We start from the raw sequence: 55492 nt of genomic DNA, 5'->3' as shown, positions 1-55492 counted from the left end.
CGGCTTCGTCCGAGACGCCCTGCCAGTCGTGCCGAGGGGTGTAGGGAGCCTCCAGGGCGCGCACCTCGTCGTCGGTGAGTTCGACGTCGAGCGAGGCCACGGCCTCGTCGATCTGGCGCGTCGAGCCGGCGCCCACCAGGGGCGCGGTGACGACCGGCTGGTGGCGCAGCCAGGCGAGCGCGATCTGTGCGCGGCTGACGCCGTGCGCGTCCGCGACCTGCCCGACCGCGTCGACGATCGCTCGGTTGGAGGCCTCCTGCTCGGGCGAGTAGAGGAGGTCGGCGAAGGCGCCGTCCGTCTCCGAGCGTGCCGTCGTGCGGGCGTCGTCCCACCCACGGGCGAGGCGGCCGCGGGCGAGCGGCGACCAGATGACCGTGCCGACTCCCTCGTCCAGGCACAGCGGGATCATCTCGCGCTCCTCCTCCCGAGCGAGGAGGTTGTAGTGGTTCTGCATCGACACGAACCGTGCCCAGCCGTGCTGCTTCTGGAGGTTCAGAGCCTTCGCGAACTCCCAGGCGTGCATGGAGGACGCGCCCAGATAGCGGACCTTGCCCGCCTTCACGAGGTCACTGAGCGCTTCGAGCGTCTCCTCCCAGGGGGTGGAGTGGTCGTTGCGGTGAATCTGGTACAGGTCGATGTAGTCGGTGCCGAGCCGGCGCAGCGAGTGGTCGACCTCGGTCATGATCGCCTTGCGGGACAGTCCCCGGCCGTTCGGCCCCAGCCGCATCGGATGCCGCAGTTTCGTCGCGATCACCACGGCGTCCCGGTCGGCGAAGTCCTTGAGGGCCCGGCCGAGGATCTCCTCACTCGAACCGTTCGAGTACATGTTCGCGGTGTCGAAGAAGTTGATCCCCTTCTCCAGTGCGTGCCGGACGAGCGGCCGCGCCTCCTGCTCGCCCTGCGACCAGACGGGATGCCCGCGGTCGGGCTCGCCGTAGCTCATCGCTCCGATCGCGATCGGCGACACGTCCAGGCCGGTCGTGCCGAGCTTGATGTACTGCATGATGCCCCTCTACATTTAGTGGAGAACTCTCCGGATAACTTAGTGGAGAGTTCTCCACTTAGCAAGGGGAGATCCTGTGGTCCGCTCCGACGCCCGCGAGAACCGGGCTCGCATCCTCGCCGCCGCCCGGGAGGCCTTCTCCGAGGACGGCGCCGCCTCGATGAACCAGATCGCCCAGCGCGCCGGGGTCGGCGCGGGCACCCTGTACCGCAACTTCCCCACCCGCGAGGCACTGGTGCTGGCCGTCTACCAGGACGAAGTGGCGCGCATCATCGCCACCGTGCCCGTCCTGCTGGCCCGGCATCCGCCCCTCGAAGCGCTCCGCCACTGGACCACCGACCTCGTCGAGGCGATGCGCAAGAAACACGGCCTCGGCGACGCGCTCAGCCCCGGCGCGCACCAGGCGATCAGCGAGCAGACCTACGGCCCCGTCATCGCCGCGATCACGGAGCTCCTCGACGCCGGCAAGAAGGACGGAAGCATCCGCGCGGACGCCGATCCCGGCGACTTCCTCCAGCTCACCGGCGCACTCTGGCGCGCGCCCTCCGCTCCCGAGGACAGGGCCCCCCGCATGCTCGCGCTTGTCCTCGACGGATTGAGCACGCACCCGTAGACGGTCCGCGCCAACAGGCACGCACGCGTACGGGCACGCGGGACAACGGCGGCCGGAGCAGACGATGCGTCAGAGCGACGGGAGCGCGACCTGAACGGCACCGACGTCCGTCGTCCGCCGGAGCAGGGCACAGCGCTACGGCCCATAAAGGTTCGATCAAGCTCCGAGGCGGCCTGCAAGCTGGAGCAGATCCGCCAGGCGCAGCACCCGCCCGTCGAAGCCCGGAAGGGGGACATGGAGCGGCTCGGTCCAGCGGGCGGGAATTGCGTCCAGCCCGTAGTACGCCCCCGCGAGGCCTCCGGTCACCGCGGCGACGGTGTCCGTGTCACCGCCGAGGTCGATCGCCGCGCGGATCGCGTCCTCGAAGCCGGTGGTGGTGCGCAGGGCCCAGACCGCGGAGCCCAGGCAGGGCCAGACGGCACCGTTGAACTCGGTCGCCTGATCGGGGTGCCAGTCGGGCGCGAGGACCGTGGCGTAGCGATCCCGGTGGTCCGGATGGACAAGAGCCAGGATGTCCGGCAGCGCGGCGAGGGGGTCGGCGTCGTCCAACGTGACACGGATGAGTTCGTGGAAGATCGCGGTGCCTTCCCAGGCCGCACGGTCACCGTGGGTGAGCGCAGCAAGGCGGCGAGCCGCGTCCATGGTTGCTTCCTGCCCGGCGGCCGCGAAGTGGACCGCGGAGGTCGACGCCCGCATCAGGGAGCCGTTTCCCGCGGCTCTTAGGTTGACCTGGAAGTGAATCGCGGCGGCGAGGTCCCAGGGCATGCCGTTGGTCAGGACGTCCTCGGTCTGGAGGCCGATGTCCTTCGGGTCTGCCGCCGCCCACCGCTGGAAGCGGGCGAAGATGTCCGCCAGATCCAGTCCGCCCCGCTCCAGCAGCGACTGGGCGACCAGGACCGCCATCTGCGTGTCGTCCGTGGCCTCGCCGGGGTCCCAGCCACCGCCTCCGCACATCTCGCCACCGGCACCGGGCGCGGGAAACCGCGCGGAGAACGCCCCCTCGGGACCGAACTCGAACGGGGCACCCAGGGCGTCCCCCACCGCCGAGCCGACGACCGCACCGGCGGCCCGCCGCATCCGCTCCACCCGCTTCATCCGCCCCATCCGCGCAGGTTATCCGTGCCATGACCCGCCCGGTGGATCGAGGGCGTGCCGCACAGCGAAGCGTTGCGGCCAGATGGGTGATGTTTGCCTGTAGTACTCACACAGGACGCTTTCCACGGAACTTCGATGGCCTTTTGTCCCTCCTTCTGTGCATAGGAACCTTGCACGGCCAGGAAAGTCAGGGACTGACATGGGTTTGACCAGTCGAACGACCGTATACACGTTGGTGGCGTTGGCCGCCCTGTGTGTGGGGTTGCTGGTCTGGGTGTGGCCTCGCTTCGCGAAACCGGGGCTGTGGCACGTACTGGGGCGGCTGGGGGCCATCGGCGTGACCCAGGTCATGATCGTCGCGGCCTTCGCGTGCGGGGTGAACTCCTCGTACCAGTTCTTCGGCTCCTGGAAGGAGCTCTTCGGCGACGTCGACACCGAACCCGTCGGCGTGACACAGGCAGCCGGCCCGGGCGGGGACACGGTGACCGGCGTCAGCGACGTCCACGGCTCGCTCGTACAGCCCGCCGGCAACCAGCAGTTGAGCCAGGTCTCCGGGCTTCCCGACGGGCGTCCCGAGGTGACCGGGCGGGTCGAATCCGTGAAGATCATCGGTCGTCGTACCGGCGTGGTCGATCCGGCGTTCGTCTATCTGCCGCCGCAGTACTTCCAGCCGGCGTACCACCGTATGCGTTTCCCGGTGATCGTCGCGCTCAGCGGCTATCCGGGCAGCATCTTCAATCTCGCGCAGCATCTGCGCGTCTCGCAGACCGCGGCGGCACTGGAGCGCCAGGGCAAGATGCAGCCGACGATCGTGGTGATGATCCGGCCCACGATCGCTCCGCCGCGCGACACCGAGTGCGTGAACGTCCCCGGTGGGCCGCAGACCGAGACGTTCCTGGCGAAGGATCTGCCGCAGGCGATCAGGTCCGTCTACCGGGCGGGCCACTACGCCAGTGCCTGGGGAGTCATGGGGTACTCCTCGGGCGGCAGTTGCGCCCTCCAGCTCACCATGCGCAACCCCGGGATCTACACCACGGCCGCCGCCCTCTCCCCCGACTACAGGGTCAAGGACGATCCCACGACCGGCAACCTCTTCGGCTCGGGCCCGGGGCGTCAGGCCCGCATCGACGGACACGACCTGATGTGGCGTCTGAAGCACCTGCCCGCTCCCCAGGTCTCGGTCCTGGTCGCCAACAGCAAGCACGGCGAGAAGGGGTACCCGCAGACCCAGGCCTTCATCCACGCCGTCAAGGCGCCCATGCGGGTCGTGTCCATACTGCCGGAGAACGGCAGCCACAACTTCCCCACCTGGGTGCGCGAGATGCCCGCCGCACTGACCTGGATGAACGACCAGCTCACGTTCCCGCAGGACGTCGTCCCCCGATCCCACCCCAAGAGGACGACCGAGGCCGAGGGCTCACCCAGGCCGAGCCACAGGGCTTCGCACGATCCGCTGCGGGCGGAGGGGCGGGAACCACGGGAGCCCACCGCCTCGTCCCGCCCCGGCACGGGCCGCTAGCCGCCGACGATCGACCGGAGCGGACCCCCGGCCGACCGGAGGACGCTGTTCGAGAAGCCCGACGCAGCTGAACTCGACGGGCATGAGACAGACAGTCCGCCTCCTGACTGGCCAGGGTGGCGCGAGGGGGCCGCTGACCGGTGACCGTCGTCTGTGTGACGCTCACACCGGCGGCCGTCCAGGAAGCGGAAACCGCCGAATGCCCCGCGGACCGCTGACCGTGCCGCAGGGCCATCGCCGACAGGCCAAGGGTTCCCCGACGTCTTGACTGTGGGAGGGGGTGCTCCTACGGTCCCTGCACCGCCACACGATCGGTCAGGACATCGAATCATTCGATGAAGGGGAGCGCTCCCGTACGTCTCAAAGCCCTCAAGAAGAGTCGTCCTCATGGGTTTTGAGGGTCTGTTCGCACCACCCCGCCCGCGCGACGCACCTATGCCGTCTCCTCCCGGGCACGTGACTGGGGCGGTGTACCGAAACTTTTCGCCCGCGAGTGAAGACCTGGCAAGTGCAGACAGATACCCGCGGCGCCCGACCGGGACGGTCACGCAAGCGGAACGACGCCGAGTCAGCGAAAGGCCGACGAGCAAGCACACATCAGCGCCACGTCCTGAAGGAGGAGCAATGTCATCGCACCGGAGTGGTTCCGGCACCACAGGGCCGCAGTTACCGAGTCGTCGGGCCGTCCTGGCGACCATGAGCGCCCTACCGGTCCTCGCAGCCGCGCCCCCGGCGCTGGGTGCGCCCCTGACATCGTCCCCGGCGGCGGCCGCCGTGACGGTCGACCCGTCGGCGACCCGGCAGACGATCCGGGGATTCGGCGGCATGAACCACCCGCTGTGGATCGGTGACCTGACATCCGCCCAGCGGGACACGGCGTTCGGGAACGGTGAAGGGCAGCTCGGGTTCTCCGTACTGAGAATTTTCGTCTCGGAGGACCGCGCGAACTGGAGCCGCGAGGTCGCGACCGCGAAGCGGGCCGTCGAGCTCGGGGCCACGGTCTTCGCGTCCCCGTGGAATCCCCCCGCCCAGATGGTCGAGACCTTCGTCCACGGCCAGCAGACGGACGCGAAACGACTCCGGTACGACATGTACGGCGCCTACGCCCAGCACCTGAACGACTTCGTCGCCTTCATGCGGAGCAACGGCGTGAACCTGTACGCCGTCTCCGTGCAGAACGAGCCCGACTACGCCCACGACTGGACCTGGTGGACCCCGGCGGAGATGACCAGGTTCCTGCGGGAGAACGCCGGCTCGATCAGCACCAGGGTCATCGCCCCGGAGTCCTTCCAGTACGTCAAGAGCTTCTCGGACCCGATCCTCAACGACCCCGCGGCCCTCGCCAACCTGGACATTCTCGGGGCGCACCTCTACGGCACCTCGTTCCAGAACTTTCCCTACCCCCTCTTCAAACAGAAGGGCGCGGGCAAGGAGCTGTGGATGACCGAGGTCTACTACCCCAACAGCAGCGACTCGGCCGATCTCTGGCCTCAGGCGCTGGACGTGGGGGAACACGTACACCGCGCGATGGTGGACGCCGAGTTCCAGGCGTACGTGTGGTGGTACATCCGGCGCGGCTACGGGCCCCTGCGGGAGGACGGGCGGATCAGCAAGCGCGGTGCCGCCATGGCGCACTTCTCCAAGTTCGTCCGCCCAGGGCACGTCCGGATCGCGGTGACCGCGAACCCGCAGCCGAACGTCTACCTCTCGGCGTACAAGGGGAGCGGTTCCCGGCTGGTCATCGTCGCCGTCAACAAGGGGACCTCGCAGGTGAGCCAGCAGTTCACGCTGTCGCACAACGCGTCGTCCGGCGTGTCCTCCTGGCTGACGGACGCGAGCAGGAACCTCGCGTCCCAGAGCCGGATCACCGTGTCGAACGGCTCCTTCACCGGGCAGCTTCCCCCTCAGAGCGTGACCACCTTCGTGACCGGGTAAGGCCGGGCATCCACCGACTCCACTCCGGCCGAGCAGTCGACGGGCGGCGAGGGCACCGATCTCGACGTCACCCTCGACCTCGACCTGCGGATGCGGGCGGCCGGCCCCGTGACGCCATGCCCCCTCCGGGGTACCGGTAGCGGCATGAATGAAGCGGTACAGGCAGGACTGTGGGGACTTCTGGCGGGCTCGGCGCTGCTCCTGGGCGCGGTGCTCGGGTACGGCCTGCGCGTGCCGCAGAAGGTCATCGCCACGGTGATGGCGTTCGGCGCCGGGGTGCTGCTGTCGGCGGTCTCCTTCGAACTGGTCGGTGAGGCGTACGACGAGGCCGGCATCACCCCGGCGGTCATCGGCACGCTCGGGGGCGCCGTCGCCTACACGGCGGGCAACGCCTGGCTGGCCGGCCGCGGTGCCCGGCACCGCAAACGCTCCGGCTCCCAGTCGGCCCAGTCCCAGCCGTCGGAGGCCCAGCAGGACGGCTCCGGAATGGCGCTGGCACTGGGAGCACTGCTGGACGGCGTCCCGGAATCGGCCGCCATCGGGGTCAGCCTGCTCGACGGCGGCACGGTCAGCCTGGTGACCGTGGCAGCGGTGTTCCTCAGTAATGTCCCCGAAGGCCTGTCGAGTTCGGCGGGCATGAAACGGGCGGGGCGCAGCAAGGCCTACGTCTTCGGCGTGTGGACGGCGATCGCCGCGGCGAGCACCGTCTCCGCGGTCCTCGGGTACACCGTCGTCGGCGCGTTCTCCCCGGCCGTGATCGCAGCCGTCACCGCGGTGGCCGCGGGGGCGATCCTCGCCATGATCGCGGACACGATGATTCCCGAGGCGTTCCAGGACACCCAGCTGGCGATCGGCCTCATCACGGTGTGCGGCTTCCTGCTGTCCTTCGCCCTCTCCCACGCCTGACCGCCAGGCCTCGAACCGGCGTAGGGGTCAGCCGGTCGGCGCCACAGCATCCCGAGCGCGGTCTCGTCCCGAGCCTTGTCGGACACGGTCACCGACTCTAGACTCCCTAAAATGAACCCAGTTCAGTTCAGATCGTCCGTCGCTGACCCGGGAGCGGCCTCGTGATGGGATCCCTGGGCGGGAAGACCTCCCTCGTCACCGGCGCCGGGCAGGGCATCGGGCGGGCGATCGCCGTCGAGATGGCCCGGCAGGGCGCCTCGGCGGTGTCTGTCGCCGACCGGAACGGCGAGACCGCAGCCGAGACGGCTGAACTGGTGCGCGCCGCCGGGGCCCGGGCCGAGGTGATCGTCTGCGATCTGCGGGACCGGGACAGCATCGCCGCCATGGTCGCACGCACCGCGGAGCGCTTCGAGGGGCTCGATGTGCTGGTCAATAACGCCGGAGTGATCGAGACCGCGTTCACGGACGGACGGGACCGCGCTGTCGACTCGCTCCCCGAGGAGATCTGGGACGCGGTCTACGAGGTCAACCTCAAGGCGGTGTGGCTGACCACCAAGTTCGCCGCCCCGCACCTGCGCCGCTCGCCGCGCGGACCCGCCATCGTCAACACGTCGTCCGTCTCCGGTCTCACCGGCTTCCCCAACGCCCCGGCGTACGGGGTCACCAAGGCCGGCGTCATCCATCTGACGAAGGTCACCGCGGTCGACCTGGCCCCGGTGCGCTGCAACTGCTTCTGTCCCGGTGTCATCGACACACCGCTCGCCCAGGACTTCTTCGCCGCCGCCGGGGACCGTGCCGCGGTCGAACACGAGCTGACCGCGCCCCAGTTGGTGGAGCGGCTCGGACGCCCGGAGGAAGTGGCCAGGCTGGCGTGCTTCCTGGCCTCCGACGACGCCGCGTTCATCACGGGCTCGTCGTACGTGATCGACGGCGGCGCCCTCGCCTGGCTCGGCGTACGGGACTGACCACCGCCGCACCACCGAGATGTGAGGAGACCCGATGCGAGCGAGGCTGGCCGGGAAGACCGCTCTGGTGACCGGTGCCACGGGAGGCATCGGCGATGCCGTCGTACGACGTCTCGCGGCGGAGGGCGCGAGCGTGGTGATCACCGACCTCGACGCCGGCCCCTGCGAGAAGCTCGCCGAGGAGGTCGGGGGCGGTGCTCTCGGGCTGGCTCTGGACGTGTCGGACGAGTCCGCCTGGCGCGAGACCGTCGCCACCGCGACCGCCGCACTGGGCGAGCTGTCCGTGCTGGTCAACAACGCCGGTATCGCCACCATGCACACGGTCGAGACCGAGACCATGGACTCCTGGGAACAGGTCCTCGCCGTGACCCAGACGGGCGTCTGGCTGGGCATGAAGTACGGCGGTCCCTCCATCGAGCGCTCCGGCGGCGGCTCGATCGTCAACGTCGCCTCGATCTTCGGGACGGTCGGCGGCTTCGGGGCCCAGTTCTCGTACCACGCGGCCAAGGGCGCCGTACGTCTGATGACCAAGAACGCCGCGCTGCACTGGGCCGAGCGCGGCGTCCGGGTGAACTCCCTGCACCCCGGCTTCATCGAGACGCCCCGCTCACGCGAACTGTGGCGCGGCACGCCGCGGTTGGACGCGATGATCGAGGGGACACCGCTCGGCCGGCTCGGCATGCCCGAGGAGGTGGCGGCGGCGGTGGCCTTCCTCGCCTCCGACGACGCGAGCTTCGTGACCGGGTCCGAGCTCTACGTCGACGGCGGCTGGACGGCGCGCTGAGTCCGGCTGGTCCAGGCCCGCGACCCGCCCCGCGCGCCGGACCGGACAGCCCTGGACAGCCGTAGCCGCGTACCGGACATCCCTGGACAGCCGTAGCCGCGAACCGGACAGCTCCAAACACAGCCATGGCCGCCTATCAGACGGCCCTAGACAGCCACGGCCGCGTACCGGTCGACCCCGTCGCTCCGCGTGCTGTTCCTGGCCCGTCCGCGGGACACCAGCACGTCCAGGTGCGCCGCCGTCTCGTTCACGGCGAGCATCTGGTCGAAGGGGCCGAGGTCCGCGAAGGAGACCCGGCGCCTGGTCCACCCCAGCTCCCCCGCCACCTCGAACGCGGTGCGCGTACGGTCGGCCAGCGCGGCCAGGATCTCGGCCAGGCGGTCGTCGTGGTGGGCGAGGAGCTCTCCGACCCGGGCGTGCATGCTGTCGCCGACCGGGCCGTGCGCGGGCAGCAGTCGTGCGTCGCCGAGTGTGGTCATCAGGTGCAGCGAGTCGAGGTAGTCGCCCAACGGCAGGGGGGGTCCGCCGAGTTCGAAGCCGATGGACGGGGTGATGTGGGGCAGCACGTGGTCGCCGGAGAACAGCAGTCCACGCGTCCGGTCGAGGTAGACGACATGCCCCTGGGTGTGGCCGGGTGTCGGGACCACCGTCAACCGCACGTCCCCGAAGCGGAGTTCCTCCGATCCGAGCCAGCGGTCCGGCGCCTCCCAGACAGCGGCGTCGAAGTCGCCGTCGTACATGCCGGCGACCCGCTCGGCGAGTTCGTGGGCACCGGCCCTGCGCAGGGTGGCCAGTGAGCCGACCGGCTCGTCCGTGCGCAGCTCCCCGAGGAGTTCCAGGCCACGCCGTTCACCGGCGCCGAGGTGGACCCGGGAGCCCAGCAGCCTGCGCAGTTCGACGGCCTGGGTGTAGTGGTCGCGGTGGATGTGCGTCACCAGCACGTCGGTGATCTCGCCCAGGTCATGGCCGAGTCCGGTGAGCGCGTCCTCAAGTGCCTTGCGGGACGCGGGGATCGACCAGCCGCCGTCGATCAGGACCAGTCCCTCCGTCAGGCCCTCCAGCGCGTACACGTTGACGGCCCGCAGTCCGTCGTCCGGCAGCGGAAGGGGTATGCGGTGGACTCCGGGCCGTACGGTCTCGGCGCCCGCCTGTGCCCAACTGCCGCGGTCGAAGCGGGGGGTGCGGGTCGTGGGGGTGGTCATGCATCTCCTTGGCGGTGCTGTTCGGGGTGTGCGGCTAGGCCCGCGTGCAGGTCGTGGGCGAGTCTGCGGGCTCCCGACCGGTCGAGCTTGCCGACCGTGGTCTGCGGCAACTCGCTCACGGTGAAGGCGAATTCGGGCCATTTGGCCTTGGACAGTCCGGTGCGGGCGAGATGGGCGGTGATCTCGTCGAGGCCGAGTTCCCCGGTGCCGTCCTCGGCCACGAGGAGCACGGCGGCCCGTTCGCCGAGGAGCGGGTCCGGCACGGGGGTCACACAGACGCGGGCGACGGCCGGATGGCCGGCGACGGCCCGCTCGATCTCGGTGATGTCGAGGTTGCGGCCGCCGCGGATGATGACGTCCTTCTCCCGGCCCATGACGGTGACCGTGCCGTCCTCACCGGTCACCAGCAGGTCGCCGGTGGGGAAGTAGCCGTCCGGGGTGAGCTCCGGCGGTTCGACCTTGCCGTCGCGCGCGTAGCCCAGGAAGAGCGAGGGGCCGCGGACCTGGGCACGGCCGGTCGTGCCGGGCCCCACGGCGGTGCCGTCGGCCGCAACCGCCCTGAGGTCCGTGCCGGGGAACGGGCGCCCGTCGCGGCCGAGGCGGATCTCCTCGGGATCGTCGGGCCGGGGCGAGGTGTGCCCCAGGCACTCCGACATGCCGAAGACGCGCAGGATGGTCGTGCCCAGGGAGCGCTCGGCACGGGCGAGGGCCCCGCGGTCCATCGGGCCGCCGCCGACGGTGATCGAGCGGACCCCGGAGAGCACCCGCGATCCGGCGGCCGCGGAGCCCATCTGAAGCGCCATGGTCGGCACGCACATGGTCCACCGGACCTCGTGGGCGGCCATCCGCGCGAGCGCCTCCTCGCGGTCCCAGCGGCCGGACAGCACGAGCGGTCCGCCCAGCATGAGCGAGAGGCAGACCCCGAAGCAGTAGGCGGCGGTCGAGGAGAGCGGGACGACGGCGGACACCGCGTCCCCGTCGCGCAGGCCGTTGACATCGATCGTGCACGAGCAGGCGTAGCGCAGGGCGCTCTCGGACTGGACGACACCCTTGGGGCGCCCGGTGGAGCCGGAGGTGAGGCCGATGAGCGTGCCGCCGGACCAGCGGGAGACATCCCGCGGTCCGCGTCCGGCGCGGACCGTCCAACCGTCGAGCGCCTTGGTCGTCGACGCGTCCGCAAGGGCCGTGGCACCTCCCCACTCCTCGATCGCGGCGGGTTCGGCGATCAGGACGTCGGGCCGGATGTCCTCCACGGCGGCGGCGAACTCGGCACTGGTGGTGTGCCGGTTGACCAGCGCCAGAACGCCGCCCGCGCGCCCCACGGCGAGGGTCGCGGCGACGGTGCGCCACGAGTTGTCCGCCTGGAGGAGGACGGTGCCCCCCTGCGTGCCCTCCGGCATGCCCGCCGGGGTCATCGCGTCGGCCAGTTCGCTCGCACGCCGCAGGAGTTCACGCGCGCCGTGGGTCCCGTGGTCGTCGACGACCGCCGTGAAGTCGGCCTGCTCGGAGCGGTCGTAGAACTCCCGCACTGTCTGTCGCATCCGCTGCCTCGCCTCTGTGCGAAGGGGTCGTGGGAGATCGGGCGCTCGGGGGACCTCAGCCGCCGTACATCTCCATCTCGCCGCCCATGACGGCGATACGGCGGCCGCGCATGTCGCCGACCTGGGCGACGGCCGCCGCCCACTGCGGGCTCTTCAGCGCCGTACGCAGGTCGTCGGCGGAGTCGAAGCCGAGGACGGAGACTCCGTCCCAGCCTTCGGAGCGCGGTTCGAGGGCCGCGTCGAGGTCGGTGTGGCGCCAGGACCTGAGGCCGGGCAACTGCCGGGTGAGTTCGGCGTGTTCGCCGCGCCACCAGTCGATGAAGCGTTCGTGGGTCCATTCCGGCGGCCGGGCGGCCAGCAGAACGAGGTTGTACATCGCGCCTCCTCGGTTCCTCGGATTCCTCAGGTGAACAGCACCGCCGGTGACCGTCCGATCAGGAGCCGGCGCACCTTGCCGTCGTCGTCCAGTCGCGCCGAGGCCACGAAGGTCGCCTCCGGTACGCCCGCCCTGCGCACCTCGCCGAGGTACAGCTCGTCCTGGCCGACCGCGGTCGCGCTGAGCGGGTGGTGGGTGCGCACGCCGACCTCGCGCTGGGCGAGGTAGCCCTCCATCTCGGCCCGGCCGCCGTGGAAGTCGGTGCCCGCGTCGCCGCCGGTGGAGAACAGGATCGAGAAGGAGAAGTCGTCGCTGATCAGGTCGAGGATCCGGTCGGCGTCGTCGCTGTCCAGGATGGCGAACCAGTTGGTCAGGAACGGCGCGGCGGACACGGACGGTGCCTGCGCCCGGGCGCTCACGGCCGGTCCACGAGGTCGAAGTCGGGGGTGAAGAACGACTGGTAGCCGGCCATCAGCCCAGCGGACGAGACCCGTACGGCCGACAGGAACGCCCCGGTCGTCACTCCCTGGTCCACGACGAAGCCGTACGCCGTCTCGACGTCCCCGTCCACGGCGTACCGCACGATCTCGTGCCGTCGGTCCACGGCGTTGCGCCCGGCGATGTAGGCGGCGAAGTCCGCGCGGGAGGCCCCGGTGTGCAGGCCACCGGGCAGGGAGATGAGGAACCGGAAGCCCGGTTCCAGGAGCTCCAGGGCCTTTTCCGGGTCCTGGCCGTCCATGCGGGCCATGTATTCGCGAAGCACCATTGCGTATCGCTCTCCCTCGGCGCCATGAGATCCGACATCATGAAACAACCTGAGTTCAGTTCAGTTTGACTCTACGGCAGCGGCCCCGCCGCCGACAAGGGGCGGGGCCCGGGGTTACTCGGCGACCATCCGCACCACGCACCCCTCGATCATCTCGCTGATCTCGGACAAGGGGATCGCGCCGGTCGGGCGGTACCAGCGCCAGACACTCACGATCATGCCGAGGACGGCGAGGCCGAGGGTGTGCGCGTCCCGGACCGGGAAGCCGCCCCTGGACATGCCGCGCATGAGCAGGTTCGTCCAGTCCCGCTCGACCATCTGGACCAGTTGGCGGGCCGCGACGCGCTCGGTCTCCTCGCGCTTGGACTTCCGCGGGGTGGCGAGCAGGGACATGTTGGCCTGGAGGATGCGCATCTGGCGGATCTCCTGCTCGGTGACGGCGAATGCGGCGCGGACGGCCGCGCGCAGTTCTTCCACCGGTTCCGTTTCGTCCGCGGTGGCCTCGACGAACTGGTCGTGGGAGCGCTGGAGTTCCAGGCGCATGATGGTGAGCAGGCAGTGGGCCTTGGACTCGAAGTAGTGGTACAGGGCGGTCTGGCCGATGCCGACGCGGTCGGCCACCTCCGACCACTTGGTGTTCTCGTAGCCGTCCTCCCCGAACCGCTCCACCGCGGCCACGAGGATCGCCCCGCGCTTCGACCTGGGCCCCTCCTCCGGATCCACGATCCGCGCCCTCGCCATTGCCTCTCCCTCTCCTCCACAGCCGGTACCGATCACCGTCCGGTCGTCCGAGAGTAGACCCAAGTTCAAGTCGGGTACGAATCGGAGATCGGGCGGGTCATGCGCGTGCCGAGGGGCGGGTCGGAGTGGGGGCCTGGAGTCGTCGGGCTTCACCGAGCCGGAGGCCGCCCGTCGCAGCCCTACTGCCGAGGCGGGGCCGGCTTGCTGTCCGCACGGCGGAGCCTCACCCTTTCCGGGTCGGTCTGTCGGGTCCTGCCACACCCCGCCGCGGTGGCGAGGGCGAGGAGTCCGGCGGCGTCGCCAGGTCCGGCCCCGCGCCATCGACGCTTCCACGCCGTGCGACCGCCCGGAAATCCGGTCGGCGCCCCGCGAGGAACGCCGCCACCCCCTCCCTGCCCTCGGCCGCCCCCGCGGCGGCGGTCAGTTGGCGGGCCTCCAGGTCGAGGTGGTCGTCGAGGTCGACGGAGAGCGCTCGGTCGAGCAGCCGCCGCGTCGCCCCATACACGGCCGTGGCGCCACGCGCCAGTGCCCCGGCGATCCCGACGGCCTCCTCCTTCAGCCGTTCCGGTGCCACGATCCGGCTGACGAGCCCCATCTCCAGCGCCTCGGCTGCTGTCACCCGCCGATTCGTCAGCAGCAGATCCCTGGCCCGCAGCGACCCGACCAACCGGGGCAGCGACCAGCTGACCCCGGCGTCCGGGGTGTACCCGATGCCGGTGTACGCGGCCGTGAACCGGGCGTCGGTCGCCGCCAGGCCGACGTCCGCCACCGCCACCAGTCCGAGACCGGCGCCGGCCACCGCACCCTGCACGGCGACCACCAGCGGGGCCTGAAGCCCGGTGAGAATCCGCAGCGCCCCGTGGAGGGCGTCCGTGACCTCCGTGAGGTGGTCCGCCAGACCCGCCCCGGACACCGCCCCGAACTCCTTCAGATCACCCCCGACACAGAAGGACCGCCCCTGCCCGCTGAGCAGCACGGCCCGGACCCGGGCCTTCTCGCACTCCCGGGCGGCGCCGAGCAGCGCCCGGGCCATCGCCAGGTCGATCGCGTTGCCGTCCCCTCGGCACATCTCCACCCGCGCCAGCCCGTCGGCGTCGATCTCGACCGTCACCCTCATCGCGCCGTCCATCCGCCGTCCACGGTGAGGACCTGACCGGTGCAGTACGCGGACGCGTCCGAGGCCAGGTAGAGCAACGCGCCGTCCAGCTCTCCCGGCTCACCGCCGCGCCCGAGCATCGTGCCGCGCTCGACCCACCGTCGGGAGCGTTCGTCGGAGAACAGTCCCTCGGTCATCTCCGAGCGGAACCAGCCGGGCGCGAGCGCGTTGACCCGCACCCCGGCCCTCCCCCACTGTCCGGCCAGTTCCCGGGTCAGCCCGACGAGCCCGGCCTTGGACGCCGCGTAGGCCGCACCGCCCAGCGGAGCGCCGGAGACCAGGCCGAGGACGGACGAGACGTTCACCACCGATCGCGTACGGCCCTCCCCGGGGACCGGCGCCTCGGCGAGCAGCCGGGCGAGGTGGAAGGGGGCGACCAGGTTCACGTCCAGCACTCCGGCGAAGTCCTCGGCGCTCTCGTCCTCGGCCCGCACCGCTCCGGCCGCCCCGGCGTTGTTGACGAGCACGTCGATCCGGCCGGTCTCGTCGAGCGCCGTCTCCATGAGCCGCACCCGGTCCCGTGCCCGCGAGACATCACAGACGACGGGATGGATGCGCGGGTCGTCGTCGGCGAGCTCCTTGAGCCGGTCCAGCCGTCGGGCGGCGGCCAGGACGGTCGCGCCGGCCGACGCGAGCACCACGGCGAACCGGGCCCCGAGCCCCGAGGAAGCCCCGGTGACCACGGCGGTCCGCCCGCGCAGCGAGAACAGTTCCTCGGCGGAGGTCACGCCTCCACCCCGATCGGCAGTACGGTCGCGCCGCCGTCCAGGACCAGCGTCTGGCCCGTCATCCACGACGAGGCCGCCGACGCCAGGAAGACGGCAGCGTGCGCCACGTCCTCGACGGTCCCGAGCCGGCGCAGCGGCAGCCTCGCGGTCAGGATCGGCTCCCTCGGCTCCCACACGGCTCTGGCCAGCTCGGTCTTGATCAGCCCTGGCGCGATGGCGTTCACGCGCGCCATCGGCCCCAGTTCGTAGGCGAGTTGGCGGGTCATGTGCAGCATCGCCGCCTTGGTGGCGTTGTACCAGCCGATGTGCGGGTCGACGACCAACCCGCCGACGGAGGCGATGTTGACCACCGCTCCCCCGTGTTCGCTCATCCACGCCCGCCAGGCGCACCGGGTCCAGGCGACCATGCCGTACTGGTTGACCCGTACCGTCTTCTCCGCGCGCGGCAGGTCGAGGTCGAGGAGGTCGCCCATGTACGGGTTGGTGGCCGCGTTGTTGACGAGGACGTCGAGGCTGCCGAAGCGGGCCACGGTCTCCTCGACGCAGCGCTCGGCGTCCGCGGGCTCGCCGACGTTGGCGACCACCTCGTGGATCTCGCCGTCCCCCTTGACCCGCAGCAACTCCTCGCGTGCCGCTGCCAGTCCATCGGCCTTGCGGGAGGCGATGACCACATGGGCGCCCGCCTCCCGGTACGCCCGGGCGATACCGAGCCCGATGCCCCGGGAGCCGCCGGTGACCAAAGCCACCCGGCCTTCCAGCTGCCGTCCGTTCACGCCGACTCCTCCGGGTACTTGGCCAGTTCGCGCCGCGCAACCGTGCGCAGATGCACCTCGTCCGGGCCGTCCGCGATCCGCAGCGCCCGGGTGATGGCGTAGAGCCGGGCCAGTACGGTGTCGTCGCTGACGCCCGCGGCCCCGTGGGCCTGCACGGCCCGGTCGACCACGCGGTGGGCGACCTCCAGGGCGGCGACCTTGATCGCGGCGACCTCGGTGCGGGCGGCCGCGTTGCCCGCGGTGTCCATCAGCCAGGCCGACTTGAGGACCAGCAGCCGCAGTTGCTCGATCTCCATGCGGCTGCGCGCGATCCACTCCCGGACGACCCCGCGCTCGGCGAGCCTGCCGCCGAACGCGGTGCGGGTCAGGGTCCGGCGGCACATCAACTCCAGTGCGCGTTCGGCGAATCCGACGGCGCGCATGGCGTAGTGCATGCGTCCCGGCCCCAACCTCCCCTGGGCCAGGGCGAATCCCTCTCCCTCGCCGCCGAGCAGCGCCGAGACCGGCACCCGTACGTCCTCGAAGAGCACGTCACCATGGCCGCAGCGGTCGGTGTAGCCGAACATCGGCAGGTCGCGCAGCACGGTGACGCCAGGGGTGTCGCGCGGGATCAGCAGCATGCTCTGCTGCCGGTACGCCGGTGCCTGGGGGTCGGTGACGCCCATCAGGATGATCAGCCGGCAGTCCGGGTCGAGGATGCCGGAGGTGTACCACTTGTGGCCGTTCACGACGTACTGGTCGCCGTCCCGGGTGATGCGGGTGCGAATGTTGCGGGCGTCGGAGCTGGCCACCTCGGGCTCGGTCATGGCGAAGCACGACCGGATCTCGGCCTCCAGCAGGGGCCGCAGCCAGCGGTCCCGCTGTTCGGGTGTGCCGTAGAGGGCGAGCAGTTCCATGTTGCCGGTGTCGGGGGCGGAGCAGTTGAACACCTCGGGGCCGATCACCGAGCGTCCGGCCAGTTCGGCGAGCGGCGCGTACTCGAGGTTGGTGAGGCCGGCGCCCAGGTCGCCGTGGGCGAGGAAGAGGTTCCACAGTCCTTCGGCACGTGCCTTCTCCTTCAACTCCCGCATGATCGGCGGCAGTTCGTGCGGGTCGTCCGCCTCCGCGAGCTGACGGTCGTAGACGGGCTCGGCGGGCAGGACGTACTCCCGCATGAACGCGTCCATACGGGTGCGGAGTTCGTCGGCCCTCGGGGAGAGTGCGAAATCCATGCTGGCGCTCCTTCAGGGCCGTCGGGCGACGATGTCGTGGGCCGTGCGGATCATGGCCGCGATGGTCGGCGGCAGCCGCTCCTGGTCCGGGTCGTGGTGGATGCCCTCGCGGTGCCTGCGCAGGTTGTGGCCCATGATCGCGGCCATCTTGGTGCGGGCCAGGGCCCGGAACCAGTCGAGGGCGGGGGGCTCGGGGTGTCCGTCGAGGTAGGCGGTGAGCAGCTCCCGCTCGCCGGGCAGGCCGGGGACGGCACGGCCCAGCCGCGGGAAGTTGCGGTGGTCGGTGAAGAGGAGGAACCACGCGAGGTCGATGCGCGGATCGCCGTGGCCCCAGATCTCCCAGTCGACGACGGCGGCCGGCCGCGCGCCCCGGCACAGGACGTTGCCGAGGCGGAAGTCGCCGTGGGTGAGGGTGGCGGGAATGCTCTCGGGGACGCGGGCGGCCAGGGCGTCCAGCAACTCCTCCGCGCCGGGGCGCAGTTCGGACGGCACAGCCCGCATGGTGCGACTCCACCGTTCCAACTCCGCTGCCGGGCCCAGTGGCTCGGTGGGCCGCGGTCCTGTCGTGCCGTGCAGGTTCCGCAGCACCTCGGCCAGGGCGAGCATGCGCTCGCGGCACAGCAGCGGGTCGAGCCGGTGTTCGTCCAGGACCGGCTCGGTCGCCTCACCGTCGATGAACTCCATGGCGAACCAGGCCGGTTCGCTCTCGTCGACGGCGACCACACCCGGCACGGGCACCTGTGATCCGGCGAGCGCACGCAGGATGCGGGCCTGGCGCAGCACGTCATTGCGGCCGACCGGGCGCCGCCCCGGCGGCACGGCCTTCACGACGTACGCAACCGGCCCCGCCTCGATGGCGTAGGTCAGCCCCGAATGGCCGCCGGGCAGCACGCGCAGGTCTCCGAACACCGCGCCCGAATGCCGCTCACGCAGCGCGGCACGGACCCTGCGCGCGAGCGCGGACACCTCCGTCGCGGTGCTCAACTCCCCACCCCCTTGGATCCCTCGCTCAGCCCCAGCGCGCCGGACACGACGTCCGAACGCCGTCCACCGCGCTCCGCACCCACCCCTCGCACGGTTCTCAACTCCCCGCCCCCTTCGGTTCCTTGGGCAGCCCCAACACTCGCTCGGCCAGAATGGTCCGCTGGATCTCGTCGCTGCCGCCGGCGATCCGGTATCCGGGGGCGCCGAGCAGGTGCTCGGTCCACGCGAAGGTGCCCCACTCCCCCGTGTCGGCGGCCAACCGTGGTCCGAGGAGCTGCTGGACCAGGTCGGTGGTGGCGCGCATGGTCGCGGTGGCGTGGAGTTTGCCGACCGAGGCCTCGGCGCCCGGCTCACGGCCCGCCACCAGCGCCGACGTCACCCGCAGCGCGATGAGCCGCTGGACGAGGGCGCGTACGAACAGGTCGGCCGCCTGCTGCCGTTCACCGTCGTGGAGGGGGCGAGGCAGGTGGCGGGCGAGGTCGAGGGCGCGGTCGGCGTTGTCGAGGCCCAGTCCGCCGGAGTCGAGGCGTTCGGCGGCGAGCACGGTGAGAGTGACCCGCCAGCCCGCGCCGACGGGGCCGAGCCGGTCGGTGTCGGGCACGTGGACGTCGTCCAGGTAGACCTCGTTGAAGCTGGCGCCGCCGGTCATCTGCCGGATGGGCCGTACGGTCACGCCCGGGGCGTCCATCCGGACCAGGAAGACGGTGATGCCCGCGTGCTTCGGCGCCTCGGGGTCGGTACGGCACACGGCGACCCCCCAGGTGGCGACCCGGGCGCCGGAGGTCCAGATCTTGTGGCCGCGCAGGCGCCAGCCGTCGCCCTCGCGCACAGCCCGGGTGCGGACGGCGGCGAGGTCGGAGCCCGCCTCCGTCTCCGAGAACAACTGGCAGGCGAGCTCGTCGGTTCGGAGCAGGGGACGCAGCCAGCGCCGCTTCTGCTCCTCGGTACCCCAGACACGGATGGCGGGGGCGACGAGCTGCTGGGTGACGGGGAAGATCTCGCTGCGCCTCGGTACGTCGAAGGCGGCTTCCTCGGCGCGGTACAACTGCTCGTAGGGGGCGGGAAGTTCCCGGCCGCCGTACTCCGGTGGCCAGGCGAGGGCGCCCCAGCCCTGGTCGTACCGGAGGCGTTCCCATGCGCGTGTCCGCTCGGTGTGGGCGTGTTCCTCGGCCTCGGTCCAGTTCTCGAAGACGGCCACCGAGTCGTCGCCGCGCCCCCACTCCTCGTGGGCGGGTCGCTCCTTCGCCACGCCGGTCAGCCAGTTGCGGGCCGCGGCACGGAACTCCTCCGGGCCGGGTATGCCGTCCATGGTCCTCCTCTCAGCGGGTCAGCACGGTGCAGGCGCTGACGCCGGGCGCCCCGTACACATGGGTGAAGCCGGCCGACGGGTCTCCGGGCACCTGGCGTTCGCCCGCCCGTCCGCGCAACTGCTGGACGACCTCGTGCACTTGGCGCAGTCCGGAGGCGCCGATGGGCTCGCCGTTGGCGATGCAGCCGCCGTCGGTGTTGACCGGGAGCAGGCCGTCGATCCTGGTCGCTCCGAACGGGATGAGGGACTCCTGTTCGCCGTGCTCGCAGAATCCGCACTCGGCCAGGTGCATCACCTCGGCGCCGCTCTCGGTGTCCTGCAACTGGCACACGTCGATGTCCCGCGGCCCGAGCCCGGCTTCCTCGAAGGCCGCTCGGGCGGCGTCGGCGCTCACGCTCGTCGGTGTCCCGGGCGGCGCCCAGGGGCTGAACACCTCGAAGGAGCCGAACCGCCGGGTCCGTACGACCGCCGCCCGCAGGGTGACGGGTGTGCCGCCGATCCGGCGGGCCACCGCGCGGTTGCACAGGACGAGGGCGACCGCGCCCTGGCCGGGTGAGCAGAACATGTACCGGGTCAAAGGGTCGTTGACCATGCCGGAGGCCAGGATCTCGTCCGCGTCGAGCGGCTTGCGCCGCCAGGCGTGCGGGGTGAGCGTCCCGTTGGCGTACGCCTTCTCGGCGACCAGGGCGAGGGTGCGGGCGGTGATGCCGTGGTCGTGCAGGTACCGCTGGATCTTCATCGCGAAGAACTGCGTGGTCACCATCAGCCCGTCGCGGCCGTAGGCCTCGTCGAGCCCCCAGTCGGCCGGCCGCGGGTCGAAGGCACCGCGCGGGTGCTTGTCGAAGCCGACGGCGAGGGCGACGTCCGCCGCGCCGGACCGGATCGCCTGGGCGGCGGCCACCAGCGCGCTGCCGCCGGTCGCGCAGCCGTTGCGGACATTGGTGAACGGCAGTCCGGTCAGGCCGAGTTCGGCGACCAGGGTGTCGGCGTTCCCGGCCGCGTCGCTGCCGCCGTAGGCGGCCCGCACCCGGGACCATGGCAGGCCCGCGTCCTTGAGCGCGGCCCCGACGGCCTCCACGGCCAGTCGGCGGCCGCTCTTGTCGGTGCGGGCGAAGGAGGTGATGCCGGCGCCGCAGACGAGCACGTCCTCCGCGTTCATACGGCGCCCTGCGCGGCCCTGGGTACGCCGTCCCCGGCCGTGAGCGTCACCGGCATGCCGATCTCGGCGTCCTCGGGCGGGATGTCGAGCGCGGCCAGCACACGGACCCCTTCCGGGAGTTCGACGTAACCGACGGCGAAGGGCGTGAATCCGGTGGCGGGCGGGACGTACGGCGGCGACTTGGGCGCGTACCGTTGCACGGTCCAGGTCCACAGCGTGCCCGTGCCGGAGAGCAGGACCGGCTCGGCGGGACGGCCGCAGCGCGGGCACGTGGGGTCGGCGGGGTAGACGGCCACCGCGCACTCGGCGCACCGGGAGCCGCGCAGCCGGCCCCCGGCGCCCGGCGCCGGGCTCAGCGGCCCTTCCACTGGGGCTCCCGCTTCTCCAGGAACGCCGACACACCCTCCGCCGCGTCCTCGGAGTTGAGCATCACGCCGACCGCGAGGTGCTCCATGACCATCAGCGACTGGATGTCGGCGTCGAGGCTGCGGTCGATGGTCATCTTGGTGATCCACATGGTGAAGGGGCTCTTGTCGATGAGCTGGTCCGCGAACTCCTCGACCGTCGCGTCGAGTTTGTCCGCGGGCGCCGAGGCGTTGATGAGGTCGAACTCGGCGGCCTCGACACCGGTGAGCAGCTTGCCGGTGAGCATCAGCTCCTTGGTCTTGCGGACGCCGATCATGCGCGGCACCCGGTAGATCGGTCCCGCACCGCCGAACAGCGCGCGCCGGATGTGGAAGTCCCCGATCAGGGCGTCGTCCGCGGCGATCGCGAAGTCGCAGGAGATCATCAGCTCGAAGCCGCCCGCGGTGACATGCCCTTCCAGGACGGCGATGGACGGCGTCTTCATCGAGTAGAGCCGGTCGCAGACCTTCGCCGACAGCACGGCGACGTCGATCGCGTTGGACCTGCCGACGAACTCCGCCTTGAGGCTGTCCAGGTCGAACCCGGAGCAGAAGGTGTTGCCGCGGCCGCGCAGCACCAGGACGCGCAGCTCGGGGTCCGCGTCGACCTCGGTGATGATCTCGTCCAGCCGGTTGAGGATCGGTACGGTCACGCAGTTCTTCTTGTGCGGCCTGTTGAGCCAGACCCGCGCCACATGCCCGTCCCGTTCGAACTGGATCTCGTCCTCGACTGCCATGAGTCCTCCAAACTGAACTGAATTGAGTTCGATTCTGCGGTCGGTTCGAAGCCCCTGTCAATGGACGGGAGGCGTCGGTCAGTCGGGGCCGGCGAGACCGACCAGTGGCGCGAGCCGCCGACGGTGGTCGTCGGCCGTGCCGAACAGCGCCTCGTCGGCGCGCGCCCGGCGCAGATAGAGATGGGCGGAGTGCTCCCAGGTGAAGCCGATCCCGCCGTGGAGCTGGACGTATTCCGCGGTGGCCAGCCGGTAGGCCTCGGTGCAGGCCACCGCCGCGGCACTCGCGGCCACCGGCAGCCCGTCGGTCCGCCGGGCCAGACAGGCGCTCGCGTACGCCGCTGCCGACCGGGCCCCTTCGACCGCGACGAGCAGGTCGGCCAGCCGGTGCTTGACCGCTTGGAACGAACCGATGGGCCGCCCGAACTGGGTTCGCCGCACCACATGGGCGAGTACGGCGTCCAGGGCGTGCGCACTGCCGCCGACGTGCTCGGCGGCCAGTGCCACCCGCCCCGCGTCCCGGACACGCTCCACGACGCCCGACGCCCCTGGGGGTTCGCCGACGGGTTCTGCCGGTGCGCCACGGAAGCGTACGAGCGCCTGCCTGCGGGTGGGGTCGAGGACGTGACGGGCCGTACGCTCACAGCTCGCGCCGTCGGGCTCGCAGGCGAACAGCCGCTCCCCGTCCGGCGCGCGGGCCAGGACCAGCAACAGCTCGGCCCCCTCCCCGTCCGGCACGAAGTCGGCCTCGCCGCGCAGCACCCAGCCGCGGGGCCCGCGCTCGGCGCTGATGTCCGCCCGGTGCAGGAACCCGGCGACCGTCGCGGTCACCGCACCCGAGGCGATCCCGGGAAGCCACCGTGCACAGGCCCGCCGGTCGTCACTGCCCACCAGGGCCTCACCGGCCAGCACGACCGTGCTGAACAGCGGTAGGGGACACAGCACGCGTCCGGTCTCCTCCAGCGCCACGGCGAGTTCGGCGAAGGTGTAGCCGGCTCCGCCGTACTCCTCGGGGACGGCGAGCCCGTGCACGCCGATCTCGGTGGCGAGCCGCTCCCACAGAGCCCGGTCGTAGCCGCGCGGGCCTGCGACCTGCTCGCGGATCCGGTCCGGCCCGCAGCTCTCGGAGAGCAAGTCCCGCAGAACGGTACGCAGTTGCCGTCGCTCTTCCGTCTCCACCAGCATCCCGGGATCCGCATCGAGCCGAAACATGAGAACCTCCCTTCCGCACGCCCCATCGGGGGCGCGGGGCCTGTTCACACCGTGAACCGCCCGCCGTTCGCCAGCAGCACGGCGCCCACCAGATTCACCGCCCCCTCCCCCGCCAGGAACAGGGCGACCTCGGCGATCTCCTCCGCCGTGGCGTACGGCCGCACCCGCGGATCGGCGAATCCCTGCCGAAGGGCAGCCGGCGTCCGTGCCGCCATCCCCGTCTCCGTCGGCCCCGGGGCCACCGTGTTGACGCGGACGCCGAACGCGATCGCCTCCTTCGCGACGGACTGGCTCAGCGCGTGCGCCCCCGCCTTGGAGGCCGCGTAGTGCGGATAGCCGGTCTGGGTGTCGAAGGCCGACGAGGACCCGACCGTGACGACGGTCCCGGACCGCCGGGGCGCCATGACCCGCAGGGCGGCGCGCAGGACATGGAACGTGCCGTCCAGGTTGACGCGCATGACCCGCCGCCAGGCCTCGTCGCCGAGCCGGGCCGTCACCTGCGGCGGCCGGTCGGCGACCAGGGCCTCGGCGATCCACTCCTTGGCCTCGGGATCGTCGACGCCTGCCGCGTGCACCAGCACGTCGAGGCGACCGTGCCGCCGTACGACCTCGTCGAAGGCCTGGTCGACCCGGGCCGCTTCGGCCACGTCGAGCACCATCGCGTGCCCCTTCGGCAGTTCCTTCGCCACGGCCTCGACCGCGGCTGCGTCGACGTCCGCGGCGAAGACCTCGGCGCCGCGCGCGGCCAGTCGACGGGCGACGGCGGCGCCGATGCCGGATCCCGCGCCGGTGACGAGCGCGATCCGCCCCTCGAAGTGACTCGGGTGTTCCTCGTCCATGCCGGGCCACCACCCTGTCGATGTCTACTGAACTGACTTCATTTTTGTTACTGTGGCTCGTATGTCAACAGGCAGGACGAGAGCGGTCCGGCTGACCCGTTGGGGCGGCCCACCGGTCCTCACCGAGGTGGCCCCGCCCGTCCCCACGGGCGAAGAGGTCCTGATCCAGGTGGAGGCGGCCGGCCTGTGCCGCTCCGACCTCCACGTCATCGACGCCGGCCCGGACGACCTCCCGTACCTCGTCCCCTTCACCCTCGGGCACGAGACCGCGGGACGAGTGGTGCGGCGCGGACCGCTGGCCGGGGGTCCGGGGATCGGTGAGCGTGTGGTGGTCTACGGCCCCTGGGGCTGCGGGAGTTGCGCACGTTGCCGGGCGGGCGCGGAGAACTACTGCGACCGGCGCCTGGCTCTGGACGTGGCCCGCACGGGTACCGGGCCGGGTCTCGGACGCGACGGCGGGATGGCCGACCTGCTGCTCGTGCCGTCGGGGCGGCTGCTGGTCCCGGTGGGCGACCTGGACGCCGTCCAGGCTGCGCCGCTGTCGGACGCCGGACTCACCGCGTACCACTCGGTGAACACGGTCCGGCACGCGCTGGGCGACGGCACCGCCGTGGTCGTGCTCGGCGTGGGCGGGCTGGGGCATCTGGCCGTCCAGATCCTGCGCGCCACGACGAACGCCGAGGTGCTGGCCGTGGACGTACGGGAGGAGGCGCTCGCCCTGGCCCACGAGTGCGGCGCGCACTTCGGGACGCTCCTGCGCCCCGACACCGCGGCGGTCCTGCGGGATCGGACGGGAGGTGTCGGAGCGGTGGCGGTGCTCGACTTCGTCGGCAGCCGCTCCAGTCTCGACCCGGCCGTGGCGGTGCTGCGGCCGGGCGGGGAGCTTGCGGTGGTGGGCAGCGGCGGCGGGGAACTGACGGTCCGCAAACCCGGCGCGCTGCCTCCCGGAACGCGGATCTCGCTGCCGTTCTGGGGCACCCTGCCCGAGCTGGAGGCCGTGGTCTCGCTGGCACGCGAGGGCGTCCTGAGGGTGGAGGTCGAGCGCTTCCCGCTCTCCGGCGCCCTGGAGGCCCTCGCGAGGCTGCGCTCCGGTGACGTACGGGGTCGCGCGGTCCTGGTGCCCGACCAGTCTGACCGAAACCCGTAGTTCCGTCCGCGCACAGCACACCTCTCGACTCCAGAAGTGAGTTCAATTAGCGTCTTGTTCCATGGACGACGAGACAGTGGATCTGTTGGTGGTGGGCGGCGGCATGGCCGGTCTCTCGGCCGCCGCCCGGGTGGCCGCCGAGGGCGGCTCGGTGGTTCTGGTGGAGAAGGCGGACCGCCCGGGCGGCTCAGCGCGCTTCGCCGGATTCGTCTGGACGGCCCCGACGGTCGAGGAGTTGCGCCGGGTGAACCCCGACGGCGATCCGGAGCTGGCCGCGGCGCTCCTGGACGGGTTCGCCGAGGGTGTGGAGTGGATCCGCTCGCTGGGGGTGGAGTGCCGGCCGCCGGTGCCCGTGCTCGGCTTCGGCCGCGGACACCAGGTGGACACCAACCACTACCTCGACACCTGCGAGCGGTTGATCCGCGAGCGCGGGCAGCAGGTGCTGACCGGCACCCGGACCACTTCGCTCGTCGTGGAGAACGGTATGGTCAAGGGCGCGGTCTGCCTGCTGCCGGACGGTTCCGAGCGCCGTATCGAGTCGAGATGGACCCTGCTGGCGACCGGCGGCTTCCAGGGGGACCGGGCCCTGCGCGCGGAGCATGTGCACCCCAGGGCCGCGGACATCGAACTACGCGCCAACCCGCACAGCAGGGGCGACGGACTCGCGCTCGGGCGCTCCGCGGGCGCGGACTTCGGCGCGAAGGACGCAGGATTCTACGGCCACTTGATGCCGGCGGGCGTCTCGCTGGCCGACCCGGCGCGCTTCGTCGACCTGGCGCTCTACTACAGCGAGCACGCCCTGTTGTTCGACACGACGGGCGAGCGGTTCGTCGACGAGACGGTCGGCGACCACCTGACCGCGATGGCCCTGCTGGAACGGCCGCAGGCGCGCGGGCTGCTGGTCGCCGACGCGCGGGTGCACCGGGAGTGGATCAGCGCGTCCTACGTGGCGGGCATCCCGGGCGTCGACAAGTTCCAGCTGTGCCACCGCGCCGGGGCCCGCAGCGCGGTGGCGGACAGCCTGGCGGACTTCGCGTCGATGCCCGAGGAGTGGGGCTATCCCGGGGCCACGGTCCGCGACCGCATCGCGGACTTCAACGCCACCGTGCGCAGCGGCGGCGCGACGACACCCGACCGGCTGCTCGACCGGCAGCCCCTCGACGAGCCGCCGTTCTACGCCGTCGAGGCGGCCCCGGCGATCACGTTCACCTTCGGCGGGCTGCTCATCGACGCGGGCGCGCATGCCCTGTCCGCGGACGGCGACGGGGCCGGCCGGCGCCGCGTGCCCGGCCAGCTCGTGGCCGGGGCGGACGCCGGCGGACTCTACCGGCGCGCGTACGCGGGCGGACTCGCGCCCGCCCTGGTCTTCGGCCTGGCCGCGGCGCGCACCGCGCTCACCGAGTCACCGGCCGACCTCGCGCACTGAGCCGAAGCCGGGGCCACCGGAGACAAATCCGGTGCACGAGGCTTGCCCGTCCGGCACCCGAGTGCCTAGCTTACTGAAGTGAGTTCACTTTAACTCTGCGGTTCGTGAAGTGATCATGCCTTGTGCATGGATGGCGCGAACACGCTCTTCCTCTAGGGAGGGACTGTGAGTCAGTTCCTGCTTGTCCTGGTCAGCGGTGTGGCCAGTGGAGCCGTGTACGGCCTCATGGGCCTCGGGCTGGTCATCATCTACCGGGCCACCGACGTCGTGAACTTCGCGATGGCCTCGCTCGCGACCCTCGGTCTGTACGTGGCGGTCTCGCTCCACGACCGCGGAGTCGCCCTGGTGCTCGGCGTCCTCGCCGCCGTCGCCCTCACCGTCGCGGCCGGTCTGCTCGTCCGCGAGACGGTGATCCGGCCCCTGGGCCAGGGCCAGTTGTTCTCCGCGCTCGTGGTCACGATGGGCGTGTCCCTGATCGCGGAGAGCACGGCCGGGTCGATCTGGGGCGACCAGCCCAAGGCCTTCCCCAGCCTCGTCGAGGGATCGGTGCGCTGGTCGGGGGCCGCGGTGCCGGTCCAGAGCCTGCTGACGATCGCGGTCGCCGCCGTGGCGATGGGCCTGGTCGGCTACCTCTTCGCCCGCACCACACTCGGCTCCGCCATGCGCGCCGTCGCCGAGTCCGCCGACACCGCCCGCGTGGTCGGGCTCGGCGCACAGCGCCTGGCGCGCATCTCCTGGGCGCTCGGCCTGAGCCTGGCCGCCCTCGCCGCGTGTCTGTACGCACCGCGGTCGGGGCTCGTACCCACCGCGCTGGTCGCACCCCTGTTCCGGGCCTTCGCCGGGATCTTCCTGGGCGGCCTGACCAGCATGTACGGCGCCGTCCTGGGCGGGCTGACCATCGGGGTCCTGGACAACCTGGCGGCGAACTACGTCTCCGCCAGCTTCCGGGACACCTTCGTGTTCTCGTTCACCGTGCTGGTCCTGCTGATCCGTCCGCAGGGCATGTTCGGCACCCGCACCTTCCAACGGGTCTGAGGGGTCGCATCCATGGTCTTCAACCGTTCCCTCCTGGCGCGGGCCGCCCTCGGCCCGGCCGCCGGCGCGGTGCTCATGGCGTTCATGGCAGCCGGCGCGATCCCCGCCTACCAGATGTACTCGGTGGGACTCGCGGCCGTGTACACGATCGTGGTGCTGTCGGTCGGCCTGCTCGCCGGCTGGTCCGGGATCTGGTCGGTGGGGCATCCCGCCTTCTTCGCCATCGGCGCCTACTTCGCGGCGTACGGCAGCGGACACGACTGGCCCCTGGAAGCCGTGATCCTCGGTGCGGTCGCCACCGGCGCCGCCCTCGGCGCCTTCCTGGGATACGCCGGCGCCAGGTTCTCGGTGCTCTACATCGCCCTGCTCACCCTCGCCTTCACCATGGTGACCCTGGAACTGGTCAACCGCTGGAGCAGCGTGACCGGCGGCGACCAGGGGGTCCCGGTCGTCCAGCTGCGCAGCGCCCTGGGCCTCGGCACCCTCCTGGGCGGCAGCACCGAGTCCCAGTACCTCGCGGTCGGGGCGGCCGCCGTGGTGCTCGCGCTGGCGGTTCCGGCCGCCGCCTCGGGTCTGCGGATGCGGCTGGTGGCCGCCAAGTCGCACCCGTTGGCCGCCCGGACGATCGGCATCGCGCCGGAGGCGCAGTCGTCGCTGTCGTTCACGGTGAGCGGGGCGTGCACCTGCTTCGCCGGTGTGCTGCTCGGCCTGCTCACCGGCTTCGTCAGCCCGGACCCCTTCTCGCTGGCCTTCGGGATCTCGCTCATCGGGGCCTGTGTGCTCGGCGGGGTCGGCACCGTCCTCGGGGCCGTGGCCGGCGGTGTCTATCTGACCTGGAACCCGCAGCTGTCGTCCGCCGTCGGACTGCCGCAACCCGTGGTGCAGGGCCTCGTCCTGATCGGGGTGCTGCTCTTCCTGCCGGGCGGGGTGGTGCCGTTCCTGGCCAAGCCGGCACGCAGTCTCCTGCGTCGGGTGCTGCCCCAACCGGAGGGCCAACTCCCCTCACCCGTGGCCGAGTCGGCGGACTCCGCGCCGCTGCGGCCCCCCGCCGACGGCCCCGTCCTGCTGCGTCTGGAGCACGTGTCGGTGTCGTACGGCGGACTCACGGCCCTGGAGGACGCCTCCCTGTCCCTGCGGAGCAGCGAGGTGCTGGCGGTCATCGGACCCAACGGCGCGGGAAAGACCACCCTGTTGAACGCCGTGTCCGGGCTGACCGGCAACGGCCGGGTGAGCGGCGGCGCCGACTTCGGCGGGCGGCCCCTGCTGAAGGCCAGGGCCACGGCCCGACGGCGGCTGGGCATCGGCCGTACGTTCCAGCACGCGGAGGTCTTCTCCGAACTCACCGTCGCCGAGAACGTGTTGTGCACCCGCCGCCGGATCACCGCCCGGGACCGGGCCGAGGTGGCGCGGCTGCTGCACTCGGTGGGTCTCGCCCAGGTCGCCGACCGCCGCCCCGGCGAGCTGCCGTTCGGACTCCAGAAGCGCCTCGACCTCGCCCGCGCGATGGCCGGGAAGCCTGAACTGCTGGTCCTGGACGAGCCGTTCGGAGGCCTGGACGCGGACGAACGGGCGCTGCTGGCGCGGCACATCAGGAGGCTGCACGCCGACGGCACCGCCGTCCTCGTCATCGACCACGTCCTCGACGACCTCTTCTCCGTCGCCGACCGGGTGCTCGCCTTCGACTTCGGCCGCACGATCGGCGAGGGCACACCGGACACCGTCCTGCGGGACCCGAAGGTGCGGTCGTCGTATCTGGGAACGGTCGACGGCCGGACCCGGCCCCCCGAGCACGTCGGCGACCGGAGCATGATCCGACTGCGCGGGATCGGCCACACGTACGGCGGTGTGGTCGCCCTGCGCGACATCGACCTGGAGGTCCGCCAGGGGGTCGTGCTGGGCATCGCCGGAGCCAACGGCGCGGGCAAGAGCACCCTGGCCGGAGTCCTGCACGGCTCGCTGCGCCCCACCCGCGGCGCCCGGGACACGGACGGAGCCCTCCGCGCCAGTCTGGCGCCCGAGGGCCGGGCCCTCTTCAAGACGCTGTCCCTGCGCGAGAACCTCGACGTCGCGGCGTACGCGGCGGGCATCACCGGCGCGCCGCTGCGCGCCCGACTTGAGGAGACCGTCGAGTGGCTGCCGGCCCGGCTGCGCGACCGGATGAACGCCACCGCCGGCGGACTGTCCGGCGGGGAACAGCAGATGCTCGCCATCGCGCGGGCCCTGATCGTCGCCCCGGACGTCCTGATCGTCGACGAGCCCGCGCTGGGCCTGGCCCCGGCACTCGTCGACGAGGTCTACGACCGGCTGGCCCGGCTGGCCCACGACGGACTGACCGTGGTCGTGCTCGAACAGCTGCTCAGCCGGGCGATGTCCGTCTGCCACGAGGTGGCCGTCCTGCACGAGGGCGTGATCGCGGCCCACGGACGGCCGGGCGACCCGGCGTTCGCCGGCCTAGCCGAAGAGGCGTACTTCGATGGCGGCCCACAAGCCGCCACCCACAGGGCGACCGCCCCGCGCACTTCCCCAGTCGAGATCCCGTAGTCGAACGAGGTGGACCGTGTTCCGGACTATCAAGAGATTCCGCCGCGCCGCGGGAACGACGGCCGTGCTGGCCGCGGTGGCGCTGACCGCCAACGCCTGCGCGGGCAACGACTCCACGGGAGCCGGCAGTGGCTCCTCGGAGATCCACATCGGGGCGTGGCTGCCGCTCACCGGCGCCACCGCCTCGTACGGAGTGCCTGAGAAGGCGGGTGCCGACGCCTACTTCAAGATGATCAACGCGCAGGGCGGCATCAACGGGCGCAAGGTCAAGTGGACCGTCGAGGACAACGCGGCCGACCCGCAGCAGACCGTGCAGATCGCCCGTGAACTCGTCGGCCAGGACAAGGTCGTGGCCATCGTGAACGCCAACGGCACCGCACAGGCGGAGGCGGCCTTCCCGTTCGTCCTCAACCAGTCCAAGGTGCCGGTCCTCAACGAGGTGGGCGGCGCCGAGAACTGGTACAAGCCGCCGCGGCCGGGCCTGTTCGGCACCCAGACCCTCTACGAGGACCAGGCCGCGGCGATCGCGGCGTGGGCGGTGCAGGACGGTGCGAAGAAGATCCTCGTCGTGCACAGCGACCCGGCGGCGTTCGTGAACGTGGCCGAGCAGGTGGCGCCCGTGGCGAAGAAGGTGGATCCGTCGGTGGAGGTGCAGCGGCTCGCGGTCAAGTACCAGACCACCGACTACACCCCGGTGATCAGCAAGGTGAAGGCCGCGAAACCCCAGGCCGTGATCGTGATCCTCACCTCCCCGGAGGCGGCGGCCTTCCTCAAGGAGGCCAAGCTCCAGGGGCTTTCGCTGCCCACCTATGCCTACGCGCCCGTGGCCGCCGAGTCGACGATCTCGCTGGCCAAGGACGCCGCCGAGGGGCTCAAGGCCGTACAGCTGGTGAAGGCGCCCTCGGACGACGACCCCGCGGTGAAGGAGTTCCGCACCGCGATGGCCAAGTACGAGCCCGGCCAGGACGCCGGCTTCCTCGCCCTGTGGGGCTGGAGCAACGCGAAGGTGTTCGCCGAGATAACGAAGACCATCAAGGGCGCCGTCACCTCCCAGTCCATCGCGGCCGCGTACCAGAAGGCGTCCTCCGTGGACCCGGGGGTGTCCCCGGTGATGAAGTTCAGCACGAGCGACCATCTGGGCACCCGCAGTGTGCAACGGGTGGTCGTGAAGAACGGCGTCTGGACATCGGTCGGCGGCTTCTACACGCCGCCGACGCGGGACTGACGCGCGGTTCCGCAGGCTGGGTGGCCCGGGAGGGAGGGTGGTCTCGCTGTGGGGCGAGGCCACCAAGAATCCATGTGCTCACGGAGACTCACACCTCTGTAACGGTTCAACTGCGCACAGTTTTGGTTAAGTCACGGTCGGAAGTGAAAGCGGAGTGCTAGACATCGGACGGACCATCTTTGGTCAACTCCCTGTGACCGCCCCGTCGAGGAGAGAGTCGGACGCGAGGCGGAACTGAGCGGATAGGACGACCGTGTCGCACACCCCCACCCCCTCGCGCCGAAGATTCGGTGCGCGCAACCTGCGTGTGGCCCAGAAACTCCAGGCCATCCTGTTGATCCCGGTGCTCGTCGCCCTCGCCCTCGGCGGCGTCCGGGTCAAACGCACCGTCGACACCTGGCAGACCGCCGAGGACGCGGTCCGCGTGGCCGAGCTGGTGCAGGCCGCCAACAAGTACGCCAGTGACGCCATCAACGAACGCGACGTCTCCGTCATCCCGTTGGTCAAGGGCGACCGGCACTCCGCCACGGTCGCCAAGGCCCGGCGGATCACCGACGAGGACGCCAAGAAGTTCGACGCGGCGGTCAAGCGCATGCCGAGGACCGCCGGCCTGGAGCGCCGGATCAAGCTCGTGCGCCAAGGCGAGAAGCAGCTCGCCGCGGTGCGCGCGAACGCCTTCACCCCCCGACTGACCGGTGTGCAGACCGAGGAGAGCTACCACGCGGTGCAGCACCCGCTGATGGAGATCTCCAACGAGCTGGGCTTCGGCATCACCAGCCAGTCGTCCTACGGCCGTACCCTGTACGCCGTCTCGCTCACCCAGGCCGCCGAGTCGCTGATCCGCGCCATCGGCACCCACCTCCTCGTCGAGGACCGCAGCAAGCTGGCCAAGGGCGAACTCCAGTCCCAGCTCGGCTCGTTCAGCTCCTACGTCTACCTCGAACAGATCGGCCTCCGGGAATACGCGGGGTTCGCCGGCACCGCCGAGACGACCCGGTTGCGCGAGGCGCTGGAGGCCGCGCGGAAGAAGGGACAGCAGCTGGCCTCTCAGGCACGGACGCAGGCCGAGGCGGCCGGCCAGACCTTCGCGGCCCCGCCGGACCTGGAGACGATGACCCGTGCCATCGCCTCCGGCGCGACGGCGGCGCAACTCGCCAAGAAGGGCATCACACCTGAGGCCTTCTTCGCGGCCTACACGCTCGGATTCGACGCCTACCGCAGCGTCGAGGTGTACCTGACCGACACCGCGCTGGCCAAGGCGCACACCATCGCCGACAACGCCCGCAACGACGCGATCCTCAATGCCGCGCTCGTGCTCGCCGCCGTCCTCGCCGCCTTCCTCCTCGCCAACTCGGTGGCCCGCACGATGAGCACCAGCATGCGCCGGCTCAGCGCCTCCGCCCACGAGATCGCCGCCCAGCGGCTGCCGGCCCGGCTGACCCAGCTCACCCGCGCCATCCCGGGCAGGGTGGAGAACGACGTGGAACCGATCCCGATCACCACCACGGACGAGATCGGAGAGGTCGCCCGCGCCTTCGACCACGTGCACCGCGAGGCCGTCCGGCTCGCCGCCGAACAGGCCCTGCTGCGCGCCAACATCAACACGATCTTCAGCAACCTGGCCCGCCGCAGCCAGTCCCTGATCGAGCGTCAGCTCTCCATGATCACGGATCTGGAGGGCAAGGAGGCCGATCCCGACCAGCTGGAGAACCTGTTCCAGCTCGACCATCTCGCCACCCGGGTACGGCGCAACGGCGAGAACCTCCTGGTGCTGAGCGGCGAGGTCCCCGCCCAGCAGTGGGACCAGCCGCTGCCCCTGGTCGACGTCATCCGCGCCGCGGTCTCGGAGGTGGAGCAGTACGAGCGCATCCAGATCGCCGGTGTCCCGGAGACCCAGATCGACGGGCGGGCCGTGAACGACCTGGTGCACCTGCTCGCCGAGCTCCTGGAGAACGCCACCACCTTCTCCTCACCGCTCGTGCCGGTGCATGTCACCGCCACGCGGCTGCCGGACGGCAGGATCATGCTGGAGATCCACGACAGGGGAATCGGTATGCCCCCCGAGGAGCTGGCGGAGATCAACCGGAATCTCGCCGAACCACCCATCGTGGACGCCTCGATCTCCCAGCGCATGGGGCTGTTCGTGGTGGGCCGGCTGGCCGACCGGCACGGCATCCGCGCCCAGTTGCGCCCCGCCGACGAAGGTCAGGGCACGACGACCCTGGTGATGCTGCCCGACACGATCACCCATCGAGCGGCGACAGCGGAACCCGACCCCGACACCATGGCCCTCGTCGCATTCGTGGACAGCCGCTTCACCGAGGCCACCACATGGACCGACGAACCGAACTGATGCCACGTCAGAGCCCGCGCCGGGGTCAACTCCCCTGCCACGGGTCGGTGATCGTTCTGTTAGCGTGCGCCGATGGATGTTCTGGAACACGTCACCTGGCCGCCCGAGCCGATCAGGACCGAGCGGCTCGTGCTGCGCGAGCCCGAGGCACGCGACCGTACGACCTTCATCGAGTTGCTCACCTCGGCGCAGGTGCACACCTACCTGGGCGGCCCCCGCCTGCGTGCCGAACTCGAGCGCGAGACGCCTGCGGTGCCGCAGCGGTGGCCGGGCAGTTTCGTCGTCGAGCTGGACGGAACGATGATCGGCCACGTCCTGCTCAGAAGAGCGACCGGGCACCGCCGGCCGGCCGCCGCGGGCAAGGCCGATCTCGGCTACCTGTTCCTGCCGCGGGCGTGGGGATTCGGGTACGCCGCGGAGGCGTGCGCGGCGGCACTGGCCTGGTTCGACGGCGTTCTCCCCGGCGAGCCGGTGGTGCTCACCACCCAGTCCGCCAACGTCCGTTCGATGCACCTCGCGGCGAAGCTGGGGTTCACCGAGGTGGAGCGGTTCGAGGCGTGGGAGGCCGAGCAGTGGCTCGGCATGCGGACACCGGACCGAATCGTTCCGTAAGACAACTGTCAAACACCGTACAACTTCTCCCCAACAACACATGTCTGACGCAAAGACCGCAGGTGTTGTTTGGGGGAAAACTTGATCAAGGTGAGCGTTGTCGTACCGATCTACAACGCCGGTCCCTACGTTGAGCGTTGCGCGCCGTCACTCGTCAACCAGAGCCTCGGAGCGGACGCTTACGAGGTCGTGTACGTCGATGACGGGTCCACGGACGACTCGGCCGCACGCCTTCGACGGCTGGCCGACACGCATCCGCACGTCCGGGTCTACGAGCAGGAGAACTCCGGCTGGCCCGGCAGGCCACGGAACGTCGGCGTCGACCGGGCCAGGGGGAAGTACGTCCAATTCGTCGACCAGGACGACGAGTTGTCGTACGAGGCGCTGGAGCGGATGTACGCCCTGGCCGAGCGCAATGGTTCGGACATCGTGCTCGGGAAGGTCCACGGCACGATGCAGGGGCCCAGCAATGTGTTCAAGCGGACGGTCGAGCGGTGCACCGCCGCCGACGCGCCGCTCTTCGAGAGCCTGACTCCGCACAAGATGTTCCGCCGGGACTTCCTGCGCGAGCACGCGATCCGCTTCCCGGAGGGGCGGGTCAGGCTGGAGGACCAGTTGTTCATGGCGCGCACCTATGTGCGGGCAAAAACGGTGTCGATACTCGGCGACTACCCCTGCTACCGCTGGAACCGGCGTGAGGACGGCGGCAACAACAGCAGCCGTCGGATCACCGCCGACGACTACTACGGCCATCTGGACAACGTCGTGGAGGCGATCAAGGAGGGGACGGAGCCGGGCGAGCTCCAGGACCGGCTGCTGCGCCGCTCGTACCGGGTGGAGCTGCTCCGGCCGGTGAGCGAGCCCCGGGTGCTCCGGCGGACCGGGAAGGATCTGGAGGAGTACTTCACCACCGTCCGCCGGATGGCGATGACCAGCTATCCGCCGGGGGTGCGCGAGGGGCTCCCGGCGATCAGCGCGTTACGCGCGGAGCTGCTCGTCCAGGACCGGCTGGACTCACTGATCGAACTCGCCCGCCGCACCGAGCGGATCAAGGCGCACGTCGACGTGGACGACATGCGCTGGCGCAACGGCAAGCTGGTGATCCGGACCCGGCTCGGCATGGTCAAGGCCGACGGCGAGCCGCTGACCGTCGTTGAGCGCGCCGGACGGATGCTGCTCGACCCCGAACTCCTCGACGGCATCCCGGGAGCCGAGGACTGGGAGGTCCGCGACCCCTTCTCGCACGCGTACGGGGAGCTCATCGTGCACGACACCGTCGGCAACCACTGGTGGTACCCCGACGGGGAGTTGACGCCGACTCTGGAATCCCTCGGTGGCGGCCGCCACCGGGTCGTGGTCGCCGGTGAGACGGTCATCGACCCGCTGACCCTCGCCGGGAACGGGCCCCTCGCGAGCGGTGCCCACCAGGTCTGGGCCAGCGGGCAGTTGCTGGGCGTCGGTCGCCGTCCGCGGCTGGCCGTAGCCCCGGGCCGCACCCGCGTCTCGCTGGGCGCCATCGCCGTGGGCACGCCACCACGCCTCGTCTCCCCCACCTGGGCCGGCCCCGGCGGTCAGCTGCGGCTCACCGTCGGCGGCATCGGCCGGATCGGCACCACCCGCCGCGTCGTACTGCGCACCACCGCCGACCACCGGCTGCGCCACGGCGTCCGCGAGGTGCTGAGGCGCCTCCCCAACGGCGTCCGCGACAACGTCCGCGCCGCGGCGCGCCGGGCGGAGCGCCGGATGCTGCGGTAGCCCCAGCGGCACGGGGAGCCCAGGGTGTGCGGGGCCGGGCGGGTCACCGGCGAATGCGCGGTGCGGTTGGCTGCGATTCGTCTCCCGCCCGGCCCCGGATCCCCTTGCGGAAGTCGATGGGGGAACTGCCCGTCCGCTGCGTGAAGTACTTGCTGAACTGCGACGGCGTGCCGAAGCCGAGGTGGTCCGAGATCTGGGCGGCGGTTTCGTCCCCGTGGGCCAGCCGTCGCTTCGCCTCCAGCACGACCCGGCGGTCGATGAACTCCTTCGCACTGATCCCGGCTCCGGCCAGGCTCGCCCTGGCCAGGGTGCGGCTCGAGTAACCGAGCATGTCGGCGTAGTCCTCCACCCGCCGGGTGGTGGTGAAGTGGCGTTCGACCGCGTCACGGAAGCGCAGGTAGGTCTCGTCCGGTTCCGGCGCGGGGCCGGCGGGCGGGGTGGTGAGGTGGGACAGCCGCAGCAGCAGAACCGCGAGAAGGTGGCGCAGGGCCACCACATGCACGTCGAGCGGCAGCTGACCGAGGGCCCAAAACTCCCGGCTCAGGTGCTCCGCAGCCAGCATCACCGCCTCGGCGTCCGCAGCGAGGGGAACGGTGACGGCCGGTGCGTACGGATCGTCGACCCGGGCGGCGGTCGCCGTGGCCGGGTCCAGTACGTCCTGACGGAAGAGGATCAGGGTGCCCTCGGCCTTGGTGAGGTCGCCCCACTGCTGCACCTGCCCCGGGCGCACCCACAGCCAGGAGCCGGGCCGCAGGGTGCAGCCGTCGAAGTCGACGACGTGCCGCAGCTCGCCCGCACTGAGCGTGAGCAGGTGATGGAAGTCGGGGCGCTGGGGCCGGCCCAGGGTGTCCTCACATACGCGGCGCCGCAGCTCCGCCAGCGACATGACCTCGACACCGGCCGGAGTGCCCGCGGGCGCCGCGAACGGCACCGCCGGGATCTCGCGCGAGAAATCGTGTCGCTTTTTGACCATCATCAGTCGGAACTTTATCCGGATTCCGGGCTCCTCCATTCGTAAGTTGGAGGTGCCGCGACGGAAAAGGAACATCTCCCCCGGCGAGATCCGGAAAGAAGAGGCACGTCATGTCCGAGCCATCCATGGAAAACCTCCCCACGATCGCCGTCACCGGTTCCACCGGTCGGCTCGGCGGGCGTGTCGCCCGGCGACTGGCGGCACGGGGTGTCCCGCAGAAACTCCTGGTCCGCAACCCGCAGCGCGCTCCACAGCTTCCCGGCGCGGTGCCGGTGCGAGGCGATTACGCCGACCGTGAGGCCGTACGCGAGGCCCTGACCGGCATCCACACCGTCCTCATGGTCTCCGCCTCCGAGAGCAGCGACCGGCTCGCCCAGCACAAGGCGTTCGTGAACGCCGCCACGGAGGCGGGTGTGCGGCACCTGGTGTACGTCTCCTTCTACGGCGCGGCCCCGGACGCCACCTTCACCCTGGCCCGGGACCACTTCCACACCGAGCAGCACATCCGCGCCGGCGGCCTGGCGCACACCTTCCTCCGGGACAACCTCTACGCCGAGTTCGTCCCCGACCTGGTCGGCGCGGACGGCGTCATCCGGGGCCCGGCCGGGCAGGGACGGGCGGCGTTCGTCAGCCAGGACGACATCGCCGACGCGGCGGCCGCGGTGCTGTCCCGGCCGCAGGACCATGCAGGCGCGACCTACGACCTCACCGGCCCCGAGTCCCTGACGCTGGACGACGCTGCCGCGATCCTGTCCGAGCAGCTCGGGCGCACGGTCACCTACCGACCAGAGACGGTCGAGGAGGCCTACGCCTCCCGTGCCTCCTACGGCGCGCCCCCGTGGCAGGTGGACGCCTGGGTGTCCACCTACACGGCCATCGCGTCCGGCGAACTCGACGGGGTCGCCGACGCCGTCCCCCGCCTCACCGGCCACCCCGCCACGCCCCTCGCCAGGGTCCTGCGCGACGCGGGCCGCTGAAAACCCGTACCTCACCACCTCCAACCGGGAAGAGTTCATGAACCACGTGAAGAACACCGTCCTTCAGGCCGCCACCGAGCTGTTCGGCCACAAGGATGCCTCCGCCGTGGACCGCTGGGTGGCCGCGGACTACCGGCAGCACAGCGCCCTCGCCGCCGACGGACCCGAAGCCCTGCGCGGGCTGGTCGCCGGTCTCGGTGCGGACTTCCGCTACGACGGCGTCCGGGTCATCGCCGACGGCGACCTGGTCGCCCTGCACGGCACCTACCACGGCTTCGGCCCGGACCCGCTCGTCGGGTTCGACATCTTCCGCATCGACGCCGCCGGCAAGCTGGCCGAGCACTGGGACGCCCTGACCCCGCTGGTCAAGGACACCGTCTCGGGCCGCTCCCAGACCGACGGCCCCGCCGAGGTCACCGACACCGGCAGGACCGACGCCAACCGTGCCCTGGTGGCGGAGTTCGCCGAGAAGGTCCTCGTCGGCGCCGACTACTCGGTGCTCACCGACTACATCTCCACCGAGACCTACCACCAGCACAACACCGAGGCGGCCGACGGCCTCGATGGATTCGACGCGGCGGCGGCCAGGTGGGCCGAGCAGGGCAAGAACCTCGTCTACAAGAAGGTCCACAAGGTCATCGCCGAAGGGGAGTTCGTCCTGACGCAGTCCGAGGGCGAGTTCGGTGTACCCGTCGCCTACTACGACCTCTTCCGCGTGGCCGACGGCAGAATCGTCGAGCACTGGGACGTCATCGCCCCGATCCCGGCCGAACTCCCGCACGGCAACGGCCTGTTCTGAGCGGCTTCCCGACGCCCTGTCACTGCGACAGGGCGGCCGTGAGCATCCCGCGCTGCGCCACCAGCCACGCCTGGAGGCGGTCCCAACGCCGCCAACCGCCACGCTCGGACAGCGCCTGGATGAACACCGGGTCGCCGTCGGCCACTCGGTCGGCGACGAAGGTCCGGCAGGTTGCGGTGGCCTGTTCGATGACACCGGGGAGTTCGGCTCGCTGCTGCGGGGCAAGGCCGTAGCCGTCGGCAAGGATCCGCAGACGCGCGGGGACGTCCAGGTCAGCGGGATGCAGCACTGCGGCGGAGGTGGGATCGAGCATGGGAACCCAGTAGCGGGCGGCCATGGCGAGGTCCCACACCGCTCGGCCGGGAGCCGCCAGGTCGAAATCGATCAGGGCTACGGCCTGGCCGTCGCGGAAGACGACGTTCTCCGGGCACACGTCGTTGTGGCACAGCATCGTTCCTCCCTCGGGGTCGGCCATTGCCCGGGGCCACTCCACGCCGGGGTCGACCGCGACGTGCTCGCTGGTGTCGTGCAGGCGTCGCAGCAGGGCTCCGACCGATCGCAAGGCGCTCTCGGTCATCGCCCAGCGGGGAAACGGCGGCAGCGCCACGTCCCCGGGGATGAAGGTCAACTGCTCGCGGCCGTCCGCGGTGAGCCGGATCGGGCGCGGAGCTCCGTCGAATCCGTGCTCCGCGAGTGCGAGGAGATGGCCGTGGAGGGCGGGCGCGGTGGCCGGTGCGGGACGTTCCACCACGGCACCGCGGCGGATCACCGCGCCGGCGTTGGCCATGCCTCCGACCAGGGTTTCGCCCTGTGCCGTCTCGTCCTTTGCCGTCATGTCGTCCGGTCCAGGTGTGCCTCGATCAGGGCGTAGGCGGCGTCCGGTTGTTCGATGTGCGGGAGGTGGCCGGCCTCGGGGATGATCTCCAGTCGGCCGTCGGCGAAGGCTTCGGCGTACGCCGCGCCGTAGGCGGGGGTGACGATGCGGTCGCTCTCGCCCCAGAGCAGGAGGGTGGGCACCTGGATACGGCTGAGTCGGGGCAGCAGCCCGGGGTCGTGCATGTAGGGGTCGCCGGCCAGGGCGCGCATGGTGGCCATGTTGCTTTGCCTGCGGGCGAGTTCTTCGCTCGCGAGGTCGGCCGGGTCCAGGTAGTAACGGTCCGAGTCGTGCCAGGAGTGCTCCGCGATGCCGCGGGCGTCGAGGGCGAAGAAGTCGACGATCGGCTCCGCATCGACCTCGACGCCCACGGCGTCGATCAGGACGAGCCCGGAGATAGTTCCCGCGCTGTCGTGCGCGGCCATTTCGGCGGCGATCCAGCCGCCGAGGGACGAGCCCACGACGAGGACGTCGCGCAGCTCCCGCTCGCGCAGGGTGCGCAGGTAGACGCGAGCGAGGTCGTCGATGCCGGTGAGCCAGGCGGGGCGCGGGGTGCCGTCCCAGCCGGGGTGCACGGGGGTGATCGTGTGTGCGGTGCGGGAGAGGTGCTGGGCGAGACCCGTGACGGTGGCGGGACCTCCGCCACCGTGGAGGACGAGGACGGGTCTGCCGACCCCGGTCTCGGACATGGTGAGGGACAGATCGGCGTACGTGGTGGATGCGTCTGTAGGCATGTCCGCCACTCTAACTAAACATCTTTATATAAGCTAGCTTGGTCATGGCGTAGACTTGGCGCATGCACGGTGAGCTGCAAGAACTTGGCAGGGCGGTCAAGCAGGCCCAGTACCGACAGCACCGGGCGCTGGACAGCGCCCTCTCCGCGGTCGGTACGACCCTCGCCCAGTGGGATGCCCTGCGCGCGATCAGTCGTTCCCCTGGAGCATCCGCCCGCGAACTGGCCGCGGCCACGTTCCAGACGGAGCAGGCCTTCGGGACGCTTGCCGGCCGGCTCACGGCCCAGGGGCTCGTGGAGCGCCGGCCGGGACACGGCCGCCGCATCGAGCACCACCTCACGGCCGACGGCGAGCATGTCCTGGCGGCCGGCCACAAGGTCGCCGACGAGGTGCTGGCCGACTGCTTCTCCGCCTTGCCCGTCGCCGAACGGGCGACCTTGCTGGATCTGCTGCAACGACTCACGACACCACTGGACTCTCGCTGACATTTCCCCTCCCGTCCCCGAAGCACCGCAGACCGGACTGGCGTGCGGACCGGAAATTGCGGGGGCCTCCATCGCGGATTCGCGGGTATTCGAACACCAAGAGCAGTACCCGCTACAGGAGGTCGTGATGATCGCCCTTGGTGTAATCCTTCTGATAGTCGGTTTCCTTACCGGCGTCTCGATCCTGTGGACCATCGGGATCATTCTTCTCGTGATCGGCGCCGCATTGTGGATCATGGGATCTGCAGGTCACGCCGTTGCCGGCCGACGACACTATTGGTGACGTCGCCGTTGCGCACGACACCGCGACGCGCCGATCGCCCGACGGCGGGCCAGGATGTCCCGGCCCGCCGTCGTCACGCGGTGTTCCTCCCTTGCGGTTCGGTGATCGATCAGGGGAGCCGGATCAGCGAGTAGTCGTCGCAGTAGCCCGCGGCCGAGCCTGTGTTCTTGTAGCAGTACACGCCGGCGGAGGTCGTCGTGGCGCCCGTCGTGAAGAAGATCGGCTGCTGGGCGTAGGACGAAGCCGAGGTGCGGAGATATGTCTCCGTACCGCCGAAGCTCTTCACGCCGACCGCGACCTCCTCACCGGCCGTGGCCACCTTGGCCCACGCCGCGAGCAGGTACGTGTTGCCGGACGTCAGACCGCTCACCGTCTGGATGGCCCCGCTCGCACTGGCCGCCGTCTGGAGGGCGTAGGTGCCGGTGCGGGCGTTGGACGCGGTCACACTGGACGCCGTACTGGTGCTCTGCGCCCAGGGAGTCAGCGCGCCGGTCTCGAAACCGGGGTTGGTGACCGCGTTGGTCGCCGAGGTCAGCGGCTCCACCGCGAGGTCGTCGCAGTAACCCGCCCCGCTGCCACCGGAGTTCTTCCAGCAGTAGATGGTCGCCGAGGTGCTCGACGAGCCGGTGGTGAACAGAACCGCCGCCTGGGTGTACGACGTCGTGGCGATGTTGGTGTAGGTCTCCGTGCCGCCGTAGTCCTTCACGCCGATCGCCAGGGTCTCCCCCGCGGTGGCCACCTTGGCCCAACCCGTCAGCAGATAGGTGGTGTTGGGGCTCAGGCCGGTCAGCGCCTGGTTGGCGCCGCTGCCGCTCGCCGCGGTGGTCAGCGCGTAGGTGCCGGTGCGGGCGCCGGACGAGGTGACCGACGAGGTCGTACCGCTGGCCTGGGTCCAGGGGCTCAACGCACCCGTCTCGAAGCCCGCGTTGGAGAGCAGGTTGCCGCCGGTGCCGTTGTAGGCGCCGATGTTGGGGGCGGCCGTGGCGGAGACCGTGTTGCCGAAGGCGTCCTTGCCGCCGTTGGCGGAGACGACCGCACCGGCCCGGGTCACCGGCGAGGACGGGTGCACCTGGTAGGCGTTCGTGCCGGTGTAGGACGAGGAGCCGTTCGTGTTGCCGGGGTTGCGGAACTGCGGGTCGGCGGTGACCTTCGCCGAGTCCGTGGGCTCCGACGACGGGTGGTTGCCGTAGAAGAGGTTGTTGGAGTAGACGGACGAACCGGTGGTGGAGAAGTAGCCGCCGGTGCCGTAGTTGAAGACCGCGTTGTTCTTGAAGGAGAGCGCGCCGGAGATGCTGGAGCCCGCCCGTGAGTACAGGATCGGGGTGTTCAGGCCGCTCTTGTTGACGTAGATGCTGTTGTTGTAGATGAGCGGGACCGCGACCGAACTGCCGCTCTGGTTGGGGACGCCGCCGACGAAGTGGAAGACGCCGGTGCCGTGGGTCGCGGTGCCCGAGGTGGGGCAGCCCGCGTTGGAGCCGTCGTTCTCGCTGATGTTGTAGCGGATCACCGTGCCGTCGCTGGGAACGGTCGAGGTCGGCTCGTTGGAGACGCTGATCGGCGGCATGACCAGCATGAAGCCGCCGAGGTTCTGGTGGCTGTAGTTGTACTGGAACGTGGTGTTGTGGTTGCCCCAGTCCACGTCGTAGCCGGTGCCGTCGGCGCCGTTGACGTGGCAGTAGACCTCGTTGTTCTGGACCACGGTGTTGGAGCTGCCGGACATCCAGATGCCGGCCGAGGCGCCGTTGCAGTACTGGCCCGAGGGCGGGCAGGTGTTCTTCGCGCCGCCGTAGCCCGCCTTGTTGCCGTCGATGAGGGCGCCGTCGTTCTTCACGACGAGGATGTCGTCCGCGCCGTCGTAGGTCATCGTGTTGCCGCGGATGACGGTGCCGGTGGTCAGGCCGGTGCCCTGGCCGTCGCCGTCCGGGGTGACGGCGACGGCGATGCGGTCGACGTGGTCGAAGGTGTTGTTCTCGACCACCACGTCGTCCCAGGTGGAGACGGCCGTGGTGTGGTCGGTCTGGACGCCCACGCCGGCGTTGGTCGCGTACCAGCCGCCCGGCCAGCCGCTGATGTTGTGGATGTACATGTCGTGCACCCGGATGTGGTGCAGGATCCCGCCCGAGCTGTTCTCGGCCAGCACACCGGAGCGATAGGCGGGCGAGGTGGCCGAGTTGACCAGTTCCAGGCCGCCTATCTCCCAGTACTGCTGGTTGAGCAGGTGGATGACGGGGCCGGTGGCGCCGTTCGCGTTGATGACGGGCTTGGCGCCGCTGCCGTAGGAGCCGACCGTGATCGGGCTGCCCGAGGCGCCGGAGCCACCGGGCGTGAGTTGCCCGGTGCAGGTGGTGCCGGCGGCGAACAGGATGCTGTCGCCCGCGCCGAACGTGGTGGCGTTGACGGTGCTGACGGTGTTCCAGGGGCTGGCCTGGGTGCCGCTGCCGTCGGTGGCGGCCGAGCAGTTCACGTAGTAGGTGGTGCCGGCCGCCAGTGCGGCGTGGGCGGGGACCAGGAGTGCTCCCGCCAGCACGGCGAGGAGGGCCAGAACGCGGGATGCCCGGCGGGCCGGACGCGCCGTTCTGCGACGCTTCATTGCGACGCTCCTTACTGGGTGATCGAGTCCTCCGTGCCGCGGATCGGGACACGGGGCTTCCTGCGCCGGGCGCGTGCGGCTCAAGCGGCGGAGCGCCCGGGATCCATGGCCGCCGCGCGGCGGCGCCGGAGGCTAGTGCGCGGCGAGCGCCTCCAGGGCGGATGTCTCCAGGACGGAGGCCGACGTCTCCAGGACCGAGGCGTGTCGCATGCCGTCCGGCAGAGCCAGGGAGAGCGGCTCCCAGGTCATGCCGTCCGGGCTGCGGGTCGCCCCGTATCTTCCCTCGAGGAAGTGGTCGAAGATCATGATCCAGTCGCCGTTCCGGCGGAACAGTGACGGTCCCTCGGCCAGCGAGGGGGTCACCGGTCCGTTCGGTGTCGTGTACGGGCCGCCGGGGGCCCCGAACGTCGTGAGGTGGATGTCCTTGTGCGCGGTGGCGATGTCGTTGACCCCGCGCTCGTCCTTGAAGGCCATGAGGAAACCGCCGCCGTCCAGCTCGCGGACCGTGGCGTCGATGACCGAGTGGCCGGGGTCGAAGAAGACGCCGGGCGCGGAGAACGTACGGAAGTCCTCGGTGGTGCAGTGCCAGATGCGGTGGTCCTGGGTGAGGTGTTCGAAGTCCCGCCCCTCGGCGGTGCCGCCCGGCTCGACCACGGACGACCAGATGAGGTGGTACAGCCCGCTCGCGCGGTCCAGGAAGAACTCCGGGGCCCAGGCGTTGAGAGCACCCTGCACCCGGGCCATCACGGGCACCAGTCGCTGTTCGGACCACGTGAGCAGGTCGGCCGAGGTGGCGTGGACGACGTACGGGCTGGTCCAGCCGTCGGTGGCGAGCAGGTGGAACAGACCGTCGGGGCCGACGCCGATGAAGGGGTCCCGCAGCCGGCCGGTGCCGACCGTGCCCCGTAGGACCGGCCGACCGCCGTTCACCGTGGCGAACTCCTCGCCGTCGTGACTGTAGGCCAGGTGGAGCGCCTCGTCGGCGTCGGTGAAGTAGGAGACCACGTACATCGGTGGGGGGTCCTTCCGGAGGGCGGGACGGAGGGCGGAACGGGAGGGCTGACGGCGGGGCGTGGCCGGGTGGACGGCAGCAGGGCAGGGGCAGCAGAGCAGGGGCGGGGCGGCGGTGGCAGCAGGGCAGGGCGCCATGGCCGTACGGCTGGATGAAGGGCGAAGGCGCGGGGAGCGGCGGCGCTCAGGACCACGCCGCCAGGGCCCACGACGTTGTGGGAGGCCCCTCGCGGTACGACGGCGTCAACCGACCGCCTCGCCGGATGGAGCGGTGCGCGGAGCTGACGCGTGGGTTACGGCCGCGACCGTCGACCGGTGGGCCCGGATCAGGACTTGACCGCGCCGGCGGACAGGCCGGCGACCACATGACGCTGGAGGAAGACGAAGATCAGGAAGAGCGGCAGGACGCCGAGCAGCGCGGCCGGGAAGAGGGTCGTCGGCTGCACGGTGTGCGGGTCGATGAACGAGTAGGCGTTCACCATGACCGTGCGCTTGTCCGGGTCCTGGAGGAACACCAGCGGGACGATCAGGTCGTTCCACACCTGGAGCGAGACGAAGGTCAGCAGGGTGCTGGTGATGGGGCGCAGCAGCGGCAGGATGATGGTGAAGAAGGTGCGCAGCGCCCCGCAGCCGTCCAGGGCGGCGGCCTCCTCCAGGTCCGTGGGGATGGAGCGGATGAAGCTGGTGTAGAAGAAGACCGCGACCGGCAGGAACATCGCCGTGTAGACCACGACGACGCCGGCGTAGTTGTCCAGCAGGTTCAGGTCCCGCATCAGCAGGTACAACGGTGCCACGACGACGAAGACCGGTACCGAGGTGCCCACGATGAACAGCCGGTAGACCCAGGTGGACCAGCCCTGCGAGATACGGGCCAGCGGGTAGCTCGCGAGGGATCCGAGCACGGTGATGCTCAGACACGACAGGCCGGTGATGAGCAGGGTGTTCAGGGCGCTGCGGCCGTAGTGGATCTGCGAGAAGGCGTCCGAGAAGTTCTTCAGGGTGAAGGTGTGCGGGATGCCGAGCGGGGACCGTGCGACGTCGGCCGCGGTGCGCAGGGAGGTGAGCACGGTGAACACGAACGGCAGGACGAACACCAGCACGCCGAGGCACAGGAGCACGGTGCCGAGGCTCTTCAAGGCTCGGCGCATGGTGTTCCCGGAGGGGGTGGAGGAGGGGGCGGAGGACGGCCGGGCCGTGGTGGGCGGGGTTGCGGTCTCGGGGGAAAGGGTGTGCGAGGTCATGGTCGTGTCCGTCCGTCAGATTCGGCGCTCGCGCAGGCGCAGCAGAGAGGAGGTGGCGCTGGACAGGACGACCACGGTCACCAGGAGCAGTACGGAGATGGCGATGCCGAGTGCGAACTTCCCGCCGCCGAAGACGTTCCGGTAGACGAGGGTGGTCAGGGTCTCGGTGGAGCCGGCCGGGCCGCCGTTGGTGAGCACCAGCGGGAACTCGAAGACCTTCAGGGAGCCGATGAGGCTGAGGGTCACGTTGACGGTGAGCGCGGGCGCCAGCATGGGCCACTCGATGGAGCGGAAGCGGCGCCAGCCGTTCGCACCGTCGACCGCGGCGGCGTCGAGGAGTTCGGTGGGCAGGCTCAGGTAGCCGGCCAGGAAGATGGCGCAGGAGTAGCCCGCGAACATCCAGATGTTGACGGCGGCCACCGCGTAGAGAGCGGTGGAGGTGTCGCCGAGCCAGACGTGCTCCAGCGAGTCGAGGCCGAGCAGCCCGAGGAGGGCGTTGATACCGCCGTCGGGCGCGAACAGGTACGACCAGATGAACGCGGCCATCACCGGGGAGACGAGGGTCGGCGTCAGCAGGGTGACGCTGAGCGCCTTGCGGACCTTCGGCCGGCGGAAGAGCATGCTCGCGAAGAGCAGGCCGAGGCCGTTCTGGGCGATCACGACGACGGCCGCGTACAGGATGGTGTGCCACAGAGCGGCGGTGACGTCCGGGTCGTCGGCCATCGCCCGGTACTGCTCGGTGCCGACGAAGTGGGCGATCGGTCCGCCGAGGCTGTCGGTCATGCTCAGGTAGATCCCGCGGCCCAGCGGATAGAGCATGAAGACGGCGTACACGGTGATCGCCGGAAGCAGGAAGGCGGCCATGGTGGCGCGCCGGCGGTGGATCACGGGAGTCCTCCTCTGGCCCGAACGGCCGTGGCGGGGGCGGGGGTCGGAGGGGGTCGGTCAGGAGCCGCCGGCCCCGCCCCACCACGGCTGATCCGGTGGTGACTTACTTCGCGGACGCCGCGGTCTGGATGTCCTTGAGGGTCTGCGCGGTGGACTCCTTGCCCAGCAGATAGGCCTGGATCTTCGAGCCGATCTCGGTCTCGGCGGTGGCCCCGTACCAGGAGTCGGACGGCAGGATCCGGTAACGGCCGTCCTTGAAGGCGGTGGTGAACACCGTGGTCTCGGTGCTCTCGGGCGTGGTCCCGCCGGTGAACGGCGATTCGGCGTGCTCGGCGTCGAGGTACTTGGCGAGGTTCTCGCTCTGGGACCAGAACTTCACGTACTCGCGTGCCGCGTCACCCTGCTGGGACTGGGAGTTGACGGCCCACATGGTGCCGGCGAAGAGCATGCCGTTCGGCTTGGTGCCCGCGGCGCCGCCCGGCCAGGGTGCGAACCGGACGGGGAATCCGGCCTTCTTGACGTTGGAGACCTGCCAGGCCCCCTGGTACCAGAAGGCGCTCTTTCCTGCGCTGAAGTCCTGCGGGCCCTGCGACCACTCGTCGACGCCGAGTTCCTTCTTCCAGTTGACGTACCCCTTGTCCTCCAGGGTCTTCAGCTGGTCGAGCGGTCCCTGCCAGTCCGGGGCGAAGGAGACCTTGCCACCCAGGAAGTCGGCGTCCCACTGCTTGTTCTTCTGGTAGACGAGGGTCGAGCCGCTCGCCTGGAAGACCGAGCTTCCGGTCCAAGCCGACTTGTCGGGCAGGGAGATGGGGTTGATGCCTGCCTTCTTGAGCTTGGCGAGGTCGGCGAGGAAGGTCGGCCAGTCGGCGGGGACCTCGGCGATGCCCGCCTTCTTGAGGAGGTCCATGTTGGCGTACATGCCGATGCCGATCAGCTCCATCGGCATGGCGAGCGTCTTGCCGTCGGACTGGGCGAAGGGCTTGGCGTCGGGGGCTATGTCGCCTGCCCAGGACTCCTTGGAGAGGTCGGCGAGGTAGCCGGAGGCGCCCCACTTCTTCATCTTGTCCGTGTCGACCATGATCACGTCGCCGGCCTTGTCACCGAGGAGTTCCGGCTGGAGCTTCTGGACGTACGTGTCGTTCGCGGTGATGTACTCGAAGTCGATCTTGATCTTCGGGTGGGCCTTCTCGAAGGCCTTGTTGATCTCAGCGACGTTGGCCGGCTCCGCGCCGCCGCCCTTCCACGCCTGGACGTGCAGGGTCACCGTGCCGTCACTGGAGGCACCGCTCGATCCGCCGCCGCACGCGGCCAGCGACATCGCCATCGCGGCGACCGTGGTGGCGATCGCGACACGTCTCCCGGAATGCTTCATTGCACACCTCTCCCATCGTCGGTGCGGACCGACTCGTCATGTCTTGAGGGATGGATTCGGTCGGGCTGGATCCGGGTGGGTACAGCGCCGATACGACGAAAAAGGGGTCGGTGGACCCGAGTTGCGGCGAACGTTCAGCGCCACTGGCCGGGAACTGTAACGCAAAACTTAGGCGACATCTATATGTAACTTTCCGTGCCCACTGGGCACGGCTCGTGATGCCACCCTGCCCTTTTCACAGGGCTTCCAGTGGGGCGACACCTGCCTTATCGTTACAGTTTCGTGGAAGTTTCCAGTGGCTCGTGATTGAGTGAGCCGACGCGGCCAGGGGTCTGGCGCGCTCACGTGCTCGACGGACAGAAGGAGTGGGAGTGACAGGGCGGGTGACCATCGCGCAGGTGGCCGAGGAAGCCGGCGTCTCCGCGATGACCGTGTCCAACGTCATGAACGGCAAGCCGGGGGCCTCGGAGGAGACCCGCCGCCGCGTCATGGAGGTCGCGGGCCGTCTCGGCTACCGGCCCAATGTCTCCGCCCGCAACCTGAAGGGCGGCCGCAGCGGACTCATCGGCCTCATCGCCCTCGACCTCACGAGCCAGTACGGCCTGGAGATCCTGCGCGGGGTCGCCGACGAACTCGCCGACGCCGAGCAGGAGTTGCTGGTCAACGCCTCCTACCACGACGCGGTACGGGAGAAGGACCGGGTCGAGTTCCTGGGGCGCGGACTGGTCGACGGCATCCTGATGATCGCGCCGGTCCTGGAGGACGAGACGGTCAGGCTGCTGCGCCGCCAGAACCTGCCGTGCGTCATCATCGACCCCCGGCGCCTGGACGTACCGCTCCCCCGCCTGAGCGTCGACAACTACCACGGCATGCGTCAGGGCACCCAGCACCTGATCGACCTGGGCCACTCCCGGATCGCCTACCTCCGCGGCGAGGAGGACCTCGAGAGCACGTCCGTCCGCTTCCAGGGCTTCGAGGACGCGATGCGCCTGGCCGGGCTGAAGGTGAACGAGCACATGGTCGCGTCGTGCGACTTCTCGTACGCCAGTGGATTCCGTACGGCGACGCAGCTGATCTCCGAGTACCGACCCACGGCGATCGTGGCGGGCGCGGACCTGATGGCACTGGGCGCCATCGACGCGGCGCGGGCGAGCGGACTGGACGTGCCGACGGAGTTCTCGGTCGTCGGGTTCGACGACCTCCCGCAGGCGGCGCAGAGTTTCCCCGGTCTGACGACCGTGCGCCAACCGCTGCACGACATGGGGCAGAAGGCGGCGCGGGCGCTGCTGTCACTCATCGAGGGGCAGAAGCTGCTCATGGAGCACATGGAGGTGGGGACGCATCTGGTGGTCCGCAACTCGACGGCTCCGCCGCGGCAGAGCGCGGCCGGGTGAGCCGGTCATCGCTCGAGGACTGTGGCCGAGCGCCTCCGGCACGTCTGCGCCGAGAGTGCGCCCCCGCGCCGAGGGCACCGACCCCCTTGCTTCACCTATCGATTTTCGATAGATTTCCATCGCAATTCGATGGAAGGTTGAGGCATGGGAAAACTGACCGTGCGTGCGCTTCGCGCCGTGCTCGTCGTGGTGCTCATCGGCACCGCTCTGATCCAGGTGTTGATGGTGTGGACCCTGGCCACCGACCCGGAGGACGGGTCCCTGCCGCTGACACCGCTGCGCCTGATCACCATCCTGGGCATGGTCTCGGTCCAGGTCACCGGAGTCTGCGTATGGCGCCTGGTGACGATGGTGCGCCGCGGGACCGTGTTCTCCCCCGCCGCCTTCCGGTACGTGGACGGCATCATCGGTGCGATCACCGCGGCCTCCCTCCTGTGGTTCGCGGTCACCGCCGTCAACGCGCCGGGCCAGCGGGAGGACCCGGGTGTCAGCGTCATCATGGCCGGGATCGGCCTCGCCATCCTGGGGGTCGCGCTCATCGTGCTCGTGCTGCGGACCCTGCTGGCGCAGGCCGTGGCGCGAGAGGTCGAAGCGGCTCAGATGCAGGCCGAGTTGGACGAGGTGATCTGATGCCGATCACCGTCGACATCGATGTGATGCTGGCCAAGCGGAAGATGTCCGTGGGTGAGCTCGCGGAGCGGGTCGGGATCACGCCCGCCAACCTCGCGGTCCTCAAGAACGGTCGCGCCAAGGCGGTGCGGTTCACGACACTCGCCGCGCTCTGCGAGGTGCTGGAGTGTCAGCCGGGGGATCTGCTGCGGTGGGAGGCGGAGGTCGGTGGGGGCTCGTCGGTGGGAGCGTGACGGTCGGCGCGGGGACAGGAGCGCGAGCGGGGACAGCGGCGCGAGCGAGGGCAGGGGCGCGCGCCTCGGCGCGCGTGATCGACCCACGACGGGCTTCCGGAGCCGGCCGTCACGACCTGCCGACTTCGGTCACCCTGTCGTGAGCGCCTTGCTGTAGACCGTGGACGTACGTCGGACGGTCATGCCCATGCGCTCGTACAGCGACAGCGCCCCGGTGTCCGAGTGCGTCCACAGCGTGCAGCCTCGCTTCCCCTGCCGGTAGAAGGCGCGGAAGGACTCCTGCAGGAGCACACGCGCTATCCCTCGGTTGCGCAGGTCTCGCCGGACCGCGACCCGCTCCACGTACCCTTCGTCGTCGCCCGGGACGTCCAGGGACAGCACCGCGCCGACCATCTGCTCGCCCGCGAGGGCGACCGTCGACGCCGCGGGGGCGAAGGTCGTCCGCTCGACGGTGTGCCGGGCCCACTCCGCGTAGCTCTTGCGCCGCTGCTGCCACTCGTCGAACGCGTCCTCGGTGAGCCGGTACGCGCTCTGTTCGTCACCGGCTCGGAAGGCTCGGACCGTGATGCCCGCCGGGGGCTCGGGCACATGCGGTTCGCCGGGCGTCGCGATCTCCAGGAGCCACTCCGTGACGAGCCGTGAATATCCACGGGATCTCAGGAGAGCGGTCGCCGCCCGGTCGTGGTCGGTGACCGTCTGGGCAAGGCGATCACCGCCCAGTCGCCGGGCCCGCTCCTCCGTCCAGGCCAGCAGGAGGCCACCGAGACCTCGCTCCGTGTGACCCGGATGCACGTGGACCGTTGCCCGCCGGCCCTTGACCCAGCCCCAGCCGGCCAGTTCCCCACCCGAGTCGTGCACGAGCACCGCATCGGACGCCTCCGGGGCAGGCGCGACGAGGTCAGCTGCGACGTGGTCGGCGCCGGTGGTGGCACGACCATGAAGCCCGACCTCGCACGCGGTCACCAGTCGCTGAACTGCCGGGACATCGGCGGTGGTTGCCGGTCGGCTGAAATAGCCCACCGGCAACAGCTGCAAGGGGGTACCGGACATGGGTGAACCCTGCGTCATCCGGGCTGCGCTGTCGACCTGGTTTCCCACCCGACGAGTCGCCCCGCCCGGCCGGGAGGCAGGCCGCCCCGGGCCTGGTCACGGCACTCCCAGCTCGAACAGGGCGTAGCCCGCGTACGACCCGGAGGCCAGGGCCGCCATGCCGAGCAGCATGAACTGGTACCCCGGGCCGAGGCGGCGCAGGGCGAGGGCCGGTGGGATGAACAAGGGGAAGAGCGGCAGCAGATAGCGCGAGACGTTGCCGAAGATCTGTTGGCTGCCCAGGACGAGGACGAGGGTGAGGACGGTGTGGAGCGTCAGGACGGCCGGGGGACGGATCCTGAACAGGAGCGGGAGCAGGCAGAGCGCCAGCAGGACGACGCCGACGCCGATCATGTCCGCGAAGGGCCACGGGGAGAGGTAGTCGGAGCGGCCCACCGGGACCGAGGTGAGGACGTCCAGGGTCTGCCGGCCGAAGTCCCATTCGTGTGCCCAGGCCCCTGACTGGAGCCGGAAGTAGCCGGCGTAGTCCCCCATCCGGTGGCCGACCCAGCCGAGGTGGGCGAGCAGGCCCAGCGGCGCGAGGACCATCGCCGCGAGCGGCCGCCGGATGCCGTCCTCGCGGCGGTGGAGCGCGAGCAGCGCGGCGACGGCGACCGCGGCGATCAGCGCCGCGGCGGTGGGCCGGTTGAGCCCGGCGGCACAGGTCAGCAGACCGGCGGTGAGCCATCGGCGGCTCATGACGGCGTGGCAGGCCCACACGGCCAGGGCGACGTAGAGGGAGTCGGAGTAGACCGCCCACTCCACGCCGGAACCGGGCCAGACGGCCCAGAGACCGGCCGCGGCCAGCCCGGTCCGCCGGCCACCGAACCGCGCGGTCACGGCGTGGATCCCGAGCGCGGCCGCGAAGGAAGCCACAACGGAGACCAGCAGGCCCGCGCCGTACGGACCGAGGCCTGTCAGCTCCGAGACCAACCGCATCAGGGCCGGGTAGAGCGGGAAGAACGCCGCCGAGTTCCCTTCGAGGGTGATCAGGCCCGTGGCACCAGGAAGGGGCACGAGTGCGGGGTGATACCCGTGCTCGGCGATCTGCTGGTACCACCAGCCGTCCCAGCTGGCCAGGACGTCCCAGGCGTGGGCGCCTCCGCCGTAGCGCGGGTTCTTCCTGCGGTAGTCGCCGGTGGAGTGCAACAGGTACATGAAGGCACCGAAGCCGATCAGCTTCAGCGTGCCGTACATGAGCAGAACAGGACCGTGGTCCGCGGCCGTGCGCCGCAGTCGGCGCCAACGGCCGCAGGTGTGGGGCTGTTCGGGGACAAGTGGCTGCGAGAGTCTCGCGTTCCAGGTCCACGTGCGGGGGGCGGTCGTAGGGGTGATGGTCCTGTTCATGCGCGGAAGACCCACATCCGGAACAGCAGGAAGCGCAGCAGTGTCGCGGCCAGGTTGGCGGCGAGGAGGACGAGGACTTCGGTGTGGTGTGCGGCCCTGGGCACCTCGTGGTGCAGAGCGGCAAGGGATCCGGAGGTGAGGGCCAGGGCGATCAGGAAGACCACCAGCCCCCTGCCCTGGTGGCGCAGGGTGTGGCCGCGACCGCTCAGCCCGAAGGTGAGGCGCCTGTTGGCGGCCGTGTTGGCGACGGCGCAGACCAGCAGCGCCAGCGCGTTCGCGGTCTGCGGTCCGGTCAGTGGACGCAGTGCCGCGTACAGCAGCACATTCGCGAGGGTGCTGACGGCTCCTACGGCGCTGAAGCGTACGAGTTGGCGCAGCGGCCCGTCGCTCACCTCGGCAGCGCCGCGCCCCAGTACGGCGGCCGGCCGGAACGCACCCCGACCGAGCGCTGCGCCGATCCTGACGATGCCGCGCAGATCGGCCAGCGCGGTGGCCAGGAGGTCGACCCGGCTGTCCGGGTCGTCCACCCAGTCGACCGGCACCTCGTGGATGCGCAGCCCCGCCCGCTCGGCGATGACCAGCAGTTCGGTGTCGAAGAACCACCCGGAGTCCTGGACCAGGGGCAGCAGCCGTTCGGCCACGTCACGGCGCACGGCCTTGAATCCGCACTGCGCGTCGGAAAAGCCCACGGCCAGGGTGGAGCGCAGCAGGGCGTTGTAGCAGCGGGAGGTGATCTCCCTCTTCGGGCCGCGCACCACCCGGGAGCCCGGAGCCAGGCGGGTCCCGATGGCGATGTCGGAGTGCCCGGAGATCAGCGGGGCCACCAGCGGCAGCAGCGCGGTCAGATCGGTGGAGAGATCCACGTCCATGTACGCGAGGACGGGGGCCGACGAGAGCGACCACGCGTGGCTGAGCGCCCGGCCGCGGCCCTTCTCGGTCAGCCGCAGCCATGCGACCTCGGGGAACTCTTCCGCCAGCCGGGCTGCCGCCTGCGGGGTCCGGTCGGTGCTGGCGTTGTCGGCGACGGTGATCCGGAACGGGTAGGGGAAGGTCTCGCGCAGATGCGTGTGGAGCCGCCGCACGCTCGGTTCCAGGTCCACCTCTTCGTTGAAGACCGGGACGACCACGTCCAGGACCGGCTCCGGGTGGTGTGTCGGCACCGGTGTGCGGTGCGGAAGACGACTGTGCTCCCGCACGGGAAGTGGCCCGGCTTTTTTCATTGTTGATCCTCTTTTGTGCACTTTGTCAGGGCATGCTGAAGACACTCGGGGCGAACGGGGGCGTGTTAGAGGGTTACGGCGTGACGAGCGAGGTCGAGATCGACGGTGACTCGCTGTTCCAGGTCGCCGTGCCCGTGGGCGGCGGCGACGTCGAGCGTGAGGCGGGCGGCGGCGAGGTCGAGGAGGAGGTCGCGCCGGCTGTGCTCCCCGTCGTGACCGGCGCGGTGGCCGGAGCCGAGGTCACGCCGTTGAGGTCCCCGCGGCCGGGAGAGCTGGTCGTGGCCGAGGAGGACGGGAGGCTAGGAGAGCTGTCGGGCGTCCCGGGCGGCGCGGACGTCCACGGTGTCGTGGTGAGGGTGGGGAGCGGGGCGTGGTCCGCCGGTTCCACCTGGGTGGGTCCCTCGGGCAGCAGGAACAGCCCGAGGCACAGGCCGGCGACGGCCAGCACCGAGCCGGCGGCCCTGCGGGCGGCCCGGACGCGGCGGCGGTGCCGCACCCCGGCTCGCAGACGCTCCCAGTGCTTGGGCTCGAAGGGCGCCGGCTCGTCCGCGCCCAGCATCATCCGGGCCAGTTCCCGCTCGAAGTGATCCATGGGGCCCTCCTTCACTGGACCGGCTCGATGACGTCGGCCAGGAGTCGGCGCAACCGCGCCACCCCCCGGGAGGCATGGGACCGGGCCGTCCCGACCGGGCAGCCGAGCACCTCCGCCACCTGCCCCTCCGGGAGGTCCTGGTAGTAGCGCAGCACCACCGCCACCCGCTGTTTCGGGGGTAGTTGGTTCAGCGCGGCCTCCAGCCGGGACCGCTCCGCCACGTCCGCGGAGACGTCCCCGGCCATCGCTGTCTCGGGCAGCTGCTCGACGGGGCGTTCCCCCCACCAGCGCCGCCGGCCCGAGCGTGCCGCCGCACGCACCATGATCTTGCGGACGTAGGGCTCCGGCGCCTCGTCGGCGACCTTGGGCCACACGAACCACAGCTTGACCAGGGACTCCTGCACGAGGTCCTCGGCCCGGTGGCGGTCGCCGCCGACGAGGAGCCGGGCGAGGTGGATCAACGCCGACCAGCGAGCCGCGACGAACGCGTCGAACTCACCGGCCCGAGCCTGCTCCATCCGCACTTCCCCGCTTTCCCTGGTTGCCTACACCTTGGGAAACGCACTGGCCCGCGGCGCACGCTGCACTCGCGGTCCGTGATCTGGATCACGCCGGTTCCGGGACCGAGCAGGACCGGCAACTCAGCGCTGTGCGACAGGCGTTCGAAGGGGCCCTGCCGCGGTGCGGCAGGGCCCCTCTGACATGTCCGGG

At 70.7% G+C, this 55492-nt stretch carries 53 protein-coding genes (1 of these 53 cut by a window edge); 21 read left to right on the top strand and 32 right to left on the bottom strand.

The window, feature by feature from the left end:
- Positions 1–1003, bottom strand: partial view of an aldo/keto reductase gene (locus ACFULQ_RS06315; RefSeq protein WP_383538875.1) — the 5' portion only. The gene continues 47 nt to the left of window position 1, outside the view; only the first 1003 of its 1050 coding nucleotides appear in the window; the start codon lies at positions 1001–1003; its stop codon lies off the left edge, out of view.
- A 76-nt stretch (positions 1004–1079) separates the two neighbouring features.
- Here ACFULQ_RS06315 and ACFULQ_RS06310 point away from each other — a divergent pair, with 76 nt between their 5' ends.
- Complete coding sequence (locus ACFULQ_RS06310) at positions 1080–1616, top strand: TetR/AcrR family transcriptional regulator (protein ID WP_383538872.1); 537 nt, start codon at positions 1080–1082, stop codon at positions 1614–1616.
- Positions 1617–1772: 156 nt separating this feature from the next.
- On the opposite strand, the gene ACFULQ_RS06305 is transcribed toward ACFULQ_RS06310, so the two are convergent.
- Entirely contained in the window at positions 1773–2693 is a 921-nt protein-coding gene (locus tag ACFULQ_RS06305) for an ADP-ribosylglycohydrolase family protein (RefSeq protein WP_383539101.1), read from the bottom strand.
- A gap of 217 nt (positions 2694–2910) precedes the next feature.
- Here ACFULQ_RS06305 and ACFULQ_RS06300 point away from each other — a divergent pair, with 217 nt between their 5' ends.
- From ACFULQ_RS06300 to ACFULQ_RS06280, 5 genes are all read left to right on the top strand, one after another.
- Complete coding sequence (locus ACFULQ_RS06300; RefSeq protein ID WP_383538870.1) at positions 2911–4230, top strand: alpha/beta hydrolase; 1320 nt, start codon at positions 2911–2913, stop codon at positions 4228–4230.
- Positions 4231–4854: 624 nt separating this feature from the next.
- Positions 4855–6165, top strand: a complete 1311-nt coding sequence (locus ACFULQ_RS06295; protein ID WP_383538869.1) for a glycoside hydrolase family 30 beta sandwich domain-containing protein — start codon at positions 4855–4857, stop codon at positions 6163–6165.
- Between the two features lie 144 nt (positions 6166–6309).
- Positions 6310–7071 carry a ZIP family metal transporter gene (locus tag ACFULQ_RS06290; RefSeq protein ID WP_383538867.1) on the top strand — a complete coding sequence of 254 codons (762 nt, stop codon included), beginning with the start codon at positions 6310–6312 and terminating at the stop codon, positions 7069–7071.
- Between the two features lie 164 nt (positions 7072–7235).
- Positions 7236–8036 (top strand): SDR family NAD(P)-dependent oxidoreductase, encoded by an 801-nt coding sequence (locus ACFULQ_RS06285; protein ID WP_383539099.1) that lies wholly within the window; start codon positions 7236–7238, stop codon positions 8034–8036.
- 34 nt (positions 8037–8070) lie between these two features.
- Positions 8071–8820: an SDR family NAD(P)-dependent oxidoreductase gene (locus ACFULQ_RS06280; RefSeq protein WP_383538865.1), complete on the top strand. Its 750-nt coding sequence runs from the start codon at positions 8071–8073 to the stop codon at positions 8818–8820.
- A gap of 146 nt (positions 8821–8966) precedes the next feature.
- Here the strand turns inward: ACFULQ_RS06280 and ACFULQ_RS06275 are convergent, their stop codons facing one another.
- From ACFULQ_RS06275 to ACFULQ_RS06195, 17 genes are all read right to left on the bottom strand, one after another.
- Positions 8967–10022, bottom strand: a complete 1056-nt coding sequence (locus tag ACFULQ_RS06275) for an MBL fold metallo-hydrolase (RefSeq protein ID WP_383538863.1) — start codon at positions 10020–10022, stop codon at positions 8967–8969.
- Positions 10019–11563: a class I adenylate-forming enzyme family protein gene (locus tag ACFULQ_RS06270; RefSeq protein WP_383538860.1), complete on the bottom strand. Its 1545-nt coding sequence runs from the start codon at positions 11561–11563 to the stop codon at positions 10019–10021. Before ACFULQ_RS06270 ends, ACFULQ_RS06275 begins: the two co-directional genes overlap by 4 nt.
- 55 nt (positions 11564–11618) lie before the next feature.
- Entirely contained in the window at positions 11619–11939 is a 321-nt protein-coding gene (locus ACFULQ_RS06265) for an EthD family reductase (protein WP_383538858.1), read from the bottom strand.
- Between the two features lie 26 nt (positions 11940–11965).
- Positions 11966–12358 (bottom strand): hypothetical protein, encoded by a 393-nt coding sequence (locus ACFULQ_RS06260; protein ID WP_383538857.1) that lies wholly within the window; start codon positions 12356–12358, stop codon positions 11966–11968.
- Entirely contained in the window at positions 12355–12705 is a 351-nt protein-coding gene (locus ACFULQ_RS06255; RefSeq protein ID WP_383538854.1) for a nuclear transport factor 2 family protein, read from the bottom strand. Before ACFULQ_RS06255 ends, ACFULQ_RS06260 begins: the two co-directional genes overlap by 4 nt.
- Positions 12706–12819: 114 nt before the next feature.
- Complete coding sequence (locus ACFULQ_RS06250) at positions 12820–13446, bottom strand: TetR/AcrR family transcriptional regulator (protein ID WP_383538852.1); 627 nt, start codon at positions 13444–13446, stop codon at positions 12820–12822.
- A gap of 223 nt (positions 13447–13669) precedes the next feature.
- Positions 13670–14563 (bottom strand): enoyl-CoA hydratase/isomerase family protein, encoded by an 894-nt coding sequence (locus ACFULQ_RS06245; protein WP_383538849.1) that lies wholly within the window; start codon positions 14561–14563, stop codon positions 13670–13672.
- Positions 14560–15330, bottom strand: coding sequence for an SDR family NAD(P)-dependent oxidoreductase (locus ACFULQ_RS06240; protein WP_383538847.1), 771 nt, complete (start codon positions 15328–15330; stop codon positions 14560–14562). The genes ACFULQ_RS06245 and ACFULQ_RS06240 overlap by 4 nt, the downstream gene beginning before the upstream one ends.
- The gene (locus ACFULQ_RS06235) at positions 15327–16103 is read right to left on the bottom strand and encodes an SDR family oxidoreductase (RefSeq protein ID WP_383538844.1); all 777 of its coding nucleotides are present in this window, start codon (positions 16101–16103) and stop codon (positions 15327–15329) included. The genes ACFULQ_RS06240 and ACFULQ_RS06235 overlap by 4 nt, the downstream gene beginning before the upstream one ends.
- Positions 16100–17314, bottom strand: coding sequence for an acyl-CoA dehydrogenase family protein (locus ACFULQ_RS06230; RefSeq protein ID WP_383538842.1), 1215 nt, complete (start codon positions 17312–17314; stop codon positions 16100–16102). The genes ACFULQ_RS06235 and ACFULQ_RS06230 overlap by 4 nt, the downstream gene beginning before the upstream one ends.
- A gap of 12 nt (positions 17315–17326) precedes the next feature.
- Positions 17327–18298, bottom strand: coding sequence for a phosphotransferase family protein (locus ACFULQ_RS06225; RefSeq protein WP_383538839.1), 972 nt, complete (start codon positions 18296–18298; stop codon positions 17327–17329).
- Positions 18299–18395: 97 nt separating this feature from the next.
- On the bottom strand, positions 18396–19607 hold the full coding sequence (locus ACFULQ_RS06220; protein ID WP_383538836.1) for an acyl-CoA dehydrogenase family protein: 1212 nt from the start codon (positions 19605–19607) through the stop codon (positions 18396–18398).
- Between the two features lie 10 nt (positions 19608–19617).
- Complete coding sequence (locus tag ACFULQ_RS06215) at positions 19618–20766, bottom strand: thiolase family protein (protein WP_383538834.1); 1149 nt, start codon at positions 20764–20766, stop codon at positions 19618–19620.
- Positions 20763–21134, bottom strand: a complete 372-nt coding sequence (locus ACFULQ_RS06210) for a Zn-ribbon domain-containing OB-fold protein (RefSeq protein ID WP_383538832.1) — start codon at positions 21132–21134, stop codon at positions 20763–20765. Before ACFULQ_RS06210 ends, ACFULQ_RS06215 begins: the two co-directional genes overlap by 4 nt.
- Positions 21119–21907, bottom strand: coding sequence for an enoyl-CoA hydratase/isomerase family protein (locus ACFULQ_RS06205; protein ID WP_383538830.1), 789 nt, complete (start codon positions 21905–21907; stop codon positions 21119–21121). The genes ACFULQ_RS06210 and ACFULQ_RS06205 overlap by 16 nt, the downstream gene beginning before the upstream one ends.
- 78 nt (positions 21908–21985) lie before the next feature.
- On the bottom strand, positions 21986–23116 hold the full coding sequence (locus tag ACFULQ_RS06200) for an acyl-CoA dehydrogenase family protein (protein WP_383538827.1): 1131 nt from the start codon (positions 23114–23116) through the stop codon (positions 21986–21988).
- Between the two features lie 44 nt (positions 23117–23160).
- Positions 23161–23955 carry an SDR family NAD(P)-dependent oxidoreductase gene (locus ACFULQ_RS06195; RefSeq protein ID WP_383538825.1) on the bottom strand — a complete coding sequence of 265 codons (795 nt, stop codon included), beginning with the start codon at positions 23953–23955 and terminating at the stop codon, positions 23161–23163.
- Between the two features lie 61 nt (positions 23956–24016).
- On the opposite strand from ACFULQ_RS06195, the gene ACFULQ_RS06190 reads away from it, so the two are divergent.
- The 8 genes from ACFULQ_RS06190 to ACFULQ_RS06155 all read left to right on the top strand — a co-directional run bounded on the left by ACFULQ_RS06190 (position 24017) and on the right by ACFULQ_RS06155 (position 36049).
- Positions 24017–25102, top strand: a complete 1086-nt coding sequence (locus ACFULQ_RS06190) for an NAD(P)-dependent alcohol dehydrogenase (RefSeq protein ID WP_383538822.1) — start codon at positions 24017–24019, stop codon at positions 25100–25102.
- A gap of 61 nt (positions 25103–25163) precedes the next feature.
- Entirely contained in the window at positions 25164–26528 is a 1365-nt protein-coding gene (locus tag ACFULQ_RS06185; RefSeq protein ID WP_383538820.1) for an FAD-dependent oxidoreductase, read from the top strand.
- A 165-nt stretch (positions 26529–26693) separates the two neighbouring features.
- Positions 26694–27563 (top strand): branched-chain amino acid ABC transporter permease, encoded by an 870-nt coding sequence (locus ACFULQ_RS06180; RefSeq protein ID WP_383538817.1) that lies wholly within the window; start codon positions 26694–26696, stop codon positions 27561–27563.
- A gap of 12 nt (positions 27564–27575) precedes the next feature.
- Positions 27576–30104, top strand: coding sequence for an ATP-binding cassette domain-containing protein (locus tag ACFULQ_RS06175; protein ID WP_383538814.1), 2529 nt, complete (start codon positions 27576–27578; stop codon positions 30102–30104).
- Between the two features lie 16 nt (positions 30105–30120).
- A complete protein-coding gene (locus ACFULQ_RS06170) occupies positions 30121–31329 on the top strand; it encodes an ABC transporter substrate-binding protein (RefSeq protein ID WP_383538811.1) in 1209 nt (402 codons plus the stop codon).
- A gap of 253 nt (positions 31330–31582) precedes the next feature.
- Positions 31583–33682 carry a nitrate- and nitrite sensing domain-containing protein gene (locus tag ACFULQ_RS06165; RefSeq protein ID WP_383538809.1) on the top strand — a complete coding sequence of 700 codons (2100 nt, stop codon included), beginning with the start codon at positions 31583–31585 and terminating at the stop codon, positions 33680–33682.
- A gap of 72 nt (positions 33683–33754) precedes the next feature.
- A complete protein-coding gene (locus tag ACFULQ_RS06160; RefSeq protein ID WP_383538808.1) occupies positions 33755–34294 on the top strand; it encodes a GNAT family N-acetyltransferase in 540 nt (179 codons plus the stop codon).
- An 81-nt stretch (positions 34295–34375) separates the two neighbouring features.
- Positions 34376–36049 (top strand): glycosyltransferase, encoded by a 1674-nt coding sequence (locus tag ACFULQ_RS06155; RefSeq protein WP_383539096.1) that lies wholly within the window; start codon positions 34376–34378, stop codon positions 36047–36049.
- A 43-nt stretch (positions 36050–36092) separates the two neighbouring features.
- Here ACFULQ_RS06155 and ACFULQ_RS06150 read toward each other — a convergent pair whose 3' ends face one another.
- Positions 36093–37025: a helix-turn-helix domain-containing protein gene (locus tag ACFULQ_RS06150; RefSeq protein ID WP_383538806.1), complete on the bottom strand. Its 933-nt coding sequence runs from the start codon at positions 37023–37025 to the stop codon at positions 36093–36095.
- A 107-nt stretch (positions 37026–37132) separates the two neighbouring features.
- Here ACFULQ_RS06150 and ACFULQ_RS06145 point away from each other — a divergent pair, with 107 nt between their 5' ends.
- Both ACFULQ_RS06145 and ACFULQ_RS06140 read left to right on the top strand, forming a co-directional pair.
- Positions 37133–37999 carry an SDR family oxidoreductase gene (locus tag ACFULQ_RS06145; RefSeq protein ID WP_383538804.1) on the top strand — a complete coding sequence of 289 codons (867 nt, stop codon included), beginning with the start codon at positions 37133–37135 and terminating at the stop codon, positions 37997–37999.
- A 37-nt stretch (positions 38000–38036) separates the two neighbouring features.
- On the top strand, positions 38037–38798 hold the full coding sequence (locus ACFULQ_RS06140) for a nuclear transport factor 2 family protein (protein WP_383538801.1): 762 nt from the start codon (positions 38037–38039) through the stop codon (positions 38796–38798).
- A 19-nt stretch (positions 38799–38817) separates the two neighbouring features.
- On the opposite strand, the gene ACFULQ_RS06135 is transcribed toward ACFULQ_RS06140, so the two are convergent.
- Both ACFULQ_RS06135 and ACFULQ_RS06130 read right to left on the bottom strand, forming a co-directional pair.
- Positions 38818–39633, bottom strand: a complete 816-nt coding sequence (locus tag ACFULQ_RS06135; RefSeq protein WP_383538798.1) for a phosphotransferase — start codon at positions 39631–39633, stop codon at positions 38818–38820.
- Positions 39630–40406, bottom strand: coding sequence for an alpha/beta fold hydrolase (locus ACFULQ_RS06130; protein WP_383538796.1), 777 nt, complete (start codon positions 40404–40406; stop codon positions 39630–39632). The genes ACFULQ_RS06135 and ACFULQ_RS06130 overlap by 4 nt, the downstream gene beginning before the upstream one ends.
- 62 nt (positions 40407–40468) lie before the next feature.
- Between ACFULQ_RS06130 and ACFULQ_RS06125 the strand changes: the two genes are divergently transcribed.
- Positions 40469–40891, top strand: a complete 423-nt coding sequence (locus tag ACFULQ_RS06125) for a MarR family winged helix-turn-helix transcriptional regulator (protein ID WP_383538794.1) — start codon at positions 40469–40471, stop codon at positions 40889–40891.
- Between the two features lie 127 nt (positions 40892–41018).
- Positions 41019–41174, top strand: coding sequence for a DUF6131 family protein (locus ACFULQ_RS06120; protein WP_234021688.1), 156 nt, complete (start codon positions 41019–41021; stop codon positions 41172–41174).
- 109 nt (positions 41175–41283) lie between these two features.
- On the opposite strand, the gene ACFULQ_RS06115 is transcribed toward ACFULQ_RS06120, so the two are convergent.
- From ACFULQ_RS06115 to ACFULQ_RS06095, 5 genes are all read right to left on the bottom strand, one after another.
- Entirely contained in the window at positions 41284–43764 is a 2481-nt protein-coding gene (locus ACFULQ_RS06115; RefSeq protein WP_383538791.1) for a carbohydrate binding domain-containing protein, read from the bottom strand.
- Between the two features lie 132 nt (positions 43765–43896).
- Positions 43897–44775: a glycoside hydrolase family 43 protein gene (locus ACFULQ_RS06110; RefSeq protein ID WP_383538789.1), complete on the bottom strand. Its 879-nt coding sequence runs from the start codon at positions 44773–44775 to the stop codon at positions 43897–43899.
- Between the two features lie 326 nt (positions 44776–45101).
- Positions 45102–46016 carry a carbohydrate ABC transporter permease gene (locus tag ACFULQ_RS06105; protein WP_383538788.1) on the bottom strand — a complete coding sequence of 305 codons (915 nt, stop codon included), beginning with the start codon at positions 46014–46016 and terminating at the stop codon, positions 45102–45104.
- A gap of 15 nt (positions 46017–46031) precedes the next feature.
- Positions 46032–46904 carry a carbohydrate ABC transporter permease gene (locus ACFULQ_RS06100; RefSeq protein ID WP_383538786.1) on the bottom strand — a complete coding sequence of 291 codons (873 nt, stop codon included), beginning with the start codon at positions 46902–46904 and terminating at the stop codon, positions 46032–46034.
- Positions 46905–47007: 103 nt separating this feature from the next.
- Positions 47008–48276: an ABC transporter substrate-binding protein gene (locus ACFULQ_RS06095; protein WP_383538783.1), complete on the bottom strand. Its 1269-nt coding sequence runs from the start codon at positions 48274–48276 to the stop codon at positions 47008–47010.
- 371 nt (positions 48277–48647) lie between these two features.
- On the opposite strand from ACFULQ_RS06095, the gene ACFULQ_RS06090 reads away from it, so the two are divergent.
- From ACFULQ_RS06090 to ACFULQ_RS06080, 3 genes are all read left to right on the top strand, one after another.
- A complete protein-coding gene (locus ACFULQ_RS06090) occupies positions 48648–49670 on the top strand; it encodes a LacI family DNA-binding transcriptional regulator (RefSeq protein ID WP_383538780.1) in 1023 nt (340 codons plus the stop codon).
- A 144-nt stretch (positions 49671–49814) separates the two neighbouring features.
- Positions 49815–50300: a DUF2975 domain-containing protein gene (locus ACFULQ_RS06085; RefSeq protein ID WP_383538777.1), complete on the top strand. Its 486-nt coding sequence runs from the start codon at positions 49815–49817 to the stop codon at positions 50298–50300.
- Positions 50300–50533, top strand: a complete 234-nt coding sequence (locus tag ACFULQ_RS06080) for a helix-turn-helix domain-containing protein (protein WP_383538775.1) — start codon at positions 50300–50302, stop codon at positions 50531–50533. The genes ACFULQ_RS06085 and ACFULQ_RS06080 overlap by 1 nt, the downstream gene beginning before the upstream one ends.
- Positions 50534–50662: 129 nt before the next feature.
- On the opposite strand, the gene ACFULQ_RS06075 is transcribed toward ACFULQ_RS06080, so the two are convergent.
- The 5 genes from ACFULQ_RS06075 to ACFULQ_RS06055 form a co-directional block, all read right to left on the bottom strand.
- Positions 50663–51583: a GNAT family N-acetyltransferase gene (locus tag ACFULQ_RS06075; RefSeq protein ID WP_383538772.1), complete on the bottom strand. Its 921-nt coding sequence runs from the start codon at positions 51581–51583 to the stop codon at positions 50663–50665.
- 96 nt (positions 51584–51679) lie between these two features.
- A complete protein-coding gene (locus tag ACFULQ_RS06070) occupies positions 51680–52819 on the bottom strand; it encodes a hypothetical protein (RefSeq protein ID WP_383539093.1) in 1140 nt (379 codons plus the stop codon).
- A 146-nt stretch (positions 52820–52965) separates the two neighbouring features.
- Positions 52966–54189, bottom strand: a complete 1224-nt coding sequence (locus ACFULQ_RS06065; RefSeq protein WP_383538770.1) for a glycosyltransferase — start codon at positions 54187–54189, stop codon at positions 52966–52968.
- Between the two features lie 73 nt (positions 54190–54262).
- Entirely contained in the window at positions 54263–54781 is a 519-nt protein-coding gene (locus tag ACFULQ_RS06060) for a hypothetical protein (RefSeq protein WP_383538767.1), read from the bottom strand.
- An 11-nt stretch (positions 54782–54792) separates the two neighbouring features.
- Positions 54793–55299: a SigE family RNA polymerase sigma factor gene (locus ACFULQ_RS06055; protein WP_383538765.1), complete on the bottom strand. Its 507-nt coding sequence runs from the start codon at positions 55297–55299 to the stop codon at positions 54793–54795.
- Between the last annotated feature and the right edge of the window lie 193 nt (positions 55300–55492).

The sequence above is a fragment of the Streptomyces sp. NPDC057253 genome, from assembly GCF_042669125.1.
GTDB lineage: Bacteria > Actinomycetota > Actinomycetes > Streptomycetales > Streptomycetaceae > Streptomyces.
Note: the sequence above shows the minus strand (reverse complement) of the source record. Positions and strands in the feature narration are given on the sequence as shown.

What these genes read in the sequence shown, in the direction of transcription:
- ACFULQ_RS06110 (WP_383538789.1), bottom strand. Translation starts at nt 44,775, where the DNA reads ATGTACGTGGTCTCCTACTTCACCGACGCCGACGAGGCGCTCCACCTG.
- ACFULQ_RS06280 (WP_383538865.1), top strand. Translation starts at nt 8,071, where the DNA reads ATGCGAGCGAGGCTGGCCGGGAAGACCGCTCTGGTGACCGGTGCCACG.
- ACFULQ_RS06270 (WP_383538860.1), bottom strand. Translation starts at nt 11,563, where the DNA reads ATGCGACAGACAGTGCGGGAGTTCTACGACCGCTCCGAGCAGGCCGAC.
- ACFULQ_RS06080 (WP_383538775.1), top strand. Translation starts at nt 50,300, where the DNA reads ATGCCGATCACCGTCGACATCGATGTGATGCTGGCCAAGCGGAAGATG.
- ACFULQ_RS06160 (WP_383538808.1), top strand. Translation starts at nt 33,755, where the DNA reads ATGGATGTTCTGGAACACGTCACCTGGCCGCCCGAGCCGATCAGGACC.
- ACFULQ_RS06125 (WP_383538794.1), top strand. Translation starts at nt 40,469, where the DNA reads ATGCACGGTGAGCTGCAAGAACTTGGCAGGGCGGTCAAGCAGGCCCAG.
- ACFULQ_RS06290 (WP_383538867.1), top strand. Translation starts at nt 6,310, where the DNA reads ATGAATGAAGCGGTACAGGCAGGACTGTGGGGACTTCTGGCGGGCTCG.
- ACFULQ_RS06065 (WP_383538770.1), bottom strand. Translation starts at nt 54,189, where the DNA reads ATGAAAAAAGCCGGGCCACTTCCCGTGCGGGAGCACAGTCGTCTTCCG.
- ACFULQ_RS06185 (WP_383538820.1), top strand. Translation starts at nt 25,164, where the DNA reads ATGGACGACGAGACAGTGGATCTGTTGGTGGTGGGCGGCGGCATGGCC.
- ACFULQ_RS06300 (WP_383538870.1), top strand. Translation starts at nt 2,911, where the DNA reads ATGGGTTTGACCAGTCGAACGACCGTATACACGTTGGTGGCGTTGGCC.
- ACFULQ_RS06150 (WP_383538806.1), bottom strand. Translation starts at nt 37,025, where the DNA reads ATGATGGTCAAAAAGCGACACGATTTCTCGCGCGAGATCCCGGCGGTG.
- ACFULQ_RS06205 (WP_383538830.1), bottom strand. Translation starts at nt 21,907, where the DNA reads ATGGCAGTCGAGGACGAGATCCAGTTCGAACGGGACGGGCATGTGGCG.
- ACFULQ_RS06070 (WP_383539093.1), bottom strand. Translation starts at nt 52,819, where the DNA reads ATGTACGGCACGCTGAAGCTGATCGGCTTCGGTGCCTTCATGTACCTG.
- ACFULQ_RS06140 (WP_383538801.1), top strand. Translation starts at nt 38,037, where the DNA reads ATGAACCACGTGAAGAACACCGTCCTTCAGGCCGCCACCGAGCTGTTC.
- ACFULQ_RS06095 (WP_383538783.1), bottom strand. Translation starts at nt 48,276, where the DNA reads ATGAAGCATTCCGGGAGACGTGTCGCGATCGCCACCACGGTCGCCGCG.
- ACFULQ_RS06120 (WP_234021688.1), top strand. Translation starts at nt 41,019, where the DNA reads ATGATCGCCCTTGGTGTAATCCTTCTGATAGTCGGTTTCCTTACCGGC.
- ACFULQ_RS06190 (WP_383538822.1), top strand. Translation starts at nt 24,017, where the DNA reads ATGTCAACAGGCAGGACGAGAGCGGTCCGGCTGACCCGTTGGGGCGGC.
- ACFULQ_RS06265 (WP_383538858.1), bottom strand. Translation starts at nt 11,939, where the DNA reads ATGTACAACCTCGTTCTGCTGGCCGCCCGGCCGCCGGAATGGACCCAC.
- ACFULQ_RS06060 (WP_383538767.1), bottom strand. Translation starts at nt 54,781, where the DNA reads ATGGATCACTTCGAGCGGGAACTGGCCCGGATGATGCTGGGCGCGGAC.
- ACFULQ_RS06230 (WP_383538842.1), bottom strand. Translation starts at nt 17,314, where the DNA reads ATGGATTTCGCACTCTCCCCGAGGGCCGACGAACTCCGCACCCGTATG.
- ACFULQ_RS06275 (WP_383538863.1), bottom strand. Translation starts at nt 10,022, where the DNA reads ATGACCACCCCCACGACCCGCACCCCCCGCTTCGACCGCGGCAGTTGG.
- ACFULQ_RS06215 (WP_383538834.1), bottom strand. Translation starts at nt 20,766, where the DNA reads ATGAACGCGGAGGACGTGCTCGTCTGCGGCGCCGGCATCACCTCCTTC.
- ACFULQ_RS06145 (WP_383538804.1), top strand. Translation starts at nt 37,133, where the DNA reads ATGTCCGAGCCATCCATGGAAAACCTCCCCACGATCGCCGTCACCGGT.
- ACFULQ_RS06305 (WP_383539101.1), bottom strand. Translation starts at nt 2,693, where the DNA reads ATGCGGCGGGCCGCCGGTGCGGTCGTCGGCTCGGCGGTGGGGGACGCC.
- ACFULQ_RS06130 (WP_383538796.1), bottom strand. Translation starts at nt 40,406, where the DNA reads ATGCCTACAGACGCATCCACCACGTACGCCGATCTGTCCCTCACCATG.
- ACFULQ_RS06075 (WP_383538772.1), bottom strand. Translation starts at nt 51,583, where the DNA reads ATGTCCGGTACCCCCTTGCAGCTGTTGCCGGTGGGCTATTTCAGCCGA.
- ACFULQ_RS06135 (WP_383538798.1), bottom strand. Translation starts at nt 39,633, where the DNA reads ATGACGGCAAAGGACGAGACGGCACAGGGCGAAACCCTGGTCGGAGGC.
- ACFULQ_RS06105 (WP_383538788.1), bottom strand. Translation starts at nt 46,016, where the DNA reads ATGACCTCGCACACCCTTTCCCCCGAGACCGCAACCCCGCCCACCACG.
- ACFULQ_RS06200 (WP_383538827.1), bottom strand. Translation starts at nt 23,116, where the DNA reads ATGTTTCGGCTCGATGCGGATCCCGGGATGCTGGTGGAGACGGAAGAG.
- ACFULQ_RS06245 (WP_383538849.1), bottom strand. Translation starts at nt 14,563, where the DNA reads ATGAGGGTGACGGTCGAGATCGACGCCGACGGGCTGGCGCGGGTGGAG.
- ACFULQ_RS06195 (WP_383538825.1), bottom strand. Translation starts at nt 23,955, where the DNA reads ATGGACGAGGAACACCCGAGTCACTTCGAGGGGCGGATCGCGCTCGTC.
- ACFULQ_RS06220 (WP_383538836.1), bottom strand. Translation starts at nt 19,607, where the DNA reads ATGGACGGCATACCCGGCCCGGAGGAGTTCCGTGCCGCGGCCCGCAAC.
- ACFULQ_RS06055 (WP_383538765.1), bottom strand. Translation starts at nt 55,299, where the DNA reads ATGGAGCAGGCTCGGGCCGGTGAGTTCGACGCGTTCGTCGCGGCTCGC.
- ACFULQ_RS06285 (WP_383539099.1), top strand. Translation starts at nt 7,236, where the DNA reads ATGGGATCCCTGGGCGGGAAGACCTCCCTCGTCACCGGCGCCGGGCAG.
- ACFULQ_RS06175 (WP_383538814.1), top strand. Translation starts at nt 27,576, where the DNA reads ATGGTCTTCAACCGTTCCCTCCTGGCGCGGGCCGCCCTCGGCCCGGCC.
- ACFULQ_RS06255 (WP_383538854.1), bottom strand. Translation starts at nt 12,705, where the DNA reads ATGGTGCTTCGCGAATACATGGCCCGCATGGACGGCCAGGACCCGGAA.
- ACFULQ_RS06085 (WP_383538777.1), top strand. Translation starts at nt 49,815, where the DNA reads ATGGGAAAACTGACCGTGCGTGCGCTTCGCGCCGTGCTCGTCGTGGTG.
- ACFULQ_RS06250 (WP_383538852.1), bottom strand. Translation starts at nt 13,446, where the DNA reads ATGGCGAGGGCGCGGATCGTGGATCCGGAGGAGGGGCCCAGGTCGAAG.
- ACFULQ_RS06295 (WP_383538869.1), top strand. Translation starts at nt 4,855, where the DNA reads ATGTCATCGCACCGGAGTGGTTCCGGCACCACAGGGCCGCAGTTACCG.
- ACFULQ_RS06115 (WP_383538791.1), bottom strand. Translation starts at nt 43,764, where the DNA reads ATGAAGCGTCGCAGAACGGCGCGTCCGGCCCGCCGGGCATCCCGCGTT.